We start from the raw sequence: 57,296 nt of genomic DNA on the forward strand, positions 1-57,296 counted from the left end.
CTCGGGTCGGTGCTGCTTTCGCTCGGGTCAGCGCTTCTTTTGCGCGGGTCCATGCTGCTTTTGCTCGGGTCCGTGCTGTTTTCGCTCGGGTTGGCTCTGCTTTTGCTCGGGTCCATGCTGTTTTTTCTCGGGTCCATGCTGCTTTCGCTCGGGTCCCCCACTCTCCCAGGGTCGCCCCCCACTCTCGCTCAACAAAAAGCCGCTCCTCCCATAAGAGGAACGGCTTACTTTACTTTAATCTACCCTACAATCTCTCAATAATCGCCGCAGTAGACATCCCATGCCCGATACAGATTGTAAGCAAACCATAGCGACCGTCTCTGCGTTCTAACTCATGCAACAACGTCGTCATTAACTTTGCACCTGTCGCACCAAGTGGATGTCCTAGCGAGATAGCTCCACCATTCACATTCACACGATCCAGACTCGTCTCCATCTCCTTCTTCCATGCCAAAACAACTGGAGCAAAGGCTTCGTTGATCTCCACCAAGTCTATATCATCAATAGTCAGCCCAGATTTAGCTAACACCTTTTTCGTTGCTGGGATCACACCATCTAACATCATTTTTGGATCAGAACCAACTACTACTCGATTGATGATTCGAGCACGAGGTTTCAGCCCCAATTCTTCTGCCTTTGAACGCTCCATCATTAGCACAGCACCTGCACCATCACTCATTTGGCTGGCATTCCCCGCTGTAATCACACCATTCTCCTTAAACACTGGCTTTAACTGCCCAAGCGCCTCCATTGACGTATCCTTTCGTGGGCCTTCATCCTGATCCACCATAATCGTATTCCCTTCACGATCGTCCCCTTCAATAGGTAGGATTTCGCGTTGAAAACGCCCCTCCTCCGTCGCACGAATGGCACGTTGATGACTCTCATAGGAATACGCATCTAACTCTTCTCGAGTCATTCCATATTTTTCAGCGATCAGTTCTGCTGATACTCCTTGATGCACAATATCGTACTTCTCATGAACAGAGTCTGGAATAGTGGACTGATTACCATCACTTAAGATTGGCACCTTCGTCATATTCTCAACGCCTGCACCAATCGTAATATCCATATCCCCAGCTAAAATTTCTTGAGCTGCAAAATGAATGGCTTGCTGACCAGATCCACACATTCGATTTAATTGTACGGCTGGTACTTCCACCGGAAACCCTGCATCAAGTGACGCCAGGCGACCAATATTATACCCTTGTTCTCCCACAGGTGACACGCACCCCATCACGATATCTTCTACCATCCCTTTTTCAACACCGGAACGACTCATAAGTTCCTGCAACACGTTTGATGCCAAATGAACGGGATGTACATTACGAAAATATCCTTTCCGTTTTCCTACTGGTGTTCGTACTGCATCTACGATGACGACTTCTCTATTCATTTCGACTCTCTCCTTTAGTAAGTATAAAATCCTTTTCCTGTTTTCACACCTAAATGTCCTGCTTCAACGAGCTTTCGTAAAATTTGAGGTGGCCTAAATCGGTCTCCATAGGCCTCAATCATGCCCTCACTCGCAAACAATAATGTATCGAGCCCAACATAATCCGCTAGTGTTAAAGGTCCCATAGGATAATTCAAGCCAAGGTGTATCGCCTTATCAATGTCCTCTTTTGAAGCCACACCCTCTTCATAAATTCTCATGCATTCTAAAACATGTGCAGCTAAAGCTCGGCTAGTCACAAAACCCTGCCGATCCTTAACTAAAACTGTTTCCTTTCCAACTTCTTTGGATACGGCTTCAATTACGCTCACCGTTTCTTCCGATGTATCTTCCCCTTTTACGATCTCTACTAATTTCATGATTGGGGCAGGGTTAAACCAATGCATCCCGATGACTTTTTCAGGTCGTTTAGTTGCTGAGGCAATCGCCGTTACACTAAGTTCAGATGTATTCGTGGACAAAATCGTCTCAGAAGGTGTGAGTTCCTCTAACTTCCCAAATAGCTCTTTCTTCAACTGAAGATTTTCAGGTATTGCTTCAATAACGAGGTCTGTACTTGAGACCGCTTTTTCTAAATCTTTAGTTGCTGTAATGTTTTCTAGCACTTTACTCCTCTGATCCTCTGATAGATGTCCAGCTTTTACAAAGCGTGCTAGACTTTTCTCGATCATGTTCATCCCTTTATCAATGGCTTCATCGGTGATGTCATATAAAAAAACCTTCTTCTCACCAGAAGCCATCGCTTGTGCAATGCCATTTCCCATGACCCCAGCGCCGATTACACTCACCGTTTTAATCATTTATGTTCCCTCCTGTGTAAAAGATCATTATGTAAAAGCAGGAGCACCTAACTCCTGCTTATGATTTTATTCACTCTTAATCGTAAAATGGTCCTCAAGCTGATCACGAAGTGCACGCTTTAAAAATTTCCCTACGGACGTTTTCGGAATGCTTTCCATGAAGACAATATCATCTGGCAGCCACCATTTCGCGAATTGAGGTTTAAGGAATTCATATAAGTCACCTTGTGAGCTGTTCGCGCCATCCTTCAAGACAACGCAAGCGACTGGGCGTTCTTGCAATTCAGGATGAGGAACTGCAATGACAGCCGCTTCAAATACATCTTCATGAGCCATCAACGCATTTTCTAAATCAACAGATGAAATCCATTCGCCCCCACTTTTGATCAAATCTTTTGTACGGTCAACGATTTTAATGATGCCTTCTTCATCCACAGTGACTACATCTCCTGTGTACAGCCAACCGTCTTGAAAGGCTTCAGCTGAACGTTCATCCTGATAATACTCATCTGCAATCCAAGGGCCTCTTAATAATAGTTCACCCATTTCCTTTCCATCCCAAGCAACCTCTCCGTCTTTTCCGATTACCTTCATCTCTAATCCAGGTACAAGTGAGCCTTGTTTGGAGCGGATTTCTAAGCGCTCCTCTTCAGGCAAGTCTTTTTGATAACTCTTCAGACGAGAGATCGTAGCAAGTGGTGCCGTTTCGGTCATGCCATATGCATGTAAAAACGGTACATTGTACTCCTCTTCAAACGCACGAATCATCCCTTTTGGAGCAGCTGATCCTCCACATAATACAGAGCGCAAGCTAGAAGTATCATAATCACCCGTTTCTAGCTCTCGTAATAACCCCAACCATATCGTAGGCACGCCAGCTGTTATGGTCACGCGTTCAGATTCAATTTGCTCTGCAATGGTTTTCGGTGAGAATTGAGCACCTGGCATCACTTGATTGCTCCCAAACCAAACAGCAGCAAAAGGAAGCCCCCATGCATTGGCGTGAAACATTGGAACGACAGGCATCGCGACATCAGACTCAGAAACGGCTGCAGTATCAGCTAAGCCTAACGCCATGGAGTGCAATACAATTCCACGGTGTGAATACACCACGCCCTTCGGATTCCCAGTAGTGGCAGATGTATAGCACATACCAGCAGCCGCGTTTTCATCAATATCTTTTTTAAATTCATACGTTCCATCAGCTTCTTTTAATAGTTTCTCATAATGATAGACAGGAGAAAGTTTTGTCTCAGGAAGCTCCTCATCATCTGTCATGACAATAAAAGCTTCAACCGTCTTCAGTTCATCTTGAACCGCTTCTACCAATGGCAGTAAGTCCGCATCAATTAAGAGAACTTTATCCTCTGCATGGTTCACAATATAAGAGATATGCTGAGCAGCTAAACGAATATTAATTGTGTGCAATACGCCTCCCATCCCCGGAATTGCAAAATACGCTTCAAGGTGACGGTAGTGGTTCCAAGCAAACGTCCCAACGCGCTCCCCTTCTCTTACACCTAATTTTTCTAATGCATGTGAAAGCTTTCGGGTTCGTTCTGTTAAATCCTTATAATTGATTCGATGAGTCCCTGTAGATGTGCGTGTAATCACTTCTTTTTTCGGAAAAAATTTCTCGGCACGTTCCAACATTGCAGGTAATGTTAATGGTACATTCATCATATCGTTTCACCCTCCACGTTATAGAATGATCATGCGTTCTTTCATGGTTTCAATCTTTTCCTCTGGGTAACACAACAAATCGGATAAAATCCCCTCAGTCTGCTCACCTAATCCAGGAAACCACACCTCTCTATGATTTTTTTGAGCATGGTACCTTGATGCTACATGCACAATTCCAGCCGAATCTTCCTCTTGGATCATCCTCTCCTTTACATAGGGTTTTGTAAGCACTTCCTCCATTTCATATATAGGTGTCAAGCAACAATCAACTTGGGATGAAAATTCTTCCCACTGTTGAAATGTTTTGCTTTTAAACAATTGAATGATGTCTTGTACAAAAGGATCTTCACTATCTTTCTTGATAAATTGATAGGAGACCCAGTCCTCTCTCCCTACTTTTTCACAGAATGTTTTCCAAAACTTCGGTTCTAAAGCGGCAAAGCTAACGTACCGATTATCTGCAGTTTCATAGATGCTATAGGAGACAAGTTCTCCATTTAATGATGAGAGTCCCTGATGTTCATCAGCGTATTGAAGGTTTAGCATATGAAGCTGGGTTAAGGAGAGCATGGAATCTAATATAGCAGAATCAATATAGGCCCCCTCTCCGGTTTTCTCACGTGATATATAAGCAGCCAATATTGATTCAGTAGCAGCTAATCCTCCTACTAAATCAGCGAGGGTAATCGAAGGATGAATTGGTCGTCCTGTTCGGTCTTTCAGTTGACTTAACATCCCACTTAACGCCATATAGTTAATATCATGACTACCAAATTGAGAGATCACTCCCTCTTGCCCATAGCCAGATAAAGAACAATAAATTAACTCTGGGTTCCATTTTGAAACCGTGTCATAATCAAGTCCAAGTCGTTTCATCACGCCTGGACGAAAGCTTTCTATAACAATATCAGCATGTTGAATAAGGTCATATACGATCTCTAAGCCTTCCTTTGACTTCAAATTCACTGCTAGGCTTTTTTTATTGCGATTATACGCATGAAATACACTGTCTCGCTCGTTGGAATGGGGAGTAGCGCTGCGACTTAAGTCCCCAGTTAACGGTTCGACTTTTATAACCTCAGCACCTAAATCTCCTAAACGCATGCTGGCAAAGGGTCCTGGTATATAGTGAGAGAAATCAAGAATACGCATCCCTTTTAACATGTGTTCCATTTTATAACCCCATATTCTTTGCGATGATCGACTTCATAATGTCATTCGTACCGGCATATATCGAAGCTACTGGAATGTCTCGATACCTTCTTGCAATCTCATATTCTTCCATATAGCCGTAACCACCATGAAGCTGCATGCATTCTGTTATGACACGTCTTGCCATCTCCGTATGCCACCACTTTGACATAGATACTTTGGTTGTGACTTCTTTTCCTTCCATATGTTGTTCGATTAAGTCATCGAGAAACGACCGACCTACCTCCACCTCTGTAGCCATTTCAGCAATACGGAATTGTACTGTTTGAAGCTTACTTATAGGTTTACCGAAGGCTTCTCGTTGTTTCACATAAGAAACGGTCTCCTTTAACATCGTTTCAGCTGCTGTTTGAGCTGCAATCGACACCACTAAACGCTCTTGTTGGAGTTTATCCATTAAATAATAGAATCCTTTTCCCTCTTCACCTAATAGATTCTCTGCTGGAACTCTCACATCTTCAAAAATTAATTCAGCTGTGTCTTGCGCATGCAAACCAACCTTTTCGAGTTTCCGACCTCGTTTAAATCCAGGTGTGTCACGCTCTACTACAAGTAAGCTCATCCCCTTGTGTGGTGGATTCGCCTTTGGATCAGTTTTACAAACAACAACGACTAAATCAGCCAATATCCCGTTTGTTATAAATGTTTTCTCCCCGTTCAAAATGTAACTGTCCCCATCTTGAACAGCCGTTGTTTTAATTCCAGCTAGATCAGATCCAGCTCCAGGTTCCGTCATAGCAATGGCTGAAATCATATCTCCTGTCGCACAGTTGGGCAACCATTTTTTCTTTTGTTCTTCCGTACCATAAGAATCGATATAGGGCGTTACAATATCATTATGAAGTCCAATCCCAACAAGACTGGAACCAATCCGTTCGAACTCTTCATTCAAAATTACGGAGTAGGCAAAGTCAGCATTATAACCACCATAAGATTCAGCCACCCCTGGGCATAAAAAACCTTGTTGCCCTAGCTTCCTCCAAAACTCACGAGGAATCATGCCCTCTTTCTCCCACTCACGATAATTTGGTCTTGCCTCTTGATCTAAAAACTTTCGAACCGCTTCTCGGAAGATTTCATGTTCTTCCTGAATGTACGATGCTGCCAATCAAATCCCCCCTGTTGCACATAAAGTAAACGCTTTCAAAAATGTGTATGAAATATCTCTTATGATTATATTTACATACCGAACGAAATAATCCTGCACAATAAACTTAATTTTCTGAATTTTTATTCTGTTAAGTGGCCTTTAGACCACTTAATCATTCCATTTGCAACAATGGGTCTTCAAAAGGACCTTCTGGAAAAACATCTGGGTGCAAAATAGACGCCACCTTTTGAAGTCCAACCAACAGTCTAGGCGATGGACGACAGTAAAAAGCTTCTTCCAAAAGATGAATTCGGTCATCTTGCACAGCATTTACCGCTTCCCAACCGTCCCTCTCACGAACATGATCGGGATCCATTTTCCTCTCTTTTACACCAACCCAAACCATACAGACAACATCAGGGTTTCGTTTATAAACTTCATCCCAATCTGTCTGCACACTTGCCTTCTCCTCATCTCCAAAAACGTTTCGGCCCCCTGCTAATTGACTAATCTCAGTGAGCCAGTTTGTACCTCCAGGTGTGAACACGGGTTCTGGCCACCATTCCCAATAAAGAGATGGCTTATGCTCAATCGTTTCAGCCAGATCCTTGTACTGTTGAATCGTTTGCTCATACTTCTTTACAACGCGCTCAGCTCTCTCCTGTGTTCCCGTATGCTCTCCTACCTTTCGTAAATCCTGAGCAATCTCCTCTAACGAGTTAGGGTTCAGCACAATATAAGGTAAGCCCCTCTTCTCTAATTCTTCAATGTTTTTCTCCATCCCAGGAACACTTAAAGAAGCAAGCACGAGATCAGGTTCCAAATCCTCTACTTTATCCATTCGAATCGACAAATCCGGGCCTAGCTTAGGTAAGTCTTGGACCGCTTCAGGCCAATCCGAAAAATGATCAACACCAACAAGTTGATCTGTTAATCCAAGATAAGCAACTAATTCCGTATTACTGGGACAAATTGATACAAGTCTCATCGAATCACCTCAAAAGAAATATCTTTTGTTTCCTTGGTATGAGCGAACCACCTTAACACTTTATTGTGATGCGCAATAATTTGTTCGGCCCGTAAATCCTCTGTATCAAACGTGCTGTGCGCGTCTGTAACAACAGTTACTTCATACCCTTTACCAAAGGCACTTCGAGTTGTGGTATCCACACACGCTTCCGTTTGAATTCCTGTGATCATAAGATGGTTCACTCCCATTTGATCAAGAGTTCCTTGTAGAGCTGTTTGATAAAAACTATCTGGAGTTGTTTTGTGAATGACAATATCTTTATCCATGGGTCCAATTCGATCATCTATTTCCCAGTTTGTCGTGCCATACTCTAAGGGTGTACCCTCACCTGCGTTATGTTGAATATAAATAATGGGAGTCCCCGTTTCCCTAGCTTGCTTCAACAAGGATTGAACACGTTCTATTAGCCTATCAGACTGAAAAGCAGGCGCTTCTTCTCTGAACATAAACTTTTGCATATCAATAACGACTAGCGCTTTCGCCATACTAGACTCTCCTCCTAATTCCACACTTTCATACGTTCCTTAAGATTGGATGTGTGTAACTCTAGCTGAGTTCCGTCAGGATCTAAAAAATTAACCGACCACCCCTGACCTCTTTGAACGGGTCCCCGCACAATTGGTACATCCTCGTGTTGCAAATGCTCAACAGCATCCTGAAAATCTTTCTTTAAAATAGAAAAGGCAACATGGTCCACGCCCATATATCCCTGTGATGCCCCGGAATATATGGGCTTTTCAATTAAACATACCCATGCGCCTCCCCACTCTAAGTAAGCATCCGATCGTCCCTGATGCACTAAAGTCATATTTAAAACGTTTACATAAAAGTTTAAGGATACTTCTAAATCTTTAACATTAATCGTAATATGATTAAATCCTTGAATTTCCATGACGACATCCTTTATCATTTTCATAATATTATAACATCTCACTGATTAAGAATTCACTTCAAAGGGAGGCTACAAAAATGAACATTATCGCAATGGGTGGTGGCGGCTTTTCCATGGAACCAGATAACCCACGGCTAGATCGCTACATCATCAATCAATCTGAACAATTACGACCAAAGATTTGCTTTTTACCAACAGCTAGTGGAGATTCAGAAGGGTATATTGAAAGGTTTTATACGTTTTTCCAAGAAGAAGATTGTGAACCTACTCATTTATCCTTACTAAAACCTGAAGTGGCTGACAAAGAATCGTTTCTTTTATCACAGGATATTATCTATGTCGGAGGTGGAAATACGCGTAACCTCATGGCCCTGTGGAAAGAATGGGAGTTAGACCGTATTCTAGAAAAAGCGTGGAAAAACGGGACCATTCTGGCTGGGATCAGTGCTGGTTCTATTTGTTGGTTTGATGAAGGACCTTCTGACTCTGTGCCAGGTCAGGTTACCAAAGTAAAAGGGTTAGGATTCTTAAACGGGAGCACATGTCCTCACTACGATAATCCAGAAGAAAGTGGAGAAATGTACAGACATTACATTGCTAAAGATGAATTAAGCGCTGGATATGCAATGGATGATGGTGCGGCTATTCACTTTGTAGGAACAGACATTCATAAAGCAATCTCATCTAGACCTGAGGCCAAAGTCTACCATGTTACAAAAGGTGAAAATGGCCAAAATGCCATAGAAACAGCGCTAGAAATGGAATATATTACGATTGAATAAACATCAGGATCAGGTTGCTTACAAAGCCCCTGATCCTGATGTTTTTATGTTACGTGGAAAGTACTTTTACATAAGTCCCTTTCTCTGACCGCTTCTTTGCACTAACGGTCGCTTCTTGCACGGAATGATTGACCTCAGAAACAGACACAAGATTATCATCCTTCAATTGAACGAGGGGGTCAATGTAACGAAGTTTTCCATGCTGACTATAATCATAATCAACTTCGTTATACTGGACTTCTACTTTAGGGTGGAGTTTCCCTAATAATTGTTGAACAGTTGAATCTTCAGTGCTTTTCACTTTTTGTAGAAGTTGCTCATCGGTTAACAAGAAATCTTCTCTTGTAATCACTCCTTTTTGAAGTGCTTCCTTCAGCGATTGAGATAAGACTTGATATCCATACACATTCAACGGATGAAGGAAATAATCGATAACTTCTTTATAAAAGAAACGGACAAACCACTCAGCTACCTTCTCATCATTCACATAAACCTTTTCTCCATTAAACCGTAATGATTGTAAAAACGAATCAATCTCTTTGTGACTCATCATTCCCTGCTGATACATATCTCGCAAAGTATAATCTATTCGATCTGCACACAAATCTGGCAATGGTTGCTCGAGAATCTTCCAATTCTCCTCATCCATCACCTTTTCAACAGAGAAATCGTACCTTTCGAGAATCTCAGGAATATCTGATTGAGAAATAACTTCTTCAAAAATCTCTTCATGATAATCCTGATTTTCATAATCCAATACAAAATCAATAACATGTGAAAAGGCTGTGTGTGACACGTCATGCAAAAGCCCTGCAGCTTGCTCTTCAACAGATCCCCCCAACATTCGGACCAAAAGCATCACACCAACAGAATGCTCATACCTTGTGACATTCCACTCAGGATTCACTAAATAGGAAGCTCCTCCTTGGTGAATTCCTTTTAACCTCTGAACAGGCTTTGAAGCGAGAAGCTCCTGTAAAACTTCTTCATTTATATTAAAAGAACCATAAATCTTATCCTCGATATGCAACGGTATGTTCTCTCCTTTATGTACTGTAACAAAATGGTTTATCTGCTATGATGGTATCATATCACACGTCATCTTAAGAAATGGGGGATCCTATTGGAGATCAAACGCATTCCACCAGAAGATACATATCCATTAAGACATCAAATTTTACGACCCAACCAAACGATCGAAGCCTGTAAATATCCGGCAGACCACGAGCAAGATGCACTCCACTTAGGGGCTTATATGTCTGGAGAATTGATTAGTATTGCTTCCTTTTACAAAGAAAAACATACAGATATTAAAGGAGAACATCACTATCGCCTTCGGGGCATGGCTACACACCCAGAATTTCGCCTACAAAAAGCGGGAACCTACCTCATTCATAAAGCAGAAAGTATTTTACGAGAAAAACAGGCAGATGCACTTTGGTGCAATGCTCGAACGACAGTAAGTGATTACTATAAAAAATTAGGTTTCTATGAAGTTGGAAATGTTTTCGACATTCATCCAATTGGTCCACATATAGTTATGGCTAAAGCTATTTAGACTGAAACGTTCCAGGGCTTTCAACCGTATAAACTCAAGACAGACTCAAAAAGGTGTGTACATATGATAGAAATTCAAAACGTAACAAAAAGCTATTCAGGCAGCAAAAAGGCTGTCGACACATTAAATTTAACCATCCCTGACGGCAAAATCTTTGGATTTCTGGGGCCTAATGGTGCCGGTAAGTCGACCACAATTAAAATGATTACAGGTATTCTGCCCATTGATGAAGGCACGATAACGATCAACGGTTATGATGTTACACAAAATCCAATTGAGGCTAAAAAAGCATTTGGGTATGTGCCTGATCACCCAGATATGTTTTTACGATTAAAAGGGATCGAATACTTAAATTTCATTGGAGATATATATGAAGTTCCTAAAGAGGTTAGGGAAGAAAAGATCGAAAGCCTTACAAAAACCTTCGGGATCTATGAAGTGTTAAATGATCCAATCCAAACATACTCCCATGGTATGCGTCAAAAAATCATCGTTACCGGAGTTCTTTTGCATGAGCCTGACGTTTGGATATTAGATGAGCCGCTTACAGGACTTGATCCAAAGTCCTCTTATACTTTGAAAGAAATGATGCGTGAACACACCCGAAAAGGGAAAACTGTCTTCTTCTCAACACATGTGTTAGAGGTTGTAGAACAGCTTTGTGATCAAGTAGCGATCATCAACAATGGGGTACTCGAGTTTAACGGTGATATGAGTGACATGAAGGCACAATTCCAAACAGACGGTAGCCTTGAACAAATCTTCCTGGAGCTGACCAACCATGAGTAATACCTTCACCTTATTTAAAATCATGATGAAACAGTACTTCTCATGGGCGGATAAGGACGACAAACAAAAGACAGGAATCTTGTTCTTTATTATCGCCATGATCCCTGTAACCTTGTTCTGGTTCTGGTTTGTGAATGGGATCGTTAGCGGGATTCATCCTATATTAGCGGAAGCAAACCTTCAACACTTAATTATCGCTTTCGCTCTTCTTATTACAGGATTGACCATTATTTTAACGAGCATTCCGACGATCGTAACATCCTTTTATTTTGCGAATGACCTTGAGTCCTATCTCACTCTTCCCGTTAAGGCGTATCAAATTTTGATTGGCAAGACATTGGCTCCTCTGATTACGGTTTATGGCGCAACAGCAGTCATCATGGTTCCGACACTTCTTATGTATGGGCTGACAGACGGTGCTGGAAGTGTTTATATCATATTTAGCCTTTTTACATTCGTATTATTTCCAATCATCCCTTTTATACTTGCATCGATTCTGGTGATGTTTTTAATGCGTTTTGCCAATATCGCTAAGAACAAGGATCGTACAAAAGTGTTTGCTGGGATCTTTTCTTTTGCCATGGTTATTGGGATTAACGTAGTTATTCGTTTGAACCAAAATCCAGAAAATATGTCGAGCGATTTTGCCCAATGGATCCAAAAGCAGGATGATCTTCTTTGGGGAACATCCAAGTTTCTTCCAAATGTCTATATTGCAACCAAAGCAATTGAGTCCACATACTGGTGGCAAAACGCTTTATTTTTCATCCTCTTGTTCGTTGTAACAGGACTATTCATCGCCCTCTTTATGTGGATTGGACAGCGATTATATTTCCAAGGTGTTCAAGGAATCAGTAGCGGAAACAAAGGTAAAACTTTCACAAGCCTTTCTAACAAATTATACGTTCGACCGGTTTATTGGAGTTATACCTTGAAAGAACTACGGACCATTTACCGAACACCATCGTTTTTCATTAATTGTATTGTACAAAACTTGTTCGCTCCGTTTTTCATCCTAATTATTATGTTTTTTGAAAACAATCTAGGATCCATTACGGAGATGGTAGATCAGTTTAATGAAAAATATATTTTGCTTGCTATGTTTGGTATAAGTCTGTTCGTGATGGGCTCAAACCCAACAGCTACATCTTCTATTTCAAGAGAGGGCTATAATTGGTTTACGAATAAATACTTACCGATCGATCCTAAAACTATCATCTATTCCAAAGCTTTAGCAGCCTGGATTATTGATTGGGTATCTATTGCAGTCTTGTTTATCTTGTTCACCTTCCTATTGAAGGTTCCATTTCTAGTTATAGCTTTATGGGTTGTTTTAACCGCACTTGCAAGTTGGTTTTCAGTTTTTATGGGAATCTATGTGGACCTTAATAACCCAAGACTGAACTGGAGCGATGAGCAACAAGTGTTTAAATCCCGGTTTGCTCCGTTACTTACATTGCTTATTCAAGCATTCTCCTTTGGCTTTTTAATTTTAGCCACTTGGAATCTACCCTTTATATCTGGATTATGGTTGACGACTTTAACACTTCTTTTGGGGACTGGGATCGCATTGTACATTGCACACAAAATAGCTATGAAAACCACTCAAAAACGATTCCATTACTTAGGTTAAGGGAGAGTGTTCGAACATGAGAAGCGTTTTAAAGAAGGTGAATTACAAAGACATCATTTTGTTCGTTCTTATTGTTTTTTTATTTTTCTGGGGATATCAAAGTTGGACTGAGAACAAACAATATGAAGAGTATTTATCTCATGATATGAGTAATGAATTAAGCAAAGTGGTTTATGGGAGTCAACAAACCCAGTCTATATTAGAAGAAGTTATCTCAACTGAGAAATTGACTGTTGAACAAGCTGAAAATCTTAGTCGGGGATACATGAGGATTGTTCAATACGCTCAAAAATACGAGACAGTGGCGGATCACTTTTTAGAGAAAATAGATAAAGAGGCTTTTTCCAACAAAACGGCCAATCTAGCAGCCGATTGTGGCTATTACTTCATGCGGCTTTCAGATGACTTAAATCAACCTATTTCACTAGATCAGACCGAAATCGAAAAGTATAAAACCTTAAAGAAATTTTCAGATGCTTGGTATCAAACAGCCCAAGTCAAACTACAGAAAAAATCTCACAGTACGTTAAAAGAGAGTGGCATCTCTAGTGACCTTTGGATTGAATATCTACTTGCCCTTCAAAACGATACTGTAGAAATAGCGAAAAAGCATATGCCAGAACATTTTGATGAGGAAAACATAGACTCATACTTAAAAGATGGAAGCATGGACAAATAAAATACTTTAAGATAAAGTACCACTAATACATTTTATGAGGAGGACTTAAGATGGAGGTCAAACGTCTAGGAGCGATTGATGCAGAGCATTACTGGAATTTACGGTTAGAAGCCCTACAAAAAAATCCTGAGGCGTTTATCACAACGTACGATGAGGCGATGCAACGACAAAAGCCTATTGAAACAGCAGCTGAACGACTTAGTGATGACAGTGCCTTTACATATGGAGCTTATGACAGCCAGCAATTATTAGGCGTTGTGACATTTATTCCAGGTAAACACAAGAAGTTTGGACATAAGGGTGAGATTTTCGCTATGTATGTCTCGCCTGCTGCACGTGGAAAAGGTGTAGGCAGAGCGTTGATCCAAGCTTGTATCGATCAAGCAAAATCATCTTCCATTGAGCAGATTCAACTGAGTGTTGTTTCCACTAATAAACCTGCTAAGCTTTTGTATGAAGCCATGGGATTTGAAGCATACGGACTAGAAAAGAAAGCAATTAAGTTAGGAAAAGAACATTATCTTGATGAAGATATGATGGTGCTGTTTTTAGATGAGATATCGTAAGAATGCTTAAATGCTTTCGACTTAGGAAACGCTCTGGTCGAAAGCATTTTTTATGTTGAATTTTCTCGAGTTTAATTCTGTTTTCCAGATAGTCCCTATATCACTTCACAACCATAACTGGGCAATGAGCACGTTTCATAACTTTGTGAGAAACACTACCTAACACAAATTCCTGCAATCCATTCAGACCACGACTTCCAATAATAATCACATCGTAGTCTTCATTATTTGCATACTCAACGATGCTTGGCCCAGGTTCGCCTTTTAATGTTTGATATTGATAGCTTACTTCTTTTCGGTCAAATAAGTCTTCTATTTGTTTTACGCGTTGATGTCGTATATCATTTAGTCTACCTCGGCTACTTCCTTCTGCAATAATATCGTGCTTGGAGGAAGATGGGTCTATTACATATAAAAGAGTAATTCGAGCTCCCCCTTCAATACTTGCTAAGTGAGCTGCTTTTTGTGTTGCGCGAAAAGCATGTTCAGATCCATCGGCAGCTAATAAAATCTTCTGAAACATGATCCTTCCTCCTTTATGTACATATCTACATTTTACCACGTGTATTCGTAAAATCACTCACCTGAAATATTCAGACAAACAAATGTCACTTTTATGGAATCAGCATCTATGTACGAGCATATTCAAGAAATTCAAAGCATTTGACCACTTTATGCGCTTACATGCGATTATTTGATTTTTAAAATTTGTGATATACTCTCTCTCGTTGTGTTCGGTTAAGACCTTTGATTCGGTCAGAGGTCAGTTTACAAATTATAGAAAGAGGTGTTCTTTTGAACCTAGAAACAATTAAACAACAATGGTTTGGTAATGTGAGAACAGATGTCCTCTCTGGAATTCTTGTTGCATTAGCTCTTATTCCAGAGGCAATTGCTTTCTCCATTATTGCGGGCGTTGATCCTATGGTCGGATTATATGCTTCCTTTTGTATCGCCGTTGTTATTTCCTTTGTAGGTGGACGTCCAGGGATGATCTCCGCCGCAACAGGTGCAATGGCCTTACTCATGGTAACACTCGTGAAGGACTATGGATTAGAGTACTTGCTCGCTGCCACAATATTGACAGGGATTCTTCAAATTATTTTCGGTGTCTTGAAAGTCGGTAAAATTATGAAGTTTATCCCTCGCTCTGTGATGATCGGTTTCGTAAACGCTCTGGGAATTTTAATTTTCATGGCTCAGCTCCCTCACTTTGAAGGTGAAGGTCTTGCTATGTATGCAATGGTAGCAGGTTCACTTGCAATCATTTATATTCTTCCACGCGTCACAAAAGCTGTTCCATCTCCACTCGTTGCGATTATCGTAATGACGATTATTGCCATTACAACAGGTGTTGGTGTGAAAACAGTTGGTGACATGGGGAACTTAACATCAGAACTACCCGTGTTCTTGATCCCTGAAATCCCATTAAACTTTGAAACTTTAAAAATTATCTTCCCTTATTCCATGGCTCTAGCAATGGTAGGTTTACTTGAGTCTCTATTAACGGCTCAAATTGTAGATGATATGACAGATACACCTAGTGATAAGAACAAAGAGGCACGTGGTCAAGGTATTGCAAACGTTATTGCTGGATTTTTTGGCGGAATGGCTGGCTGTGCGATGATTGGTCAATCCGTTATTAATGTAAAATCTGGTGGACGCGGTCGTCTTTCCACGCTTGTAGCTGGTGTATTCTTAATGGTACTCATTGTTGCCTTACAGGATATTTTAATTCAGATCCCAATGGCTGCTCTAGTCGGAGTTATGATTATGGTTTCAGTTGGAACATTTGACTGGTCTTCTCTTACGAAGCTACACGTAATGCCAAAAACAGATGCTGCTGTTATGATCGTAACGGTTGTAACTGTTGTCGTGACACACGACCTTTCAAAAGGTGTATTCGCTGGTGTACTACTAAGCGCAATCTTCTTCGTAGCAAAGATCTCAAACATTCATGTAGAAAAAGCAATGGATGTACAGCGAAACGCACGATTATATAATGTTCGCGGCGAATTATTCTTCGCTTCAGTATCTGACATGGCTGACTTCTTTGATTTCAAAGAAGACACAGAATCAGTCGTAATTGACTTCAGCAAATCCCATGTATGGGACGATTCTGCAGTCGGTGCTATTGATAAAGTCGTGATGAAATTCAGAGAGCAAGGCAAAGAGGTTGAAGTAATCGGCCTCAATGATGCAAGCTCTCAACTCGTTAGCAAATTAGCCGTTCACGATAAAGCAAATGGCTAACATGAACGATCATGAATAAGATGATGACAAACACCAGCCCGGTTGTGGCTGGTGTTTTTTATGTTTGATCTACTTTGCCTTTTAAACTCTTATTCCATTAAAGCCCCCTTATCTTGAAGACTTGGATTCGAGATAAAGTGCGAGGAGGTAGTGCAGGGCCGAGGGAATTCGGCGTCTAGCCGAGGGATTCCGTCGCCTACTCGAGGGATTCCATCACCTACCCGAGGGATTCCATCGCCTACTCGAGGGATTCCATCACCTACCCGAGGGATTCCGTCGCCTACCCGAGCGCATCTGTCGCTTACCCGAGCGCATCTGTCGCTTACCCGAGCGCATCCATCGCTTACCCGAGCGCATCTGTCGCTTACCCGAGCGCATCTGTCGCTTACCCGAGCGCATCCATCGCCTACCCGAGCGCATCCATCGCTTACCCGAGCGCATCTGTCGCTTACCCGAGCGCATCCATCGCTTACCCGAGCGCATCCATCGCCTACCCGAGCGCATCCATCGCTTACCCGAGCGCATCCATCGCTTACCCGAGCGCATCTGTCGCTTACCCGAGCGCATCCATCGCTTACCCGAGCGCATCCATCGCTTACCCGAGCGCATCTGTCGCTTACGAGCGAATCCGTCGCTTACCCAAGGAATACTGTTCCTTCCCACGAGAACCAAAAAAAGGACTAAATCCTATTCGATTCAGTCCTCTTAATCCTTATATCATTAATGAAATTACCACATTCCCTAACACCGTTAGGATTACAACCAGCCATGCTGGAACTTTCCAAAAGTACAACAGTGTGAATGCTGCTAAGCTCACCGCAACATCTTTACTTGAGGTAATGGCGCTTGTCCAAATTGGATCATATAAAGCTGCTACCAACAGTCCTACAACTGCAGCATTGACGCCAAGTAACGCTGCACGTACGCGCTTAACTTTTCGTAAATCATCCCAAAACGGAAGTACACCAACAAGTAAGAAGAATGACGGTAAAAACATCGCAATCGTAGCAACTACCGCTCCTGATACTCCTGACATCACCGTTCCGATAAAGCTAGCAAATGTGAACATCGGACCTGGAACAGCTTGTGTAGCCCCATAACCAGCTAGGAACATCTCTTTTGAGATAAAACCATTTGGTACAACTTCTGCCTCTAGTAACGGAAGCACAACATGTCCTCCACCAAATACAATCGAACCTACACGATAAAATGTATCAAAGATGGTTACATAGATTGAAGAAGACCATGATGCAACAAAAGGAATCCCAATTAATAGAATAAAGAACAAGCTTAGAGAAATAATTCCTGTCTTTTTTTTATAAGTAAGACCTACATCATTTCCCTGTGGAAGATCCTTATTTTGAAACAACCAAATGCCCACGATACCAGCTAAAACAATAAGAGCAATTTGAGATAAAGCCGTTTGATAAAATAGCAAAATAAATGCTGTAATCATGGCAATTGTTATGCGCGGTCTGTCAGGTGTAAGTTTCTTTCCCATGTTCATAATCGCATGAGCTACAACTGCTACAGCAACAAGCTTTAATCCACTAACCCAGCTTGCCTCTTCAATGCTCGTCCCGTTGATCACAAGTGCGAAAATGACAAGAGCAATGACCGATGGAAGCGTAAAGCCAATCCATGAACAAATCCCGCCTATGATACCTCCACGAACCATTCCTATTGAAATTCCGACCTGACTACTAGCAGGTCCAGGAAGGAATTGGCATAAGGCGATGAGATCAGCGAAGCTTTTATCATCGAGCCACTTCCTTCTTTTTACATACTCATCTTGAAAGTAACCCAAATGAGCTACAGGCCCACCAAATGATGTCAGACCCAGACGTAAAGAAACCAGTAATATTTCTAAATAGGTTTTCAAAGCAACGTTCCTCCTATTTGCAAAATCCCTTTTAGTTTATAAGAATTTTAACAAATAGACAATGAAAACCTACTTCCTTTACAAAACCTTAATCAACTCGGACGTTGAGCCTTTTCCCCATAATAAGCATGGAGTCTTCTGCAGGTACCAATTGAGCCTCTTTTACACTTTCCCACCCTAGCTTTTCATACAAAAATCTAGCATCTTCATTCGCTGATCCCGTGGTAAGTACTGAGGTTTGATGAGGCGCTTTATCTAATAGACGTTTCTCAAGTGTAGAAGCAATTCCCTGTCGACGGAATTCAGGTAACACAGCCATCTCAACAAATTCAAAACAATCCTTTAGCCAAGAGTGAATTTCTTTATCCTCGAGAACAGATTCTAATTTACTACGGTAAAACTGGCCTGATGTCGAACTAAAACCATATGCAAAGCCTACGATTCGATCGTCACAAACTGCAACCCAACCTGTATAACCTGGATAAGTAGAATGCTGTAGAAAACGTCCTCGAATTTCTTCAGGATCGCTTCCTTCGTAAACACTATGATAGATGTCTACCACCTCATTCATATGTGGAGAATCGATATCTAAAGGTAAGTATGAAATAATCATCTTGCATGCTCCTTTCTAATCTTTGTACGCGTTCCATTCTTCTTTCAACATACTCATTTCAATTAAGGACCAATATTCGTCACCAAATTTGCGAGCTTGTCTCAGCTTGCCTTCCTGAACAAACCCAGCCTTTTCATAAGAACGAATAGCTGCTTTATTGAAATCAAATACTCCAAGACTTGCGCGATTCAATTCTAAATCCTCAAAAATGATTCGCGCACATTGTCGAACGATTTCTGTACCAATTCCCTTTCCTAAGTAATTTGAATCCCCTATTAATACGCGTCCGATACGAGCATTATCATTCGTTCGGTCTATTCTACCTATCGAAATATGACCAATCACCTTATTTGATCCTTGGTCCACCACTTTATATATAAGCTTCGATGAACCGTCTTGATTTGCGTCTTTTAAGTATTTGTAGAGCTGCTCATCTGTTAAAGGATATGTAAATGAATGGCCAGCCCATTGGTGTAAAAATGTAAAATCATGTATCCAAGACTGTAATAGATCAAAATCTTCTTCAGTAAAATATCTTAATTGAATCAATTCGAGGTCTCCTTTTTACGTACACAAACAATATACCCTATTCCCTAAATTGGTATTTAGATTACGCGTTTTTACGATTTTTGTCAAAATATTCTTTTTCTTATATGCTAGTACTATCACTTATACTAGGAGATGAAAAGATGGAAGTTTTCCTTATACTTCTTCCGCTATTATCAGGGTTAATAGGGTTCTTTCTTGGGGGACCTCTTGGAATTTTAATAGGAGCGATCTTTGGGTGTTTATTCTACATAAGTATGTTACTCACGAAACTGTGGTTTATTGTAGAAGAGAAACAACTTGAAAAAGAATGGGAGAAAAAAATCTATGATATCGAATAAACTTAAATCCTCACTTGCAGAAGCTTATAATCAACAATCGAAACAACGAGATGATTCTGGTATTAGCCCTTGGAAAATTGAAGAACGAGATCAATTTTTAGCACACATTCAAAATCAAAATGCTACATCTATTTTAGAACTTGGGTGCGGTCCTGGTCGTGATAGTCTATTTTTTAAAGAACAAGGTTTTGAAGAAACATGTATTGATATCTCTCCATCAATGATCAAACTTTGTAAGGAGAAGGGGCTGAACGCGCATGTGATGAGTTTTGATTCTCTTGAATTTGAGGATCATTCTTTTGATGCGATATGGGCTTTGAACACACTCTTGCATGTACCCAAAGCGAACCTTCCTTACGTATTAAAGGAAATTCAAAGAACCTTAAAGCCTGGAGGTTCCTTTTTCATGGGCGTTTATGGAGGAGTTACCCATGAAGGCGTTTGGGAGGAAGACTTCCATGAGCCGCCAAGGTATTTCTCTTTTTACTTGATAGATGATCTTCTGGAAATGGTTCAAGCATATTTTGAAGTAGAATCCTATCATGAAATTCCAGCAGATCAGCTCGGTGGAGGTAAGCATAGCTTTCAAGCTCTGTTATTGAGAAAATCCGTCACGTAATGTTCACACCTCTGTTCTATCTTGCTTTCGCAAAAATATGATAAAGTTAGAGATACTGATCTACTAAAATACGGAGGAATGCTCAATGAAATCTTTAAGCCTATTGCTACTCCGCTTCGCTGGCTTATTTGCGATGATCGGTGCTTTTCTAGGTGCCCACATGGCAGGCTCGCAAGGAGAAGCGTATGCACTTCGACCTATCCACGCTCATATTCTCGTGGTAGGATGGTTAACATTATTTGCTTGGTCAGCTTTCTATCTATTGTTTGAAACGCAATTTAAGAAACTCGCTTATACACACGCTTGGACAGGCATCATCGGGTCAACTGGATTAACTGCAGGCATGTGGTTATACATGGTTCGTCCTTTTGAAGTATCCGAAAGCTTCACCTTTCTCTTTTACATCGGTGGAGGCTCTCTGTTATTACTAAGCTTTGCTTTATTCTTAGTTTTGACGTTTCTTGTATCTCCTAGAAAAAGGTAATATACTGAATAAGAAAGGACTGATGCTCGGTGCATCAGTCCTTTCTTTGTGCTCACTATAATAGCGGAGCAAACATCCTCGCAATGGCCTCTTTTGTTTTTTCTGATAAAGGTCTCTTCATAAATTGATCATGATCCACTTTCATGGAATCTTCTAAGTCTGAATGATAATTTTGAATAATTTGCTCGACAGGTTGCCCGCCATACATGATGACATTGACTTCAAAATTCAAGTAGAAACTGCGTAAATCCATGTTCGCTGTTCCAACAGAAACGGTATGATCATCAACAATCATAATTTTGTGATGCATGAAATCTTTCTCATAAAGATAGATTTGAATACCGTCTTCTAGTAATTCCGGAAAATAAGAATGTCCAGCATAGTACGTTAACCAGTTGTCTGAAGGCTTAGGTATCAGGAGTTTCACTTCCAAGCCTTTTTGTGCTGCTATGCGTAATGCCGAATGAATCTCACGAGATGGCACAAAGTATGGTGTCGCAATCATGATGCGCTCTTTCGCACTATTAATAAGAGCATTGTAGACATCTCGCATAATTTGATGCTGATTATGAGGACCACTTGGTACTATTTGAGCATCCGTATTATGCTCCTTTGGTTCAGGGATCACAGCTCGGCTGAATTCTTCAATAATATTTTCTTTCGTGATATACCACCAGTCAATTAGAAAAATTAAATGAAGCTCTTTAATTGGCATCCCTTTAACAACCGTATGCGTATCACGCCAATCCGGAAATTCCTCAGAAATCCCTCGGTACTCATCACCAATATTCATACCACCTACAAAAGCTATATCATTATCAATCACAATGATTTTTCGATGATTCCGGAAGTTAAAAGTTTGTGTAATCAGTGCAGTTTTGATCGGTAAGAACACATGCACCTCTACGCCTGCTTCCTTCATCTTTTGCACATCTTTTTTCTTAAGCTTCAAACTACCTGCTGAATCATATAATAGGCGTACTTTAACGCCCTCTCTTGCCTTCTCCATCAAAATATCCATTATCTCGTAACCCGTTTCATCAGAGTTAAATAAGTAGTATTCCATATGAATAAATGATTTCGCTTTTTTGAGGCCTTCCATGATTTCTGGAAAAGCTTCTTGCCCATTCGTCAAAATGCTAACGTGACCCCGTGTACGCACATGGGTATCGGCTAGAGATTGAATTACTTTGCTCACAGCCAGCTGCTGTTCATTCAGCCGTTCAGTAGCCTGTATTCTTGGAACAGGCTCCTCGGTGCGGAAAACTTCCTGAGCTTTTCTACGTTTATCTTGAAACAGGATGCCTTGACGGGACAGTTGCCCGGAATAAATGTAAAAGAAATACCCGATAATCGGGACGAAAAAGATAAAAAAGATCCATAAGATCGTGTTCGTTGAAGAGCGTCGCTCAAGCATAATATAAAATGAAATGGTGAACACTGCACCTATATAAATAAGTCCAAAGATCACCTGAAACACGAAACTTAACGGTATAAGTAAAATGAAAAAAAGAGCTATTCCTAGAATAGTCAATAAGAGTAATTGTATATGGGGTTTCATGACCGTTCTCCTTTAGCGTGCAGTCTTCATAGTTGAACCTTACCCTGATGTATGGGGTGTGAAACAATCGCTAAGAATCGAACAAAAGCGCAAGCGCCCGTTTAGCAACGAAGGGACTGGACTGAGCCCGTAGTGCGATTAACAAAACTTGCTGATTGGCAAGCCACAGGCGCAGACAGAAGCTTAGTTGCTGTGGTACTTTCACCTAGAAATTTTAACTACGTCGAGTTCCTTCTTTGTTAAAATTTCATATCGCAAACGTGTAAAGGAAACACGATGAACCCTTGGTGAATCGATGTTGACTTATCGTACGGAGAAAGTGATAAGGAAGGAAGATCGGTTAAGTTCGTCACGTCCTGTGACAACACCGATCTGACCTACATCCTGTAGGCCCAAGTTCGTCACGTCCTGTGACAACGTCGATCTGACCCACGTCGTGTGGGCCCAAGTCCCTTCGTTGCTGGGCGCTGGAGCTGGATGTGGCCCTACTCCCGTAAAAAGTTAAACACAAGTCACAAATTTTATAATTTCCCTAGACAAAAAAAAGAAGCTGCTTATAGATAGGCAGCTCCCCATTATGATCCTTGCTCACTCTTTAGTTGATCTTTAGCGTACTCCATCATCTTATCACCGATATCCAAGATTTGATGGATATCCTCTGGTAGTAATGATACTAAACCAAGATCCTCTAATTGTCTCTGTAAAGCTGTTGGTAACTGTTTAAAGTACGATTCAAAATCTTCATCTTGTGAAGTCTCAAGCAATAGAAGAAAGGCTTCGCTATAGGATAACCAGAGGTAATTATAAAAATCGCCTTCAAGCATTAAACGGTCAGCTTTATTGTGCCAGATTTTATCTTGTAAATCTGAAATAGAAGGTAGATGATCAAATCCAGCATTCTTCAGATATAATCTTAAGGTTGTCATCGTGTTCGATGCTTCTTTTATATCTACTTCTTCTACTGGTCCGATTGGAAGTAAGTCGACAATCGTAGGGAAGAAATCAAGCTTTCTCAGCGTAGGCATCAGTGACCCGATAGATACGCGGTTCTCATATAAAAATTGATAAAGGAGCGTGGCTTCGGTCCATGCACCAATCGCTGCGTGTGTTGCGGCGAAATCTTTTCCAATGTTCATTTGTTTGATCGCGTAATCCTTACGACCTTCCACAATCGTCGTAACATCTCGGATCACGTCTTTTTGCCCCTGAATGGAAGCAAAATAGGACTTCGACCACCCTTGTAGCTTGCTTAGCTCTCCATTTGTGTCTTTGATAATGACAGATTCAACTAAGTACCGGTAGTGCCAAGGGTTATAGGAAAAGAGCTCTTTACTAGGAAATTCCAATATAGACTTCACATCGATTTGAATGATTTCACCTTTATAAGAAACATCATGCTTCCCTAGATACGTCTCACGGCCAGTAAAGCAAATCAAATCAATGTCACTAAAATCATCTGCTTCTCCTCTAGCTACTGAACCTATTAAACAAGCATACGTACAATAAGACATCTCTTCTTGTACATACTTCTTCGCAATTTCTATTAACTCTAAATTTCGAGGACGCATATCGTATAACCCCTCATCATAAAAGATTTTATCTCAAAGAAAATCAGTCTTGTTGTATAAATTCATAGATCGCAGAACAACGTTTACTAGTATATGTACTGCAATCAATTAACCGCCTTCTAAGCAATTCCACAATAATTTAAATTTTCCTTCCTCCTTTCTAAATGTAGGTCAAATTGGATATAATATGTTTCATGATGGCAAAAAGATTTCATTTCAATTCTATTTGCCTTATTCTAATATAGAGACTTAACTCAAATTGGTACTACTTATTTCTATACCCATTTATATCTGATTCTAAAAGGGGAATTTGTAAAAAAGGAGTTCAACATGGAAAGAATCTCTCAAATGTGGCATCATTACTTCGGAAATAAGAGAAAGAAATTACAATTTCTACTCTATTTATTCGGAATTATTATCTCGAGCTTAGGATTGGCTTTATTAATCATATCCGCAGCAGGAGTCGCTCCTGGGGACAGTGTTGCAGTAGGGTTATCCGAACGGTTCAATATAAAAGTAGGTTACTTTTTAATTGTCGGTTTTATTATTTTAGTTCTTGTGAATTCTTGGATTGAGAAGAAGAGACCTCGGTTCGAGTCTTTATTTCCTATTCTTTTGCGTGGGGGAACATTAAACTTATGGCTCTATCAAGTACTTGGAGATATCCGAATGGATGTCTTATGGGCACAGTGGAGTGTATTTACAATCGGAGTAATCCTCCTTGGTTTAGGAATTGGCATGTATTTACGAGCACCTTTTCCTCATATTCCAGTCGATCACTTTATGATGATTGTAAACGAAAGAACCAATCAGTCAAAACGATTTGTACGTATATTGTTCGAAGCTGCATTAGCTCTGTTAGGACTTTTCCTTGGTGGTTGGGATGTAGTTGGAATAGGAACTGTTATTACAGCAATCTTCCTTGGTCCTATCATTCAATACTTTTATAACATCACTGAATTTGTTGAAAAGCTTAGTGAGTGAGCGCCATCTTTTGGGGTTCACTTTTTTTCTTCCCTTATGAAAAATAGATTGTCAGCCGAGTAAGGCCAACAATCTATTGAGTGATTTATTCGTTAGCACCAACCCATCTCACAGCCCTCAACATACTGAGTAACAGGTTCTTGTTTCGGCTTAAGTTGAAAAATACGCTGATCTTCTGAAAGGAAACCTTGAAGAAGGATATATTCTTTTTGGTTATTGCGGAATGAAACTTCCCCAATTTTCGCACCATTCAAGAACAACTCGAATCCATCACCTTTCACTTTGCCAATGACTTTACTTGTGATATCAACCTTTTCAGTCATTCTCTTCCCTCCTTCATAAAATAGAATCACCCTTATACGTACTCCAAAGGATAACGTCTCCTTTCTAGTTGGCATTCGTTAACTTTATAAGGATATTACTATCATTTTATCGCGATATGAAGCGAATAAGAACCACTTCTTATCTAAATTTTCAAAATATTTAGATTTTATTGACCTCCATCAAAAGTTGTATATTCACATCCTCCTTTTCTACGATTAAAAGTTCACTCCAAGCTCCGATTTCCTTTGCTCATATCCCTTCTACAATAGAGTTACAGATTGAAAATACAATGCAAAGGAGCATGACGTATGAATCAAAAAGTTATTGTAATTACAGGAGCTTCAAAAGGGTTAGGAAAGGCATTAACACTTGATTTTGCCAAAAGAGGAGCTAAGCTTGGAATTTGTGCAAGAGGTGAAAAAGCTTTACTTGAAACGAAAAACGAAGCTGAAGCACTTGGGGCTGAAGTGATAGCTGTATCTGCCGATGTTTCAAACCCGAATGATGTTGAGCGTTTTATATCCGTAGTGGAGGATCGCTTTGGTCGCATTGACACGTTGATTAATGGTGCATCTAAATTTGGTCCTGGACCGTGTCTTCTTGCCGATTATCCACTTCAGCAGTTTGAAGATGTCATTCATGTGAATATCTCCAACCCATTCCTCGTTACCAAACGAGTTCTACCTGGAATGCTGGCTCGTCAGGCAGGCTCAATTATCAATGTTACATCAGAAGCTGGCAATACTGGTTTCGGTGAATGGGGAGCTTACGGGATTTCAAAATTTGGGGTTGAAGGTCTTACCCAAATTTGGGCAGATGAACTCGATGGAAGTGGTGTGCGAATGAATATGATCGACCCAGGAGAAATGAACACTGAGATGCATGACACCGCTGTTCCAGACTGTGATTATGAATTAGCAGAGCCAAGTGAGCGTGTCGATGTATTTGTATATTTAAGCTCTGACGATTATTCCATTCATGTAAACGGAGAACGCTTTGAAGCTGCCTCATTCTCTCTAGAAAAGAGTGATGCATAATGGGGGTTCCGTATTCTTTTGACATACCAGACTCTTTAAATGCCTCTGTTCCCGCTGAGCTCAGAACTGGAGCACGAGATCACGTAAAACTCATGGTACTTGATGGGCAGGAAATTACTCATGATCACTTTTCTAATTTGGAACGGTACTTTCGTGAAGGTGATACGCTGATTCTTAACAACAGCCGCACCATCCCACCTGTTTTAAAAGCAAAACAAGGACATCATGACATTGAAGTTCGACTTTCACGCAAAGTCTCCTCTCATGAGTGGGAAGCCTTGCTCATTGGAGACCTTATTCAAACAAACACGCCTATTTGTTTTCAAAAAAGTGGCGTAGAAGCTACTGTGTCTGGACTGGGGAGTGAACCTCCCCTTGTTGTTCTTTCTTTTTCATTAGAAGGGACAGATTTATTCGATTTTATTTATCGTTTCGCCACACCTATTCGGTATGAGTATATTGATGCTCCTTGGCCGCTTGAGATGTACCAAACCGTTTATGCATCTGTCCCAGGTTCAGTCGAAATGCCCTCTGCGGGCCGAGCTTTCTCATGGAGATTGTTAAAAAAACTTAAGAAGATGGGTGTCCAAATTGGCTATGTTCAACTGCATACCGGATTAAGTTATTACGAACGAAATCGATGGCCAAACCCCGAAGCACACCCTGAAGAATTTCACGTTCCCGAGGAAACTGCACATCTAGTGAACCAGACTAGAAAAAATGGTGGCCGCGTCATCGCAACAGGCACTACTGTGGTTCGAGCGATGGAATCTTGTGTGAATAATGATGGTTTAGTCACTCCTCACAATGGAATAACCCGGCTGTATGTTGGCCCTGGGTATCAAGTGCGCTCTATAGACGGCTTACTCACAGGATTCCACGAACCAGAAGCTAGTCACCTCGATATGCTTACATCCTTTGTGGAGAAGGACATCCTGATGAATGCCTATCAGGATGCATTACGAAAAGGTTACCTTTGGCATGAGTTTGGAGACATGAACCTAATTTTGCAGGAGAAACATGTGTAATGAAGTTTCATCATGTAGGGATTCATGTCAAGGATTTAGAGCGTTCCTATCAGTTTTATAATGAGTATTTTGGTTTTGAGGCTGGCGCACGGTTTACTTTGGGAGATGAATCTATTCTTTTTTTGGAGAAGGGAGAAGTAAGGCTTGAAGTGTTTGCAAATGAATCACAACCTCTGCAGACGGAGAATCATTTGTGTTTACAGGTAGACCATTTAGATAATGTAATGATTGAGCTCAAGCAGAAGGGTCTCTTCCCTAAAGAAGGTCCTATTGTAGTGGGGAATGGTTGGAAAACTGTATTCTTCGAGGGGCCTGATCAAGAAGTGATCGAGCTATTAGAAGCTAAAAGGTGAAAGTTCTCTCTTATCGGAGGGAGCTTTCACCTTCTTGATGAGATTTTTAATATTTTAGGGAGATTTTGGAGTATGTTTTATGGCTTAGACGTACTCTACAAGCACTCACACCTTCACAGCATATACCACATGCAAAATATCACTTAGCCGCTTCACTTCCACTCGATAACCATGCTGCTCAAACCATCCACTTAGTTGGGACCGCAATCCATAATACTCATCACGAATAGCAAATATCGCTTCCGTATTCCCTTCCTCTTCAAACTGATCCATCACCGCTTCTTTTTGTTCCTCATCTTCAAACATCAAATCCGCAATGGCAATGCGCCCATTATCATTTAGTACACGATCCATCTCCTGAAGAGCAAGCAATTTTTCTTCATCAGTGAGGTGGTGGAGTGCATAGCTAGATACAATGAAATCAACTTGCTTATCCATTAGTGGAAGCGCCAAAAAGTGCCCATGACGTGTATCGATTGTGGGATGCTTTTCTCCGCAAACCTTCAGCATCTCTTCTGACTGGTCGACACCGATCATAGATGCACCTGACTCAAAACACTTTTCAGCAAGGTTTCCCGTGCCAATTCCAATATCTAGCCCCGTCTCTCCTTCAACAGGCTTCACAAACCCTACAGCGGATCCTAATGCCTCCTCATAAAATTCATGTACATTAAAACGGAATCCGCTCCTCTTCAGGCTCTTATCATAATCCTTTGCCTGGCTATCAAAATTCCACTGGTCTTCCCAGCTCTTCCGCTTCTGCTTCACATCCTTTAAATGATTGGACAATGTAAAAATATCTTTCTGAGAAAACGATGGCTGCTCTAACATCTGGTCCAATGTAGAGATCATATCCTTAATCTCGAGCCACTCCTCATATAGAGCAGAACGTTGCATGTTTAAGTATTTACGAACCTCATTTTCGTCTTGAAGTGTCGTTTTAATTTTAGAGGTCGACATGCCGACTTCACGTAATGCCAAGATGGTCTGGAGTTTCCATAGATCCGCTTCATTGTAATATCGGTAATCGTTCTCCCCTTTTTCTGGTTGAATTAACCCTTTCTCTTCATAAAACCGAATCGTACGTGGTGTTGTATTTAATCGACTAGCAGCTTCTTTAATTTTCAAAATCATATCCCCCTTTACTATGTTCTAATCGTACAGCTTAACGTTACGTTAAGGTAAAGGAGTTTTTTAAAGAAACTTCCCCCAAGTATGTTGAAGGTTCTCTAGGAAGAGCTGATTTAGCTGAGGTGTGATCTCCTTTTTCGTTGTATCTTGTGCTTGAATGTATCTTTCGAGATGCTCCACTTCTCTTTCAATAAAATCATGCAATACAGGACTACGAGTAACATACTCCTGCCCATCTGGACTCTTTTTTATATCCTTTAAATGTTGAAGAGCCTGTTTTACATCTGAATTTAGAGACAAATCATTCAAAAGTTTATCAAAATGAATAGGGGGTGCCTCTTTATAGGTCTCAATCCATTTACACATCAAGATCGGACGCAATACGTGGAGATACTTTTTCACTTTGACCACATCTTGCATGAGATAATCCTTCACGTTCCCTTTCGCCATGTGGAAATAATGGTATAGCACTGGAACTGGTGAGAATACCTCAGCCTCTAATTCTTTTATCGATTTGACGAAGAATGAGTCAGATAGGTAGACAAGTTCTGATTGCAGCCACTCAAACAACGGTGGATTGGATTTCCGGAAAAGCTTCAGTGCTTTTTGCAGATCCCATCCGTTCATATCTAGAAGATCATCTACAGGTAATTCGATCACATCTCTCTGCTGATCAATCGATAAATACCAATCTGGTTTATGTATATAGATAAATCGAACATCATAATCACTACCAGGTGCATGTAATCCGTATGCTCGACTGCCTGCATCACAAGCATATAACACCTTTACGTCATGCTGTTTTTCAATTTGATCGATATGATGAAGGATATGATCTCTCACCTATTTCACCTTCTTTTTTCTTTTATTATCTCTGTTTATCTGTCGTAGAATTCATTTGCCTTTTCATAGACAAGGTGTCCTAATCTACTATCTAAACTTCCCCTATCAAACAAGTACTTTTCAGGAGCAAAATCCTCCCAAGGCTCCTCCTCAGTCGGGATCTTATGGCTGATAACATCGTAGCCTAAAGTAGCACGAAGATCTAACGTAAACATGATTGGACTTACAAAAACTTGTTTTCCATATTTAGAATCCTCAGTAGTATGATGGCAGAGCACACCTCCGTACACATCTACTTGTAATTTATTAGAGTTCGTTTCATACCCCGTAGTCATATACGAGCAAAAGTATCTCGGCTCCTCTTTCTCTTCTTCAATAACCGTGGAAACAAAGTCATCATCTTCATAGGTATCTTTCACATAATCCTCGATAGCTTCATCAATTTCCTGCAGATCCACTAGTACAGGACTTGAACTAATTTTTTGATTACACCCAGCTATGAACAATATTAAAAACATAAATAAAAACAAAACCCGTTTCATACTCTCTCCCTTTCCTTTTCCATTCATAATATTAGATTTTGAGGGATTTTCAGGAAATTAACAAGAGGTTTTTGATCGAAAAACCCCACCAAGCTAATAAAATAGCCTAGTGGGGTTTGGATTAATTCGCATCAGCATGTGGTTTGTACTCTTCAAGTCCTGGACGCACGACCGTTTCAAAAATAGATCGATATTCTGGAATTCCAGCATCTTGTTCATATGCTTGTTGCAGCAGACGAGTTATCACACCTGGTTCTCCATCAGCGATAAACTCGCCATCCACTTGTGTAATGGGCATAACCTCTGCTGTACTACTTGATAAGAACATTTCATCCGCTTCTTGAATGTGCTCAAGGGTGAAAGGAATTTCCTTAAACGGAATATCAAGCTTTTGACAAAATTCCTCAATACGCATGCGGACACAACCATGCAAGATATTCTTCGTCGCAGGGTGCGTATAAATGGTGCCATCCTTAACTAAATAAGCATTCGCAGAACTACACTCCGTTACTTTCCCTTCTTTGTGTAAGATCGCTTCGAAACTTCCTTGCTCTTTTGCTTCTTGCTTCGCCATGACATTTGGCAACAGATTCAAGCTCTTGATATAGCATAGTTCCCAACGAATATCAGGATGCGTAATAACTGAAACCCCTTCACGCATCGGTTCTAGTTTACGTGGTACGTCTTTCACATAAGCGTAGAGATTCGCAACAACACCTTCAGGAAAAACGTGATCTCTAGGAGCAGAGCCACGTGTTATTTGAAGATACATTTTTGCATCGCCAGTCACTTGATTCATCTCTAACAATTGATTCAGCTTTTGATACAGCTCTGCCTTTTCAAATGGCACCTCTATCTTTATAGCTTCAGCTGAACGATACAGTCGCTCAACATGTTCATCCATTAAGTAATATTCACCATCATAAATTCGGACAACCTCGTACACACCATCCCCGAATTGTAAGCCTCGCTCTTCAAAGGGATAGTTAAGCTCTTCGTTGTTCACATATTCCGTTTGTGTTAAAACGTATGGTTTCATTGTCATCATGTATCCTCCTGTCTCGAAAGGGAGTATGGTTTATCCTATTCCAACTATTGTTTTAATGTACACAAATATCGTTCACAATAGTTTATCAAACCTTCGTCCTTATGTGTATCATCAAAAAGTCATAAGTTGTAATACAATTGAAATACCCTTATTAAGACGAGATCACACATAAAATGGAATTAAGAATAAAAAACCGCTGAGCCTCACTTCCCAAGCCCAACGGAATTGTCTTATGTATCAACAGAATGCTTTTTTCTATAATGGAGTCTTTTAATACCAAACGTGATTCCTCGAATCAGTAGATACACACCAAAGAATACAAAGAATCCAACAACACCAATCGCTGCATCATCAAACTCCATATTCCCACTTCCTGTGATCCCCTGTTGAATTTCCAAAGCAAACACAAATACAAGAACCATCGTAAATGTATATATAAACGAAATCGCTGTTATACTCCATTTGGAAAGAACTCGAAAAGCGATATGTACCAAGAGGAAACTTAAAAATCCAAAGAACCCAACAATCCAAAAATGAAGTTCTTTATCGGTTAACCCTAACCCGAAGGTCTCAGATAAATATAAAAACAGATCATGAAATGTATCTACAATTTTGGCTAAAAACAAAATGACATCTTTCATACCTTCACCTCAATATAAGCTTAAGTTGTTCATTATCCGCCATGTCTCCACTTTAAACCTTTTCTTCATTAAATATGGAAATCCCTGCTAGTCGCTTTCCTCTTTCTATGATAAGGTTTAGAAATAAACTTTTCGAATAGGGGGATGGGAGAATGACCGCTTTACCCATACATCAATCATTTGTCGACAACGTTATTGAAAAAACGAAACAAGACCCACGTATCGTTGGCGTAGCTATGGGAGGATCTTGGGTCTTCGGAAACATGGATGAATATTCAGATTTGGATTTTGTGATCGTGTATGATCCTCATTACAAAGAAGAGGTCATGACCAACCGTGATTCTTTTGCTGATGAGTTTGGTGAGCTCTTATCTTCCTTTACTGGAGAGCATGTAGGAGAACCACGTTTACTTGTATGTCTATATAACGATCCCTTACTTCATGTCGATTATAAGTTTATTACACCAGACGAACTCTCAGATCGCATTGAGGACCCTGCGATTTTGTGGGAACGAGACAACACTCTTTCACAAGTAATCGAGCAAACAAAAGCTTCATTCCCTTATCCAGATTATCAATACATCGAAGACCGCTTTTGGCCATGGATTCATTATTGCGCTGTTAAACTAGGTCGTGGAGAAATTTTTGAGCTCTTGGGAACCATTCACTTTTTCATGGATCGTATAATTGGACCTATGGTAAAAATCAAAAACGGATATAAACCAAATGGGACTCGTCACTTGGAAAAACAAGCTGGCGAATATTACGAGCGACTCGTCGCTTCTGCTCCAGCTCACAATGAAAAGGATTGTGCAGTTGCACTACTCACGATCGTTGGGCTTTATGAGGAGCTAAAAGAAGAACTAATGGATGAAACCATTCAACGGAATGATCCGACAAAGCAGGTATGTGAAGCCTATTTGAAAAGCATTACAGATAAGATTTTGCAGTAGAAGTAGGACCACTCGACGATTTCGTTCAAGGGTGGTAATATAGAAGTAGAAGAATCATACAATAAAAAAGCGACCGTAGCAACTACGATCGCCCAAAATAGTGTTCCCTCAAGGGGATCAGCCTATTGCAATAAATAGACCTCGCCCGATACGCCAATATTAGGGGGTCTATTTATTTTGGTCTTTCGTTAACTCGATAATAAGCTTCACCACAAAACCTAACAAACCAACAAGGAACATACCTGCTGAAAACAACATCATTAGGATATGGTAAAGTTCTATAGGCCACACCCCCTTTCTTTTGGGGATATAGCCGACCGCCCTAATATTGCGAACACTATTTGCAGACTAGTATAACACAACGCTTTTCTCGTTCATTCCTTCTATAGAACTATTCCACTTGCTTCCCTCCCCTTTACCCTTTCTGAATCACAATCGCCTGACGCCCCATTTGATCCCACCCACGGATAAACGCCTTTTTATTTAACTTACGGTGCTTTGTACCGGAGAGTGGATCGTTAATGTAAACGTTGTGTTCATCAAAGCCTGTTATGACAACTGAATGCTCATGATACGTAATATCAACTGGGCCATCCTGGGTTTGCCACTTCGTCCAATGCTTTTTAGACAAACGATCAAAGCTCGAATTTTGGATCACCCAAACAGGCATCCCTTTGGAAACGTGCTCCAACACCACATTAAAACTTTTCCCGGTTAAGTCTAGAGCTCGTCCTTTGGCATAATCCTGAGCAAGCTGGTGAATCGGCTTATGATAAACACCTAGTCCTGGCTTTTGGAAACTGTACATATCACCTACAAAGCCCCGATTAGGATTCCCGAAATTCACTTGGCCATTTTTGACTTGGTACGGTGTGGGATCGCGTTTAACCTTTTTGGCAAGTTCATTTTTCCCTACATGAATCCCATTATGTTGGAGAATCATAGCAAGACTCGTGACCTCACATCCTCTTGGAAGTTCCGGCATTTGGCGAATGAGTGGCACGTCAAGTTTTATCGAAGTCGTTAATGGTTGCGTGAATCGACTCGCGGTAATTTTTGAAGACTTCTGGGTAAGTGATAATTTATGGATAGCATGATCACGTGAAGAGCGTGTGTTATCTGCTTGTGCTGTAGTAAAAAAGAAAGTACATATCAGGACACCTATAACGGTTGTTTTCATGCTCTTCACCTCCATGTAAATGTTGCGTCTAGTTTTCCCGAGGTGTTGAGGATTATGATAATTGGGTACAAATAATAACAAGAAGAAAGGTGGCTCATCATGAAGCGAAGAAATTATTTAGATCAATTTTATACCGTTGACGAAGAGTCAGGAGATTATATCATCGAAATTGCGATTCAAGAGTACGATGATATTTTTAACAACTGGGATTCTTCAGTCTATAATATTCGTGATCTTGACAGCAGTTTAAAAGCTTTTATTGAGGAGTGCTCACGAGATATTGACATTAATAAAAAGATATCCTTACGCTTTAATATCAGGAAAGAAACGAAGGACCCCAAGTTAGAAGAGACAATATCGAATGGTATTAGTAACTTTTTTGAGTACTATTGGTACATAACGAAACGCCAGCTACGTGAACGTAACAAAAAAGCTATTCTGTTTATCCTGATTTCTGCTGCATTTACGATTACATCTTTCTTTTTAAAGAATGATATTGATCCGAAGTTATTTCAACACTTCATCCTAGAAAGCCTTACTGTTGGCGGCTGGATATTCATGTGGGAAGCCTTCTCCCACTTATTTATTCAGAGCAATGACCAACGCAAAAAGAAAAAAGAATACAAAAGACTCATTAAAGCACCTATGCTTTTCCGATATAAATAGTGGTAGAATATGGATAAGGAATAAACCTGCTTCTTTTATAGACAAATCGGAGGATGGGACATGTATATAACCTTATTACTATTTGGGCCAACACTTATGATTTTTCTGGGACTCCAGGTCATGAGTAGTGTCCCTCTAACATTCACGCTATTTTATGGATGGCTGCTTTGTGTTCCTTTTTTGGAACGAACGTTGAAAAAGAATGAAACATTCTGTTCAGCCACTTCATATATGGGATTTAAGCAAAACTCTCAATCTTTGAAAGTAGGTATTTGGAGTGGGATCATTGCATTTATCTCAATATTTGGAGGGCTGGCTTGGTTACAAAGATATGTGATAGATGTCGATGATTTACTGGTTCTACTCAAGGAGTGGGGATTTACCGGTAACATTGTACTTTGGCTCATTCTGATTCTTGTGGTGATCAATCCAATTTTAGAAGAGCTTTATTGGCGTGGGTTTATGCATCAAAAGTTATCATCGCGATTTAATACATATGTTGTTTTCTTACTGACGACAACGTTTTACAGTCTCTATCATCTTTTATCAGTTATCCCTATGTTCGAGTGGCCATGGAATGTATTTTCTGTGATCCCTGTTTTCCTAGCCGGATTATTCTGGAGTTATATGAGGCAAAAGTGGAACACGATTATTGGTGGGATTGTCAGTCATGTTTTAGCTGACTTAGGGATTATATTTGTTTATTTGTTTTTTGTGGCTTAATAGATTGTAAAAATGCTCAAATTGGTTTTTGAGCATTTTTTAATGATCATTTAATAGAAGATCAGCAACAGCGTAATCGCCGTTATTATAAAAGGAAGACCAAAAGAAGCTATCTTTAAGCCTAACCTTCTATCTCCTCGATCTTGGTTCGGATCGATATTTATATCGTAGTTTTTACCACCCTTAAAAACTCGAAGAAACAACCCGGAAATGATAATTGATCCACCGCTTATGATGAGTGTAACTTTAAGGAATAAGTCTACGTTAAATATAGCGATAATAGCAGACAACAATAAGATTAGTAGTCCTAATAAAAATGTTTTTTTCAATCAAAACACCTTCCAATGATTACGATCGGTTTCTCATTTTACGTATCAACCGTTTAAAAATAATAACGATACTAACGGTTATACCTGTTATAACTAATAACCGTAAAATAATATAATTTTCAGGAGGGAATTCTAATGATACTTCCTCAAGTTCTATGTTTTCTCCCCCTAATGCAATTACATCCTCACTTGCTTGTAACAAATTTTCGGTCCTGGAACAGTAACTGACTTTTAGCTCCCCTTTCACTTCACGGGCATAAACGAGATACTCTTCATTTAAGTTAAATTCATACCCACAAGTAGCAGAGGCTCTAGCTGTATAAACAATAACCTGGGTTTCATCTACCCCTTTCCAGGATCGATCCACTTCCAAAAGCACTGCAATTGGATCTCCAGAGGACTTAATTGAATCATTCTTTTTGGCATCATGCATGTTAATAACTTTCCCCGAAAAAATTGCATCACTTTTTTCCAACTCTTCTTTAGGTGTGCCTGGTTCAGCACAAGAACAAGCGTAGCTCGTGTTAGAAAAGGAACTTAAAACCAAAAACATCATCGTTATAAACAAACTTATATATTTCACAAATCCGTTTACCTTCATCTTGACCTCCCACCTTTCGTTTTTTAGACGATTGGCCAGATGAGAAGTTACAAACAATACAATATCATTTACTTATTAAGTAGTCGGTATTTTTTATATTTTCTTTCACTCATAATCCAAGTAGCTATTCCTAAAATAATCCCAAAAGGAACAGCCTCTATCAACAATACTAATAATGAATAATATGTATTAAATATGGTATTTAGTAATATAGAAAAGATAAAATAAAATGTCCCCCCCATAAAGACCCCATACAAAAAAACGTACTTCCATTTTCCCATTTTGCGTGTTTCTCCCCACTTCAATAGCTGTTTTTCTCTATTAAACATAAGAGACACCCTCCCATTAAACGCAGCCTTCGATAAAAATAAATATTATATAATAACTTATTGCAACTTCTCAAAAAAATAAACAAAAACATACATGGGAATTGCAACTATAATCATTCCTGTAAGTATGTAACTAATAGACCTTAAGATAAATCTTAAAAAGTCATAAATAGCACCTGCTAAGTCATCAATGAACTTCACTAACTATTACTCCTCTCGATTCTCTAAATGCTCCGCCCAGCTATTAGTTGCTTTTTATTAGCTCAGTCCATTTTAACATAAATATCCAGATGGAGAATTAAAGTCGGAATTAATCTCTTTTCACCATAAAAAGAGGTCCAACCTAAAAATAGATTGGACCTTTATCCTAAAGTGATTAACCTCTAACCTTCGTACTTGTAGCGAACCGAGCTGACATCAACCGTGTTTTACTGATTGTATAAAGTAAAAGTGCTGTCCATATCAATGTAAAGGAAACCAAATGAACATTTGTAAATGGCTCATCGTACAAGAAAACGCCAAACAGGAGCATGATTGTCGGCGCGATGTACTGTAAAAAACCTACCATCGATAACGGTACGCGTTGGGCACCACTCGCAAATAATAGTAGGGGGATAGCCGTCATTACCCCTGCTCCAATTAATAGCCACGTGACTAGCGGAGAAATGGTAAGCGATCCGCCTCCACCCCAATGTGTATTCGCCAAGAATAATAAAGCGATAGGCGTTACGATCATCGTCTCAATCGTTAAACCAAACATCGCACTTAGTTTTACCGTTTTCTTCAACAATCCGTACATTCCAAAGCTTAAGGCTAAGAAGATTGCTACCCATGGTACCTGATGAAAATGATAAATAAGATTCCCAACTCCTAAAGCGGCTAGGAAAAAGGAAATATACTGAACCTTCGTCAACTTTTCTTTCAATACAATCATTCCAAGCACGATACTCACGAGCGGATTTATATAATATCCCAAACTTGCTTCAACGACGTGATCAGAGTTTACACCCCAAATATAAGTAACCCAATTGATACTGATCATAATCGAAGCGAGTGTAATGCCTATTAATTTCTTTTTATGTTTAACAATATCCTTACACTCTGCCTTAAATTTCGACCAGTTCTTTGTGAAAAAGACGATGAGCATCATAAATAAAAATGACCATACAATACGATGGGCTAAAATCTCGGCTGCTGGAACAACCTGAACCATTTTCCAATAAAGAGGCAATATCCCCCACAACACATAAGCTCCTGCTGTATAAAGAACGCCTAGTTTATATTCTTGCTGACTCATATGTAAGACCTCGTTTCCCAAGTTCAATTCTCTTCTACACAGTATAAGATATGAAACTTTAAATGGGAATTGTTTAATTTTAGAAACGTAATGTTCATGAAATCGTATATAAGATCATACACCTTTTCAAGTGCTCTTTTAATTATAGAAAGGAGATTCTTATGACTCGTTTTATTTACTATGCGGTATGGACTGTTGTCATCGGTTTTGTTTTGTATCAAGGTAGTGAATACCAAAGTTATTTAGCAAAACAAGCTGAGACCACCTACGAAATAATGCCAAGAGCGATTTTCACAACGATTTTCCCTATCCTAGTGGGAATGTTATTAAAGCTTCCCGATCTGTGGATTCAAAGACTTTCCACTAAGTGGGGTGTGGATTGGCCTAAATTAATTGTCGTTGGCATACCTAGCTTATATATATCTTCAGAATTACTCTTAAGTTTTACACCATTAGCTCCTTATCTTCCTTTCTTATTTTATATATCAACTACTGGATATCCAACCCTTACTATGGTCTCAGGGATTGTATTTGGTTATGTTGTCTTAGATAGTATTCGTGTTCCAAATGATAGAACATAAATGCAAGGTCCTCTGTAGCCAGAGGACCTTTACATATGTCGCTAACTATACATACAATCCCATGACTTGGAGAAAGATAAATGAGATCAATACGCTCAACTTTAGAGTGGATCCGATTAGGAAGTGATGGATTTGTTTGAGTTCTTCAGAAGCCAAGAATCGCTCACCCTTATACAATGGGCATTGCGTGCAGTAGTTGGCTTTTTCTTCTTAGTGTTTATCGCCAAAATTATGGGGCAACGTTCAATCTCCCAGCTTCGTTTCTTGGATTTTGTTATAGCATTATTACTCGGAAACATTATGGCCCACCCCCTATCAGATGAAGGGCTAGGATTAACAGGATCCATGGTAACCATGAGTGTTTTAACGGTACTTTATCTGTTGGGTATATTCTTAAGTTTACGATGGTCCCCTTTAAAAAAGCTTTTCGATCCACCGCCCATCACCCTCATTGAGAAGGGAACGATTTATTACCGAAATATAAAAAAAGCTCGAATTACAGTGGAGAGTTTGTTAACAGAGCTAAGAAAAGAAAAAGTCGAGGACATTCAAAAAGTGGCGCTCGCATTATGGGAACCAGGCGGCACCATTTCCATATTTGTTGAGCCCAAGTACCAACCTCTCACACCTTCTGATATGGGGATTCCTACTCAACCTTTTGATCTTCCTAGGATTATTATTAAAGAAGGAAAAATTAATTACAACGAGCTTGAGCTTCTCGGTAAAAATGAGCAATGGTTATTCAGCCAACCTGAGATGAAAAGCATTGCTACTCAAAATATATTACTCGCAACCGTGGATCATAAAGGGCAAATCAGTGTTAGTACATATCATTAGACAGCAAGCAGGTACGCTTGCTTTTTTGTTTCATTATGAAAAAGATCGACAGCTCAATTAAGACTGTCGATCTTTTTTCTAGTATCCATTTTCACTATAAACTTCACCTTCAACTGATTCACTTTTATCCTTGGAAAAGAACCAGCCACCTAGAGCGATTAAAATCAGTACCACATAGAATGTGATTTTCCAAGCTGGAGATTTTGCGAAGCCTTCTGATAAAACGGCTAATTCTGGGTGTGATAGTGTATAAACAGCAAGTTTCACACCAACCCAACCTACAATAAGGAAAGCTGCCACTTCCAGGCCTGGTCTTGATTGTAGTAACTTCACGAACATATTTGCTGCGAATCGCATAACAATGAGGCCAATCAATCCACCAGCAAAGATCACAAGGAACTTACCGCCATCTAGTCCACCAATTTGTGGAAGGTCTGTGTTGGGAAGTGTTACCGCTAACGCCACTGCTGCTAGAATCGAATCCACGGCAAATGCAATATCTGCTAATTCTACTTTGAAAACAGTAGTCCAGAACCCTTTAGGCTTTTCTTCTTTTTGATCTGTGTCCTTTTCTTTCCCAAGCTTTTTACGAGCGATGTGATTAATCGCAATAAACAACAGGTATGCCGCTCCGATCGCTTGAACCTGCCATACATCCACTAAGAATGAGATCGCAAATAAGGAACCAAAACGGAACACAAAGGCTCCAGCTAATCCATAAAATAAAGCCTTCTTACGCTGCTCCTCTGGCAAGTGCTTAACCATAATGGCCAAAACAAGCGCATTATCGGCAGCTAATAAACCTTCCAATGCTATTAAAAGTAATAATACCCATCCGTACTCCATTAAAAGTGCGAATTCCATAACTCAAACTCCTCCCTAATCTTGAAGTTCGTTTCTCAGTTATGTGGGCAATAAAAAAACCTTTACCGCATTTGGTAAAGGTCTATCGACATAAAAAGACCTTTACCCACATAGGTAAAGGTCTTGCTAACAACGGTACGTTGCCAACAAAGCCGAGAGTATAGAAACTCCGAAATGACGACTTTGCTGTAAAAGCTACTCCCCTTTAGGAGAAAACGATTCATTTGTTATCTTAATCATAATCGAACTAGCTTTTATTGTCAATTACTATATTTCTTCACCTTATCATCGGTGCAACCTAGCATTCATAGCTTGATACAGTTGATACCTTGGCAAAAATCGGGCGATCCACACATGATTCTCAAATTTGAATAAACTAAGGTATCAACCTAATCTGGAGGATGAACATGAAACATACTATAAAAAAGGGAGAAACCTTATCACAAATTGCTCAGGATTATCGCATTTCGGTCTCAAGTTTGTTAGGAGCCAATCAAATCCCCAATCCAAACCTCATTTATCCTGGTCAAGTTATCAATATCCCCGGATTCCCTGATGTAGAAACACAACCATACAAAATACTCGTTTCTCTCAACAAACGTACATTAACCTTACAAAGGAAAAACAACACAACGGTCAAACGCTACCCAATAGCTGTTGGACGAATGTTGAGCGGTACTCCTACCGGTGATTACATTATTATCAACAAGGCACCAAACCCTGGTGGCCCATTCGGAACGATGTGGATGTCACTATCAAAAGAACATTACGGGATTCATGGCACCAACAACCCTTCATCAATCGGAAAGGCTGTTTCAAAAGGGTGTATAAGGATGTACAACAGAGATGTTGAGGAACTAGCACGAACGATACCTATTGGTACTCCGGTCCATATCCACCCCTGAATGTATAATGGATAGAAAACGCTCAGATTGATTCTGAGCGTTCTTACTTATTTTGAATTTCCCTATTAAGGAATGCACTTTTTTCCATTAAAAAAGTATGAATTTCCCTAGCTGTGAAATAGTATAAATGAGAGCCTATGTCCTATATTTATTTGTAAAAGAGGTGAACATCATAGTAAAACTCGCATGCTTGATAATATTTTTCATTTCGATTCTATTATTGACTTCACTTAAATTATGTAAAAAGCAATTCCATCCCTTTGAATTGTTTTTGCTATTTATTTTTTCATCCATTATGTGTCAACTGACCTTTTATAAACTTTTTTCATATGATCGTTTAGGAATTGTACCAGAATGGTGGCAAGATTTAACCGCTAAGATGCACTTTGGTATCGTGCTTCCTATAACACTTCTATGGACTATGTATATATTCAAATCAAATACGAATGAGATAGGGAAGGTAACAGCTTTGTTTGGCTGGATCATGTTTAGCATTACAATCGAAAAAATATTTCTTCAGATTGGGGTTTTAGAATCAAAGAGCCATAGTTGGTACCCTTCACTTGATATGACGTTTGGAATGTTTATTATAATCATGACCATCTTCTTCATGAACCAATTAACCAAGATCCTACGAAAGGATAACATTATTAAATGAATGATTTGATTCGAATTTTAAATCCAATTCTCCCCAAAAGGTTTGATGAAAATGAAACCTATATTATTGTGATCGCCACATTAGTCACTTGGATATGTTTATATGTACAAAAACGGTACAAGCCAATACGATCGACAGAGTACCTTTCTCTGTTTCTTTTAAATGCGTACTTAGCAGTGGTGGGAGAAGCCTTTTTAGCAGAACCTCCTTTAGACTTATATGATACTGTAGATAAACCTAAAGCAGAAATTGCTGACATTATCTTGCAAATTTTTGTCTATCCCCCCACCATAATCATTGCTATGCAATACTATGCTTACAGGAAACCACAAGCATGGTATCCTTTGGTTTTTGCTGGAGTCTTAACACTTCTTGAATGGATTTCTATTGAAGCTTTTCATTTATTTCAGTATAAAAAATGGAACATCTATTATTCCTATTTTTTATATGTAATCGTTATGGTTCTAAACATTCTATTCTTCAATAAGATACACGCTTTCATTAATAAAAAAGATATGTAGAAAGGGGATATTAGTTCTATTCTAGTACCACTAATGTTCCCTATTTACTTTTGCTACCCCTAATGCTAAGTTCTCCCACAAAAGCTTTTCGACTTCTTTCCCTTCACTTTCCTTACAATCAATAATAAGGATCACTTCTGACTTTTTCCCTTTTAATTTCACTTTGCCATTCCTTTGTAATATTTTCCATACAACATCTACTATAAAACCAATTATAAAGCCTGATCCTGCTCCAATTAATCCCCAATAGATTGGGCCCCACTCTAGCACAAATCCTCTACTGGCTCCGATAACGGAGAAGATCACAGCAAGAAATAATCCTTTGTTGATAAGGGAAGTCCCATCTGAACGGTGGATGGTATCAAACAATTTTGGATCTTCTGTTTGGTTATCCAAAGGTACAGCAAATATATCCTTAATCCCTTTTTGTTCAAGCTGAGTTATCGCTAATTCAATATACGGAGAATGATCAAATGTGGCAAATACTTGCATGTTAATTCACCTTAATCCCTTTCTTAAATTCAAATGTGCTGGGTTGATACTTACTTTTCAAGTAATTCTTTTGTTCAGATACATAAAGCTTATTATTTTCAACTGTATTCATGTAAGAATCATATATCGTAAAGAAATAAAACGAAGGAAGATACATAAGCCATTGCTTGTCTAATACTTCCGTTGATCTCTCTATATCACCTAAAACTAAATAATGAAGCCCTTCAAGGAAATGTGAATAATGGATAAAAACAACGGCCGTAACAAGCGTAAAAATGGCTCCAAAAACCCTATGGATATAGAGTTGTCCAACGCTAGGGATGGTCATGGACCATAAAGTAGCTATTAGAGGGCTTCGCTTATCAAGGTAGTTGATCTCAAACGGTTTAACGGTTAATGCACTAACAGAAGGTTGTTCCTTTTCATTTATTAAATAAATCTTATTCATATCAACTGTTGTTCGATAACTATCCCATATTGCAAACAAGTAGACCGGAATATACATTAGCATATACCGTACATTTAACACTTCTTTCGCTGCATCAATATCTCCCATAAAGGAATACACCATAGCTAAGTTTAACTGTGTACTTTGATTAATAAAAAGCTCCCAACCAACTAAAGCAAACCCTCTAATGTATTTTGATAGAAGCAAATGCCCATAACCAGGAAAAGCTACAGACCACATTGCAATAATGTAAGGGTTTCTCAAGTGAATTTGAGTAGTACCAAAAATACTAAGATGAGCAAGTGTACGACGACTTTTTTCTTTAGATTTATTCAATATGACACCTCGTTGATGAAGAGTTACTTTGTTATTTTTAGTATAAATGTGCTTTTCATTCATTTTTTTATCTACTCAACAGGTATAGTTTCATGTTTCTTTTTAATGATTTCCCCTAATAAAAGCATCTTGAGGACTATTTAACTTGTTATGAATTGCTGTTACCATTCATTAACAACAATCTATACGAGGGGGAGATTCATGATGCGGAAGACTTTGTCGACTCTTCTATTCATACCATTACTCATAAGTTGTTCTAATCAAAGCTCTGAGGTTCAGGCTTACAAAGTAACCAAGGTACTAAATAAAATAGAAGATGAAACCTTCAACTCGGCGCTTCCTACTCAATTACCATTTAAACTTGATCTTATTCAAGTAAAACCAACACCTAAAGGACAACCGGGTCATTTTATTGAATATGTTGGAAAACAAGGGCAGATGATTGAGCTCTTTGTAACAACGAGTGAAGTCAATTTTAGTAAAGAGAATTTTTCAGAGGTAAGTATAAGTGATCTAAAAGGATGGTACACAGAAAAAGGGCCCCAAATTCTTGCTTGGGAACAAAATACTACGCATTACAAACTAAGCTACTACTCATTCAAGTCTGATAAAGACGTAACAAAGCAACAAATGATTCAAGTTGCTGAATCACTTGAGTTGATTGAAAAACAGTAGGCCATTCAAAAGAGTTTTTCTTCACTTAAATCTATTTCATTCCAAAATATATAAAGGTCACTAATCAGAAGTGACCTTTATTACACTTAGCTTATGTAGTTTTTTCTCCTTTGTTCAAATCCCTTTTCTTGTGAGTCTGCCATGTCCTTATCATAGATGGAATACCCACAATCACACTAACCATTAAACTCCACATGACATACCGCCATTCTCCAGTAAAAATCGAGACACCAAAAAAATATAACAGCTGTCCCACAAGAGCAAACCATGAGGCGATCCAAGCGAGCTTTAAGTTTTTCCTCATCTCCTTACCCCCTGCTTTTTTCTCTTTGTATTTTTGTAAAAGCAGCTCCTGTCCCCAACATGCATAAAATCACACCAACAGGGATCAACGTATAAGTAAGATATGGAGGTAGATTTAAGACGCCAGGAAAAATAGCTAAAGGAATACCTATATAAAGTCCTGATAATCCAAACTTATTCAAGTCATTTGAATCCATATTATTACCAGCTCCTTTTCATATAATCTATATGAAAAATTATTCCAGAAACCAGACTTTTTTACAACTGTTTCCAGCTATAATTAATAAAATGATCCCCCTTATCAATTTTTATATCCAGGACAAAAGAGTGAAGGAAACTCAGTTCGATTTCCCTTCACTCTTTTTTTCCATTTATTAATCCGTATGGTGTACCGCACAACGGTTCGGACCAATTTCAAGTTCTTGTTTACGCCCATAATCAACCTCTTCCATACCACGGTTAATCATAACAATTTCTTCGAAGTTTGGTGGCTTTACTGAACTGGCTGACTTTTCAACATCATTTAAAAAATCTTCTCTAGATGCTGTAAACATTTTTTCATTTCGTTCACGGATGTTTCCTAACGTATCCCCGATAAAACCCTCTTCATTCATCTCTCCATCAAAGTCTGCATAGTGGGCAGGTAATACAATAACATCATCCGCAATTTCAGATACTTTATTATAAACCGTGTTATATAAGTCATTCGCCCATTCGCGAACTTTGTTTCCTAGATCAGGGCGTCCTAGGCCACTTACAAAGATTGTATCTCCAGAGAACAAAAGTTTCTTATTCACAAAGAAGGACACACTGCCTGGGGTATGACCAGGAGTTTTAACAGCTAGCACTTCTAATTCGATATTTTTAAATTCAATTCTTTCATGTTCTTCGAATGGTTTAAAGTCGAATACGGCTCCTTCACTCTTCATCAGATAGTATGAGCCACCTGTAGCATCTGCTAACTCCTTACCACCTGAAATATGATCCGCATGCAAGTGAGAATCTACAATATGCGTAATCGTTGCACCTTCTTCTTTTGCCGCTTCAATATATTCATCCACGAATCTTGCAGGATCCACGATAAGTGCTTCGTCTTCAGATACAACCATATAAGATAAGCATCCTTTACCTACACGTACAAATTGGTATACAGAGATATCCTTATCTTCATACACCTTTGTTTTATGCAAGTGCTCACTCCACGCTTTCATTCCACCTTTGAAGTATGCTACATCCAGCCCTTCTTCTGAGAGCATATCGGCCACCATTTTTGAAGAACCCTCTTTTGCACATACAACAACGATTTCTTTGTCTTTTGGAAGTTGATCCATAATGTCTTCAACACCATCAATCAACTCAAAATACGGGATGTTTAAGTATTGGAAGTTCTCCCCCTCTATCTTCCAATCATTAAAGTCAGCCACATTTCGTACGTCAAAGATAAATAAATCCTCTTTGTTCAACACCTTTGTTGTCATTTCTTTTGCATTCATTTCTTTCACAGCCATTACTTTTACCCCCTAAGGTACTATTTTTGTTAAAAAAATTTATATTAATATGCTACTCGGTATCAGTTGGCATCCCCATTCCACTGCTTCATACCACCCAGCATATTATTCACTTTAAATCCCATGCTCTCTAATAAACCTGAAGCTGCTTTACTTCGATTTCCAGATGCACAGACAATAATGTGTTCTTGAGTTTGATCAATTTCATGTTTGCGTTTTGCTAATTCTGCTAATGGGATATTCTTTGCACTCGGAATTTTACCTGAAGCAACCTCACCATATTCACGAACATCAATAATACTCAACTCTTCCCTATTGTTTAAACGCTCTAGAACTTCTGTTGCTGTTGTTTCCTTCATATCCATAACCACCTTTTAGCAAAAAATCTATATTTTAATGATATCTCCTGGTACCTCTTTTATCTTTTCAGTTGGGTAGTAAAAACCTACAACTTCAAACCCTCTTCGCTTAAGTACCCTAACCCCTATATTTTTCTCGACTGAGTCAGATGCGATCACAATAACTTTCTGATTAGGGATCTTATCGGTGTACCTTTTTAAATAAGCAAGCGGAATTTCATACGCCCCTTTTATAGGTGAGTGAGATGAAGATATATAATCCCTTAAATCAATAACAACATGTTCGTTGTCTGCTTGATGAACATGATCTATATAAGAAGCCTGAATAACAGGTACGTATCGTTGGAATAAAACATATATCGTGTACATGATAAATAACACTAGTATCAGTTGCATAACTTTGTTCCCTCCTCATAAAGGAATTCAATAATAGCGTTGCACCATTAATTTTATACCCCTATAGGTATAATGTCAATCTATTCGTATAACGTTCAATAAATGTACACAGTTTATTAAATTGCTGTAGTTTCTGTGGAGCTTAATGTGGGAGGAACTCATTTATATAGTGAGGGAGGATGCGGGTACGCTCATTCTATAATAAAACGAGGGTGCCCTACTCAGGACACCCTCGTTTCTCAAATCACTATTTCACATCTTTTTTAGAAATATACCAATCAATATACTCTATGCCTTCTTCTTGTGCACGTTTCGCTGCTTCTTCCTGAGACTTCGGAGGTGGAACAACGGCTTTTTCACCTTCTGTCCAATTAGCTGGCGTAGCTACTCCATGCTTATCAGTAGTTTGTAGAGCTTTGACAAGACGAAGGATTTCTTGCATGTTTCGTCCTGTCGTTAGTGGATAATAGATAATGGAACGGATAATTTGTTTATCATCAATCACGAATACCGCACGGCTTGTTTCAACTTGGCTCTCACCTGGCATAATCATGCCATATTTCATGGCCACTTGTTTGTCTAAATCCGCAATCACAGGAAATTCAATCTTTGTATCGAAATTCTCTTCAATACTACGAATCCAGGCAATATGAGAAGGCACACTATCCACGCTAAGCCCTAGTAGTTCGGTATTTAGTTCTTTTAATTCAGGGTAAATCTCTTGTAAACCTACAAATTCTGTTGTGCAAACTGGAGTAAAGTCAGATGGATGAGAGAATAAAACAAGCCACTTGCCTTTGTAATCCTCTAGATTAATATTCCCTTGGCTTGTTGCTGCACTAAATTGCGGGGCTGGGTCGCCAATACGAGGCATGGTTGTTTTGGTTTCTTGATTTTCATTTTGATCCAATTTTCTTCCTCCTTTGATAAGTTGAATAGAAATTCCCATTTTCACTCATTCCACTAAATCTATTGCACAAACGTCATTTGTTCTTGTTCACTGTTTTGTCAGATTTATAGTAAAGCTCTGGTGAACATACTCACCCTCAGATTGAGAGGGACCACTCACTTTAAACAAGGAAAAAATAAGCAATAATAAGAAAAAAGATCACAATTGCTGTAAAAGTCATATAAATAATAATCCCATGAGAGGAACGAAATTCTTCTTTATTAATATTCCTTCTAGTCCGGTAGTAATTAATGGTTGAACCTATAATGGTTAATACCCCTATTACAAGGGAGGATAGACTAACGATAATTGCAAAGAGATCTCCAAGGGGGTTAATTGTCTTATTAATGTTAAAATGCAAAGTCGTAGCTAAAAACCCAATACCTATAATAGCAATAGCCGTTCGTATCCAAGCTAAATACGTTCTTTCATTGGCTAAATGTTCGCGGATACTCTTATATTCATTATTGCTTTGTTCATTCATGCTCTACACCTCATTACAAAGTAAAATCATTTGCTTCATTTATTAACCTTCTCAGTTATCCAATAATCATTTTCTCTTTCGGTTGATGGTAAGAATCTTTCTTCGAATTCCCTCTCATCAAGAATAGGAATGAGAAGATGCCTATTCTTCCAATAAACATAAGAATAATAATAATAATGACTTTTCCTACGGTACTTAAGTCAGATGTTATACCCATAGAAAGCCCTGTAGTACCAAAAGCTGAACACACCTCAATAAATATCCCCATCTCTCTTTGGGTTATTTAAAAGATTGGGTGGAATATTGTTTAAAGATAGCAAAAACCCCCATTTTTATCAATATAATGCTTGTTGAGGGGGGATCTACATCATGAAGGTCATCATCGTCCATATAACATAATAAAAAATATCGTTAATATAACTAAAACTAAAGCACCTAATAGTTGAATGGTAAATTAAATGCTTTTTTAGGATTTCAAGCCAATATCATATTAGCTTAAGCATCTTCTAACAGCCTAAAAAACCTCTTACCATATACTTCGAAAAGTTGGTAAGAGGTTTTTATATCGCTCATTTTTATAATTTATGTTTAAAATTTAGTGTAGAATAGCTTACATAGCCTTATCAGATACGAATTCTATAACTTCTCTCCATTACTTGCAATAACATCTTTGTACCAATAGAATGACTTCTTCCTTCTTCTTTCTAATGTGCCACTTCCGTCATCATGTTTATCTACATAAATGTATCCGTAGCGCTTAGCATACTGTCCTGAAGAGGCACTAACTAAGTCAATGCATCCCCATGAAGTATAACCGATCAAATCTACACCATCTTCTATTGCCTCACTCATCGCTTTAATGTGATCTCGTAGGTACTCAATCCGGTAATCATCATTAATACTTCCATCTTCTTCAACCTTATCGTAAGCGCCTAATCCATTTTCAACCACCATTAAAGGTTTTTGATAACGCCCATATAACTCATTTAAAGCTATACGCAGACCTACAGGATCAATCTCCCAACCCCAATCACTAGCTTTTAAGTATGGGTTCTTAACGCCACCGATCAAGTTCCCTTCACCTATTTCTTCAGGTGTTTTGTTTTTCTTCTCTGTCCTGGACATATAGTAACTTAGTGAAATGAAATCTACCGTACCTTCTTTAATCAACTCCAAGTCTCCGTCTTGAATATTAAGTTCGATTCCATTCTCTTTAAAGTAACGGTTGATAAACGATGGGTATTCACCACGAACATGAACATCACCACAGAAGTTATTGAAAATGCGTGCTTCTTGCTGCGCATACAAAACATTTTCAGGATTGCTGTCAAAAGCATACACAGGCGCATAAATTAGCATACATCCAATTTGCGAACCTGGAATGATTTCATGTCCTAATTGAACAGCTTTAGCACTTGCTACAAACTGATGATGAAGACCTTGGAAGCTTTCTTGAAGACGAGTTTCTTCACTTGTTGGGGAAAATCCAAGACCAAATAATGGCATGTGAGTTGCACCATTAATTTCATTGAACGTTAGCCAATACTTCACTTTATCTTTATATCGGTTGAAAATGACTCTTACATACCGCTCGAAAAATTCTACCAGTTTACGATTCTTCCAACCGCCATATTCTTTTATTAAGTGTAATGGTGTTTCGTAGTGAGCGATGGTCACTAATGGTTCAATACCATGTTTATGGAGTTCATCAAATACACGGTCATAGAATGCTAATCCTTCTTCATTTGGTTCCAACTCATCACCATTAGGGAAAATACGGCTCCAAGCAATACTCATACGAAATACTTTGAAACCCATCTCAGCAAACAATGCAATATCTTCTTTGTAACGATGATAAAAGTCAATTCCCTCGTGGTTCGGGTAATGATACTTTTCTGTATCCATTTCAAAATCAAAACCGGCCTGTGATAACAAATTAAGACGTACTTTTCCACCAGGTAAAACATCTGCTAGATTGAGACCTTTTCCACCCTCAAGATATGCACCTTCTAATTGATTGGCAGCTGTTGCTCCACCCCATAAAAAATTCTTTGGAAATGTCATATAATTAACCTCCTATTTGTGATTGAATAGTGTGGTTTCAGCAAGAAACCACACTTTAATTTTTATTTTTATTACTTAAGCTCTAATAAAACATCTGCACTTGTTACCGTGCTTTTATCTGTATTAGAAACTTCAACAAATGAGTTTGTGTTCGTTATAATAATAGGTGTTACTGTATCAAAACCATCCTTCTTAACACCTTCAATATCAACATCTAAAAGTAGTTGACCAGTCTCAACAATATCCCCTTGTTCTACATGAGAAACAAAGTGTTTTCCATCCAATTGAACAGTGTCTAACCCTACATGAATTAGTATTTCCGCACCTTCATCAGAAGTAATACCTATCGCATGTTTTGTTCTAAATAATGATGTAATTACCCCTTTAACAGGTGAAACTACTTTTCCTTCTGTTGGTAATACAGCTACGCCTTTACCCATTGTTTCAGAAGAAAAAACTTCATCAGAAACTTCATTCAATGGAACAACTTGCCCTTTTAATGGACTTGCGATTTCTAATTTTTCGCCTTCATTTAAAGAAGGGGTTGTTTTGGTTTTATCTTGTGTATCCTTAGTATTCTCTTGTGTTTCCTCGGTATTTTCTTCTTTATTAATGTCAGCAAAGAAATAAGTTAATACGAATGATAAAACAGAACTAACTACTGTCGCTACTATTGAACCCATGAATGCATAATTTAAACCTTCTTCAGGGTGAATAAAGCTAGGCATCATGAATACCCCTAATCCGCCCATCACCCAAAGTTTAGTACCGAAGAATCCTAGAATTCCACCACCGATTGCTGATGAAATAATTGTAAAGATGAAAGGTTTTTTGAGGGGTAGAGCAATACCGTACATCGCAGGTTCCGTTACACCGAATATAGCTGATATAAACGCTGGGGCACTTAGTGCTTTCGTATTTTGGTTTTTTGTTTTTATCCAAACAGCTAAAACAGCTGTTGCTATTGCAAACGAGTGTGCGAAGATCATAGCTAATATTGGGTCAAAACCTTGTGTTGAAATGTTATTGATTGCGATCGGAACAAGCCCCCAATGAAGACCAAACATAACAAATACTAACCACAATCCACCAACAAATAATCCTGCTAGTACAGGGCTTAAATCATATGCCCAAATCGTTGCTTGTCCTAATAATTGACTTGCCCAAGTTGCAACGGGACCAATCGCAATAAATGTTAACGGAATAATAATAAGCAATGTTAACATTGGAACTAAGAACATTCTAACGACTGATGGTATGACCCTTGTAAGAAATCTTTCTAGTTTTGCTGCGAAAATTGTTGAAATAATAACTGGTACAACTGACATAGAATATTTCATTAAGATGACTGGTATGCCGAAAAATTCGATATAAACAGGTGATTCAAATACGGTGCCTTTGAATAATGTGTACAATGGATCTCCTGATGAAGAGAGATCTCCAATTGCAGGATAAACGAGCGCCATTCCGATTACCATACCAATGAATGGAGTTCCTCCGAACTTTTTCATGGCTGAATATCCTAAAAGAATAGGTAAGAAATAAAAAAGTGCGTCACCTGTGGCATTTAAAACTTGATAAGTCCCTCCTGTATTATCAAGCCATCCAAGTGCAACAAATAAAGCATTAAACCCTTTAATCATACCAGAAGCTGCTAACACACCAAGAATTGGCATGAAGATCCCTGAAATCAGTTCGACGAATCGATTTAACAAACTGCCTTTTTCTTGTTCTTCGTTGTCTTGACTTTGTTCAGAGTCAAATCCTCCAACTTCCGCGACCGCTTTATAAACATCAGCAACATGATTTCCAATAACAACTTGATATTGGCCGCCGCTTTGTCTAACAGATACAACTTGATCATGGCTTTTTAAGGCTTCTGTATCTGCCTTTCCTTCGTCCTTCAATTTAAAGCGCAGCCTTGTAATACAATGTGTAACGCTGTTGACGTTCTCTTTTCCACCAACTAATTTAATGATGTCTTGTGCGAGTTTTTTATAACTCATCTTGAACACCTCCACAAATTTTCCAAAAAATAAAACCTAAATCATTCCACTCGGAAGACGTAATACGCCCTCTCGTTAGAATGATTTAGGTTTTGCCTCGGAAGTAACAATCCTAAAAATTTTTATTTTATTTTTTTACTACTCTTTGAATATGAATCAATAAATAGAGCATTTCTTCCTCTGTTAACTCATATCTATATTGTTTTTCTACAAACTTTTTTATTTTTTCGGTACATTTATAAGCGTCAGGGTACTTATTCTTTAAAACGTTTATGAGGTCATCCTCGTTGTTTTTATTATAATGAGTCCCCTTTACTAACCTATGGGCGAAAAACTTTAAATGAGTTATGAAACGGTAATAATTTAAGGAATTTTCATCAAAGTCTACTTTTAAATGATACTTAACAATTGTCAAAATATCTTGCACAATCTTCGTCATATCCATAATATTCGTCATGTCTTCATTAAGTTGAGCATTTACAATATGGAGTGCTATAAAAGCTGCCTCATCTTCAGGTAGAATAACATTGAATTGATCACATATCATGTTCAGTGCTTCTAGTCCTATATCAAATTCCTCTTTATAAATATGCTTGGTTTCCCAAAGTAATCCATTTTTTATTGGTAAATTGCTGTTGTAACGCTCTATCGCGAAATAGATATGATCAGTTAAAGATATATAAATACTATCATTTAGTTTCTTCCCGAGTTGAATTTTAGCATATTGAATAATATTCTCGGAGAGTTCCATATATTCAATTGGAATATCTGAAATTAAAGTTTTAAATTTTTTTGTCATATCCTCATCTTCTAAAGTGAAAATCTTCTCGACCTTTTCCTCACTTATATCATCACCAGGACGTTTATTGAAAGCAATCCCACGCCCCATGACGATAACTTCTTGCTCGTCTTTAATTGAGACGATCACATTATTGTTTAATATCTTTTCGATCTTCACTTTTTTCACCTCCGATAACAAAAAAAAGACAAAACCTCCCCCCATGTAAAAAGGAATCGGTTTTGCCTGATTAAACAGTAACAATCCGTTTGTATGCGCTTTAAATATAAAATATCACATAGCTTCCTTATTTGCAACTGATTTCTTGTTACCACTATTCATACTTCGAGTTAACTTTGTCTAATGAATTAGCAATTTTAATTAATGTCTCAGGAGTAACATTATCAGAAGCTCTGTTATCTATGCTTAGCATGTATTGCCATTTATTTTTATCAAACAACAAAACAGAGAAGTACCTTAATTCAAGATAGGTGGCTTCACTTCCATCCTTGAGCTTAAACACTTTATGGGTGTAGCGATTTTTACTTGATACTTTATGCTCGACTGGTCGTACATCTATTTTGTAATGATTTTGAGGAATTTCTTCACTTATAAAAATCAATTCTAAAGAATCATTTATATCGCCTTTTAAATCTTTGAATTTTCCAAAATAATGAGTGAAGCTTAATGGTGGCATCCTTAGAGGTAGTTTGAAATCTTGTTTGAAATGCTCTTCAAACTCTTTTATCGCTTCATCAACGCTTGTATAGCCATACTCTGGGTACAATTCATCAAACGTAGGTGGCTCATCTTTTGTATTCGCATAGGTAGGTTCTACACAGCTCGCTAAAATTAGGCTAATTAATAAACACACAACACTTTTCATATATTTCACCTCATCATACAGTTGAGTTTAATGTTTCCCTCATTCATTAAAAACATCCTTTCCATAAAAAAAAGCAGGCTACTCGCCTGCTTTTTTCTAATCCTTAATAAACTTCCGATTAACCTTCTTCCCTTCATATGAAAACAACACATGACGATCCTCCACCATCGTATCCATATGAACAGGACGCCCCCAAAGTTGGTAAATGTATGGCATAACCTTCTCCAGATAATCCAGATCAAGCTCAACACCTTCAAAATGATGCTTGAGATAAAGCTCACCATTTTTTAAGTAATCGCCATCCTGGACAGTAAGATATGGGAACCCTCCATTTACTCGCATTGTAACGAGTTGATTCCGAACTTCTTCATAATCTTTATCAGTAATTTTGTAGTCGCGACCTTGCTTTTGGAATAGGTAAAGATCTTCTTTATGGCATAAATCCTTTGTTAAATAGTTTCGGATGAATGAGATGTCTGATTCGATTTCACGTACTTCAAACATTTTCTCTCGTCCTGATCCAGGCTTAACCCCTAGCTCTTTCATTTCCTCTGTTGGGTTATTGTAACGCTCCTCGATATCTTCAAAGATCTTCAAGCCTAAATAGTAAGGGTTGATTTGCGTTCTAGAAGGTTGAACGACCCCAGCGTTGAGCTTTGCAAATTCAATGGACTCGTCACTTGTTAAGTTCATCTCGCGTAGGATTCTTGCATGCCAATAGGAAGCCCAGCCTTCGTTCATGATCTTCGTCTCCAACTGTGGCCAGAAATAAAGCATCTCTTCTCTCATCATGGTGAGGACATCGCGCTGCCAATCCTCTAACTCACGGCTGTACTCTTCAATGAATAAGAGTAGATCTTTTTCAGGTTGCGGTGGGAATTTCTTTTTCTTCTTTTTCTTTTGAGGTTGTTTCTTTTCCTCATCAATTTTCCAAATATCATCGTATGGTGTCGGACGTGGGCCTTCGAGTTCTTCCTCTTCTTCAACCTCATCCCAGGTCCAAGCTAGTTTTGGTCTTAATAAGGAAGGATCGATATGTTCTTGAATGGCAAGAACAGCATCAATGAACTCCTCTACCGTTTTACGTCCATGAATTTTTTCGTAGTAGGCGATACGCTCTGCCGTTGCCGACATTTTCTCAACCATATCGCGGTTGGTATTTTGAAAGCGTACGTTATTTTTAAAGAAATCGCAGTGTGCGAGTACGTGTGCGACGATCAGTTTGTTTTGAATCAGACTATTGTTGTTTAATAGAAATGCATAGCATGGGTCAGAGTTCACGACGAGCTCGTATATTTTACTGAGACCAAGATCATAATGAAGCTTCATTTTATGATATTGCTTTCCGAAGCTCCAATGTGAGAATCGTGTTGGCATCCCATAAGCTCCGAACGTGTATATAATGTCAGCGGGACAGATTTCGTAACGCATCGAATAAAAATCAAGGCCAAACCCTTCAGCGATTTCGGTAATTTCCTCAATTGAACGTTGCAACTCTTTATGTTCTGTTTGGTTCACGCTCATCTCCCCTTCATACGTGTCTTATAAGTAGTGTATGAGGGAGATGGTCGGGAATGAACTTTTGATTTGTTCTAATCGTATTCTGAGAAAGTAAAAATTATTGAGATGTCTCCGTAAATGTAATATCAATTAGCTTTTCCGTCTCTGTTTCAAACTTCAGATCAATAAACACCCCAAATTCATGATTTTCCTTTCGTAACCACAATTTGAACTTCTCAACTGAGTAGGTTTCTTTCACTTCTTTTCCTCTATGAAGATAATCGATGATATCAGCGTCAGGATATTTTTCTTTCGTTTTGCTCATGGCAAGACGTCCCCACTTGGCGTAAGATGGTGTCTCTTCATATTGACGTTGTTCTTTAGAAAAGATATTTTCTTGCGGCATAGAGATTATAGATAATGTGATGATGATACTTAAGAATATTTTCATTGTGAACCATCCTTTTTAGTTATAGGTTCTGACAATGTTAGGCTTTTATCCAAAAAAGAAAAACACGCTCATTTTTTCAGAGCGTGTTTTCAGATTCGTTCTATTTTCTACGAAGAATGGCATCATGTTGATCCAAGTCATTCACATTGATGTTTGTGTCTGCGCTGGCTTGACCTTGGATATTTTTATTACAGGAAGAACAGACAAAGATCTTTGATTCTCCACGTTTTAGCTTTTGATATTGCGGATGTTTTGAATCGATTTCACTATGTTTTTTACATGTCATGCATTGAACCTTCAAAATACCATCCCCTTCCCTTTCTTTTAGTATAGCAATTTTTTCCTAAATGGGTGTTCAGTTCACCAGATTGTCACTTTCTCGACTTTTGTACATAATCCCCCATGATCCACAAACACTAGAGGAGGAATCCGGTAATAAGGCGGGTGTCCTATGTTCAGTTTTTTGCCTCCTTTAGTTATTATTTTTGTTATTTATATATTTGTGGTGCGGATGCTTGGAAAGTCTGCTTTGGCACAACTGACGCCACATGATTTTGCGGCCCTTTTCTTTTTGGCCTATGTAGCATTTCAGCCGATTCAAATTGATACATACGTCCAATCGTTTATCGGCATCGTTGCGATTGGATTAACCCACTATTTAATGTCTAGATTAAGTTTGGTCGATGGAGTTAAACACTGGATCATTGGACAACCGACTGTGCTTGTTCGGCATGGAGAGATCCTTCCTGCGAACTTAAAGCGCAGTCACTTTTCTCTTACCGAATTGTTATCCGTGTTACGGACATCAGGATACCCTCGGGTCAAAGATATTGAGTATGCCTTTTTGGAACCGAACGGGGATGTTAGTATCGTCCCCAAGCGTGAATATGCTCCACTTACACCTAGCCATTTAGGTATGGAGCCTGAATATGAAGGGATTCCGTTAACCATGATTGTAGAAGGTAAGGTCCAGAAGCGTAATTTAAAGCTAATTAATCGAGATGAGGATTGGTTGAACCAACAGCTGGCTTCACAAGGTTTTCATAATACATCGAACATCTTTTTTGCCTACATTTTGGATGGGGATAATGAACTTGAAATTGTATCTTATCCTACAAATACGAAAGAAAGCGAGGGCTAAGGGGGCGCTCGTTTTTTTTATGAGTTAAATGTTGTAAATATGAGCGACTACAAATTTTTATGGGCGGGTAACAATCGATGTGAGCGGTGACTTGGATTTATGATTGAT

At 39.0% G+C, this 57,296-nt stretch carries 66 protein-coding genes and 1 pseudogene; 23 read left to right on the forward strand and 44 right to left on the reverse strand.

Annotation, left to right across the window (positions count from 1 at the left end; all coding sequences use genetic code 11):
• Window positions 1-244: 244 nt before the first annotated feature.
• The 8 genes from H514_RS0120885 to H514_RS0120920 form a co-directional block, all read right to left on the reverse strand.
• Window positions 245-1,396, reverse strand: a complete 1,152-nt coding sequence (locus H514_RS0120885; protein ID WP_027448713.1) for a thiolase family protein — start codon at window positions 1,394-1,396, stop codon at window positions 245-247.
• A 14-nt stretch (window positions 1,397-1,410) separates the two neighbouring features.
• Complete coding sequence (locus tag H514_RS0120890; RefSeq protein WP_027448714.1) at window positions 1,411-2,256, reverse strand: 3-hydroxyacyl-CoA dehydrogenase family protein; 846 nt, start codon at window positions 2,254-2,256, stop codon at window positions 1,411-1,413.
• A 66-nt stretch (window positions 2,257-2,322) separates the two neighbouring features.
• Window positions 2,323-3,939 carry a long-chain fatty acid--CoA ligase gene (locus H514_RS0120895; protein ID WP_027448715.1) on the reverse strand — a complete coding sequence of 539 codons (1,617 nt, stop codon included), beginning with the start codon at window positions 3,937-3,939 and terminating at the stop codon, window positions 2,323-2,325.
• Window positions 3,940-3,957: 18 nt separating this feature from the next.
• Entirely contained in the window at window positions 3,958-5,112 is a 1,155-nt protein-coding gene (locus H514_RS0120900) for a CaiB/BaiF CoA transferase family protein (protein ID WP_051255268.1), read from the reverse strand.
• 1 nt (window position 5,113) lies between these two features.
• A complete protein-coding gene (locus H514_RS0120905; protein WP_027448717.1) occupies window positions 5,114-6,259 on the reverse strand; it encodes an acyl-CoA dehydrogenase family protein in 1,146 nt (381 codons plus the stop codon).
• A 154-nt stretch (window positions 6,260-6,413) separates the two neighbouring features.
• Entirely contained in the window at window positions 6,414-7,229 is an 816-nt protein-coding gene (locus H514_RS0120910; protein ID WP_027448718.1) for a cobalamin-binding protein, read from the reverse strand.
• The gene (locus H514_RS0120915; protein WP_027448719.1) at window positions 7,226-7,756 is read right to left on the reverse strand and encodes a cysteine hydrolase family protein; all 531 of its coding nucleotides are present in this window, start codon (window positions 7,754-7,756) and stop codon (window positions 7,226-7,228) included. The genes H514_RS0120910 and H514_RS0120915 overlap by 4 nt, the downstream gene beginning before the upstream one ends.
• 14 nt (window positions 7,757-7,770) lie before the next feature.
• A complete protein-coding gene (locus tag H514_RS0120920; protein WP_027448720.1) occupies window positions 7,771-8,163 on the reverse strand; it encodes a VOC family protein in 393 nt (130 codons plus the stop codon).
• Between the two features lie 77 nt (window positions 8,164-8,240).
• Here H514_RS0120920 and H514_RS0120925 point away from each other — a divergent pair, with 77 nt between their 5' ends.
• The gene (locus H514_RS0120925; RefSeq protein WP_027448721.1) at window positions 8,241-8,945 is read left to right on the forward strand and encodes a Type 1 glutamine amidotransferase-like domain-containing protein; all 705 of its coding nucleotides are present in this window, start codon (window positions 8,241-8,243) and stop codon (window positions 8,943-8,945) included.
• A gap of 49 nt (window positions 8,946-8,994) precedes the next feature.
• Here H514_RS0120925 and H514_RS0120930 read toward each other — a convergent pair whose 3' ends face one another.
• A complete protein-coding gene (locus H514_RS0120930) occupies window positions 8,995-9,975 on the reverse strand; it encodes an HD domain-containing protein (protein WP_027448722.1) in 981 nt (326 codons plus the stop codon).
• Window positions 9,976-10,062: 87 nt separating this feature from the next.
• Here H514_RS0120930 and H514_RS0120935 point away from each other — a divergent pair, with 87 nt between their 5' ends.
• The 5 genes from H514_RS0120935 (at window position 10,063) to H514_RS0120955 (ending at window position 14,170) form a co-directional block, all read left to right on the forward strand.
• Window positions 10,063-10,503, forward strand: coding sequence for a GNAT family N-acetyltransferase (locus H514_RS0120935; RefSeq protein WP_036842800.1), 441 nt, complete (start codon window positions 10,063-10,065; stop codon window positions 10,501-10,503).
• Window positions 10,504-10,566: 63 nt separating this feature from the next.
• Window positions 10,567-11,292 carry an ABC transporter ATP-binding protein gene (locus H514_RS0120940; RefSeq protein ID WP_027448724.1) on the forward strand — a complete coding sequence of 242 codons (726 nt, stop codon included), beginning with the start codon at window positions 10,567-10,569 and terminating at the stop codon, window positions 11,290-11,292.
• On the forward strand, window positions 11,285-12,925 hold the full coding sequence (locus H514_RS0120945; protein WP_027448725.1) for a putative ABC transporter permease subunit: 1,641 nt from the start codon (window positions 11,285-11,287) through the stop codon (window positions 12,923-12,925). Before H514_RS0120940 ends, H514_RS0120945 begins: the two co-directional genes overlap by 8 nt.
• Before the next feature lie 16 nt (window positions 12,926-12,941).
• Window positions 12,942-13,604, forward strand: a complete 663-nt coding sequence (locus tag H514_RS0120950; RefSeq protein ID WP_027448726.1) for a hypothetical protein — start codon at window positions 12,942-12,944, stop codon at window positions 13,602-13,604.
• A gap of 50 nt (window positions 13,605-13,654) precedes the next feature.
• Entirely contained in the window at window positions 13,655-14,170 is a 516-nt protein-coding gene (locus tag H514_RS0120955; RefSeq protein ID WP_027448727.1) for a GNAT family N-acetyltransferase, read from the forward strand.
• Between the two features lie 100 nt (window positions 14,171-14,270).
• On the opposite strand, the gene H514_RS0120960 is transcribed toward H514_RS0120955, so the two are convergent.
• Entirely contained in the window at window positions 14,271-14,693 is a 423-nt protein-coding gene (locus H514_RS0120960; protein WP_027448728.1) for a universal stress protein, read from the reverse strand.
• Between the two features lie 272 nt (window positions 14,694-14,965).
• On the opposite strand from H514_RS0120960, the gene H514_RS0120965 reads away from it, so the two are divergent.
• Window positions 14,966-16,423: a SulP family inorganic anion transporter gene (locus H514_RS0120965; RefSeq protein WP_027448729.1), complete on the forward strand. Its 1,458-nt coding sequence runs from the start codon at window positions 14,966-14,968 to the stop codon at window positions 16,421-16,423.
• Between the two features lie 712 nt (window positions 16,424-17,135).
• On the opposite strand, the gene H514_RS0120970 is transcribed toward H514_RS0120965, so the two are convergent.
• The 3 genes from H514_RS0120970 to H514_RS0120980 all read right to left on the reverse strand — a co-directional run bounded on the left by H514_RS0120970 (window position 17,136) and on the right by H514_RS0120980 (window position 19,467).
• Complete coding sequence (locus H514_RS0120970) at window positions 17,136-18,305, reverse strand: chromate transporter (RefSeq protein ID WP_027448730.1); 1,170 nt, start codon at window positions 18,303-18,305, stop codon at window positions 17,136-17,138.
• An 88-nt stretch (window positions 18,306-18,393) separates the two neighbouring features.
• Complete coding sequence (locus H514_RS0120975) at window positions 18,394-18,918, reverse strand: GNAT family N-acetyltransferase (protein ID WP_051255269.1); 525 nt, start codon at window positions 18,916-18,918, stop codon at window positions 18,394-18,396.
• 15 nt (window positions 18,919-18,933) lie between these two features.
• On the reverse strand, window positions 18,934-19,467 hold the full coding sequence (locus H514_RS0120980) for a GNAT family N-acetyltransferase (protein WP_027448732.1): 534 nt from the start codon (window positions 19,465-19,467) through the stop codon (window positions 18,934-18,936).
• Between the two features lie 140 nt (window positions 19,468-19,607).
• Between H514_RS0120980 and H514_RS0120985 the strand changes: the two genes are divergently transcribed.
• The 3 genes from H514_RS0120985 to H514_RS0120995 all read left to right on the forward strand — a co-directional run bounded on the left by H514_RS0120985 (window position 19,608) and on the right by H514_RS0120995 (window position 20,908).
• Window positions 19,608-19,805 (forward strand): hypothetical protein, encoded by a 198-nt coding sequence (locus H514_RS0120985; RefSeq protein WP_027448733.1) that lies wholly within the window; start codon window positions 19,608-19,610, stop codon window positions 19,803-19,805.
• Window positions 19,792-20,424, forward strand: coding sequence for a class I SAM-dependent methyltransferase (locus H514_RS0120990; protein ID WP_027448734.1), 633 nt, complete (start codon window positions 19,792-19,794; stop codon window positions 20,422-20,424). Before H514_RS0120985 ends, H514_RS0120990 begins: the two co-directional genes overlap by 14 nt.
• A gap of 85 nt (window positions 20,425-20,509) precedes the next feature.
• Window positions 20,510-20,908, forward strand: coding sequence for a hypothetical protein (locus H514_RS0120995; RefSeq protein WP_027448735.1), 399 nt, complete (start codon window positions 20,510-20,512; stop codon window positions 20,906-20,908).
• A gap of 55 nt (window positions 20,909-20,963) precedes the next feature.
• Here the strand turns inward: H514_RS0120995 and cls are convergent, their stop codons facing one another.
• Both cls and H514_RS0121005 read right to left on the reverse strand, forming a co-directional pair.
• On the reverse strand, window positions 20,964-22,469 hold the full coding sequence (cls, locus tag H514_RS0121000) for a cardiolipin synthase (protein WP_027448736.1): 1,506 nt from the start codon (window positions 22,467-22,469) through the stop codon (window positions 20,964-20,966).
• Between the two features lie 575 nt (window positions 22,470-23,044).
• Entirely contained in the window at window positions 23,045-24,037 is a 993-nt protein-coding gene (locus H514_RS0121005) for a nucleotidyltransferase domain-containing protein (protein WP_027448737.1), read from the reverse strand.
• A gap of 330 nt (window positions 24,038-24,367) precedes the next feature.
• On the opposite strand from H514_RS0121005, the gene H514_RS23680 reads away from it, so the two are divergent.
• Complete coding sequence (locus H514_RS23680; RefSeq protein ID WP_231566612.1) at window positions 24,368-25,021, forward strand: YczE/YyaS/YitT family protein; 654 nt, start codon at window positions 24,368-24,370, stop codon at window positions 25,019-25,021.
• A gap of 92 nt (window positions 25,022-25,113) precedes the next feature.
• Here the strand turns inward: H514_RS23680 and H514_RS0121015 are convergent, their stop codons facing one another.
• Entirely contained in the window at window positions 25,114-25,344 is a 231-nt protein-coding gene (locus tag H514_RS0121015; RefSeq protein ID WP_027448738.1) for a DUF2553 family protein, read from the reverse strand.
• 309 nt (window positions 25,345-25,653) lie between these two features.
• Between H514_RS0121015 and H514_RS0121020 the strand changes: the two genes are divergently transcribed.
• Genes H514_RS0121020 through H514_RS0121030 form a run of 3 tightly spaced genes read left to right on the forward strand, consistent with a single transcriptional unit; the run spans window position 25,654 to window position 27,763 of the window.
• Entirely contained in the window at window positions 25,654-26,382 is a 729-nt protein-coding gene (locus H514_RS0121020) for an SDR family NAD(P)-dependent oxidoreductase (protein ID WP_027448739.1), read from the forward strand.
• Window positions 26,382-27,410, forward strand: a complete 1,029-nt coding sequence (locus H514_RS0121025; protein WP_027448740.1) for an S-adenosylmethionine:tRNA ribosyltransferase-isomerase — start codon at window positions 26,382-26,384, stop codon at window positions 27,408-27,410. Before H514_RS0121020 ends, H514_RS0121025 begins: the two co-directional genes overlap by 1 nt.
• Complete coding sequence (locus tag H514_RS0121030; RefSeq protein WP_027448741.1) at window positions 27,410-27,763, forward strand: VOC family protein; 354 nt, start codon at window positions 27,410-27,412, stop codon at window positions 27,761-27,763. Before H514_RS0121025 ends, H514_RS0121030 begins: the two co-directional genes overlap by 1 nt.
• 105 nt (window positions 27,764-27,868) lie before the next feature.
• On the opposite strand, the gene H514_RS0121035 is transcribed toward H514_RS0121030, so the two are convergent.
• The 5 genes from H514_RS0121035 to H514_RS0121055 all read right to left on the reverse strand — a co-directional run bounded on the left by H514_RS0121035 (window position 27,869) and on the right by H514_RS0121055 (window position 31,968).
• The gene (locus H514_RS0121035) at window positions 27,869-28,897 is read right to left on the reverse strand and encodes a MerR family transcriptional regulator (RefSeq protein WP_081673114.1); all 1,029 of its coding nucleotides are present in this window, start codon (window positions 28,895-28,897) and stop codon (window positions 27,869-27,871) included.
• Between the two features lie 60 nt (window positions 28,898-28,957).
• Window positions 28,958-29,737, reverse strand: coding sequence for a nucleotidyltransferase domain-containing protein (locus H514_RS0121040; protein WP_027448743.1), 780 nt, complete (start codon window positions 29,735-29,737; stop codon window positions 28,958-28,960).
• Window positions 29,738-29,772: 35 nt separating this feature from the next.
• Window positions 29,773-30,279 carry a hypothetical protein gene (locus tag H514_RS0121045; RefSeq protein ID WP_027448744.1) on the reverse strand — a complete coding sequence of 169 codons (507 nt, stop codon included), beginning with the start codon at window positions 30,277-30,279 and terminating at the stop codon, window positions 29,773-29,775.
• A gap of 121 nt (window positions 30,280-30,400) precedes the next feature.
• On the reverse strand, window positions 30,401-31,324 hold the full coding sequence (dat, locus tag H514_RS23685) for a D-amino-acid transaminase (RefSeq protein ID WP_051255270.1): 924 nt from the start codon (window positions 31,322-31,324) through the stop codon (window positions 30,401-30,403).
• A gap of 233 nt (window positions 31,325-31,557) precedes the next feature.
• Complete coding sequence (locus H514_RS0121055; protein ID WP_027448745.1) at window positions 31,558-31,968, reverse strand: hypothetical protein; 411 nt, start codon at window positions 31,966-31,968, stop codon at window positions 31,558-31,560.
• Between the two features lie 152 nt (window positions 31,969-32,120).
• Between H514_RS0121055 and H514_RS0121060 the strand changes: the two genes are divergently transcribed.
• A complete protein-coding gene (locus H514_RS0121060) occupies window positions 32,121-32,921 on the forward strand; it encodes an aminoglycoside 6-adenylyltransferase (RefSeq protein ID WP_027448746.1) in 801 nt (266 codons plus the stop codon).
• A 168-nt stretch (window positions 32,922-33,089) separates the two neighbouring features.
• Here H514_RS0121060 and H514_RS25460 read toward each other — a convergent pair whose 3' ends face one another.
• Both H514_RS25460 and H514_RS0121070 read right to left on the reverse strand, forming a co-directional pair.
• Entirely contained in the window at window positions 33,090-33,182 is a 93-nt protein-coding gene (locus tag H514_RS25460) for a putative holin-like toxin (RefSeq protein ID WP_231566611.1), read from the reverse strand.
• A 154-nt stretch (window positions 33,183-33,336) separates the two neighbouring features.
• Window positions 33,337-34,101: a C39 family peptidase gene (locus H514_RS0121070; RefSeq protein ID WP_027448747.1), complete on the reverse strand. Its 765-nt coding sequence runs from the start codon at window positions 34,099-34,101 to the stop codon at window positions 33,337-33,339.
• 99 nt (window positions 34,102-34,200) lie between these two features.
• Here H514_RS0121070 and H514_RS0121075 point away from each other — a divergent pair, with 99 nt between their 5' ends.
• Entirely contained in the window at window positions 34,201-34,767 is a 567-nt protein-coding gene (locus H514_RS0121075) for a hypothetical protein (RefSeq protein WP_027448748.1), read from the forward strand.
• A 60-nt stretch (window positions 34,768-34,827) separates the two neighbouring features.
• Window positions 34,828-35,490, forward strand: a complete 663-nt coding sequence (locus H514_RS0121080; protein WP_027448749.1) for a CPBP family intramembrane glutamic endopeptidase — start codon at window positions 34,828-34,830, stop codon at window positions 35,488-35,490.
• Window positions 35,491-35,838: 348 nt separating this feature from the next.
• Here H514_RS0121080 and H514_RS0121090 read toward each other — a convergent pair whose 3' ends face one another.
• The 3 genes from H514_RS0121090 to rarD form a co-directional block, all read right to left on the reverse strand.
• The gene (locus tag H514_RS0121090) at window positions 35,839-36,420 is read right to left on the reverse strand and encodes a hypothetical protein (protein WP_027448751.1); all 582 of its coding nucleotides are present in this window, start codon (window positions 36,418-36,420) and stop codon (window positions 35,839-35,841) included.
• A gap of 68 nt (window positions 36,421-36,488) precedes the next feature.
• Window positions 36,489-36,749, reverse strand: a complete 261-nt coding sequence (locus tag H514_RS0121095) for a hypothetical protein (protein ID WP_027448752.1) — start codon at window positions 36,747-36,749, stop codon at window positions 36,489-36,491.
• 376 nt (window positions 36,750-37,125) lie between these two features.
• A complete protein-coding gene (rarD, locus tag H514_RS0121105; protein WP_027448753.1) occupies window positions 37,126-38,046 on the reverse strand; it encodes an EamA family transporter RarD in 921 nt (306 codons plus the stop codon).
• 161 nt (window positions 38,047-38,207) lie between these two features.
• On the opposite strand from rarD, the gene H514_RS0121110 reads away from it, so the two are divergent.
• Window positions 38,208-38,627, forward strand: coding sequence for a hypothetical protein (locus tag H514_RS0121110; RefSeq protein ID WP_027448754.1), 420 nt, complete (start codon window positions 38,208-38,210; stop codon window positions 38,625-38,627).
• 132 nt (window positions 38,628-38,759) lie between these two features.
• On the forward strand, window positions 38,760-39,464 hold the full coding sequence (locus tag H514_RS0121115) for a DUF421 domain-containing protein (RefSeq protein WP_231566610.1): 705 nt from the start codon (window positions 38,760-38,762) through the stop codon (window positions 39,462-39,464).
• A 78-nt stretch (window positions 39,465-39,542) separates the two neighbouring features.
• On the opposite strand, the gene H514_RS0121120 is transcribed toward H514_RS0121115, so the two are convergent.
• Window positions 39,543-40,328, reverse strand: coding sequence for a TerC family protein (locus H514_RS0121120; protein WP_027448756.1), 786 nt, complete (start codon window positions 40,326-40,328; stop codon window positions 39,543-39,545).
• Between the two features lie 407 nt (window positions 40,329-40,735).
• On the opposite strand from H514_RS0121120, the gene H514_RS0121125 reads away from it, so the two are divergent.
• Both H514_RS0121125 and H514_RS0121135 read left to right on the forward strand, forming a co-directional pair.
• Window positions 40,736-41,233: a L,D-transpeptidase family protein gene (locus tag H514_RS0121125; RefSeq protein ID WP_027448757.1), complete on the forward strand. Its 498-nt coding sequence runs from the start codon at window positions 40,736-40,738 to the stop codon at window positions 41,231-41,233.
• 654 nt (window positions 41,234-41,887) lie between these two features.
• Entirely contained in the window at window positions 41,888-42,412 is a 525-nt protein-coding gene (locus tag H514_RS0121135) for a CBO0543 family protein (RefSeq protein ID WP_027448759.1), read from the forward strand.
• 30 nt (window positions 42,413-42,442) lie between these two features.
• Here the strand turns inward: H514_RS0121135 and H514_RS0121140 are convergent, their stop codons facing one another.
• Both H514_RS0121140 and H514_RS0121145 read right to left on the reverse strand, forming a co-directional pair.
• Window positions 42,443-42,904: a hypothetical protein gene (locus tag H514_RS0121140; RefSeq protein ID WP_027448760.1), complete on the reverse strand. Its 462-nt coding sequence runs from the start codon at window positions 42,902-42,904 to the stop codon at window positions 42,443-42,445.
• Window position 42,905: 1 nt separating this feature from the next.
• Window positions 42,906-43,691: a hypothetical protein gene (locus H514_RS0121145; protein ID WP_027448761.1), complete on the reverse strand. Its 786-nt coding sequence runs from the start codon at window positions 43,689-43,691 to the stop codon at window positions 42,906-42,908.
• A gap of 198 nt (window positions 43,692-43,889) precedes the next feature.
• Here H514_RS0121145 and H514_RS0121150 point away from each other — a divergent pair, with 198 nt between their 5' ends.
• Window positions 43,890-44,363, forward strand: a complete 474-nt coding sequence (locus H514_RS0121150) for a hypothetical protein (RefSeq protein ID WP_027448762.1) — start codon at window positions 43,890-43,892, stop codon at window positions 44,361-44,363.
• A 91-nt stretch (window positions 44,364-44,454) separates the two neighbouring features.
• Here H514_RS0121150 and H514_RS0121155 read toward each other — a convergent pair whose 3' ends face one another.
• The 15 genes and pseudogenes from H514_RS0121155 to H514_RS0121225 form a co-directional block, all read right to left on the reverse strand.
• On the reverse strand, window positions 44,455-44,667 hold the full coding sequence (locus H514_RS0121155; RefSeq protein WP_027448763.1) for a hypothetical protein: 213 nt from the start codon (window positions 44,665-44,667) through the stop codon (window positions 44,455-44,457).
• 4 nt (window positions 44,668-44,671) lie between these two features.
• On the reverse strand, window positions 44,672-44,863 hold the full coding sequence (locus H514_RS0121160; protein WP_027448764.1) for a hypothetical protein: 192 nt from the start codon (window positions 44,861-44,863) through the stop codon (window positions 44,672-44,674).
• A gap of 177 nt (window positions 44,864-45,040) precedes the next feature.
• The gene (locus tag H514_RS0121165; protein ID WP_027448765.1) at window positions 45,041-46,174 is read right to left on the reverse strand and encodes an MBL fold metallo-hydrolase; all 1,134 of its coding nucleotides are present in this window, start codon (window positions 46,172-46,174) and stop codon (window positions 45,041-45,043) included.
• 62 nt (window positions 46,175-46,236) lie between these two features.
• The gene (locus H514_RS0121170) at window positions 46,237-46,533 is read right to left on the reverse strand and encodes a rhodanese-like domain-containing protein (RefSeq protein WP_027448766.1); all 297 of its coding nucleotides are present in this window, start codon (window positions 46,531-46,533) and stop codon (window positions 46,237-46,239) included.
• A gap of 27 nt (window positions 46,534-46,560) precedes the next feature.
• Entirely contained in the window at window positions 46,561-46,929 is a 369-nt protein-coding gene (locus tag H514_RS0121175; RefSeq protein WP_027448767.1) for a rhodanese-like domain-containing protein, read from the reverse strand.
• A gap of 247 nt (window positions 46,930-47,176) precedes the next feature.
• The gene (locus H514_RS0121180) at window positions 47,177-47,839 is read right to left on the reverse strand and encodes a peroxiredoxin (RefSeq protein WP_027448768.1); all 663 of its coding nucleotides are present in this window, start codon (window positions 47,837-47,839) and stop codon (window positions 47,177-47,179) included.
• Window positions 47,840-47,999: 160 nt separating this feature from the next.
• Complete coding sequence (locus H514_RS0121185; RefSeq protein ID WP_027448769.1) at window positions 48,000-48,362, reverse strand: YidH family protein; 363 nt, start codon at window positions 48,360-48,362, stop codon at window positions 48,000-48,002.
• Window positions 48,363-48,417: 55 nt separating this feature from the next.
• Window positions 48,418-48,624 (reverse strand): annotated as a pseudogene (locus tag H514_RS0121190) (potassium transporter TrkG); the annotation flags it as partial.
• Window positions 48,625-48,998: 374 nt separating this feature from the next.
• Entirely contained in the window at window positions 48,999-50,426 is a 1,428-nt protein-coding gene (locus H514_RS0121195) for a glycoside hydrolase family 1 protein (RefSeq protein WP_027448771.1), read from the reverse strand.
• Window positions 50,427-50,497: 71 nt separating this feature from the next.
• The gene (locus H514_RS0121200; protein WP_027448772.1) at window positions 50,498-52,432 is read right to left on the reverse strand and encodes a beta-glucoside-specific PTS transporter subunit IIABC; all 1,935 of its coding nucleotides are present in this window, start codon (window positions 52,430-52,432) and stop codon (window positions 50,498-50,500) included.
• A gap of 127 nt (window positions 52,433-52,559) precedes the next feature.
• On the reverse strand, window positions 52,560-53,390 hold the full coding sequence (gene licT, locus H514_RS0121205) for a BglG family transcription antiterminator LicT (RefSeq protein ID WP_027448773.1): 831 nt from the start codon (window positions 53,388-53,390) through the stop codon (window positions 52,560-52,562).
• 154 nt (window positions 53,391-53,544) lie between these two features.
• A complete protein-coding gene (locus tag H514_RS0121210; protein WP_027448774.1) occupies window positions 53,545-54,096 on the reverse strand; it encodes a hypothetical protein in 552 nt (183 codons plus the stop codon).
• A 96-nt stretch (window positions 54,097-54,192) separates the two neighbouring features.
• Window positions 54,193-55,614, reverse strand: coding sequence for a SpoVR family protein (locus tag H514_RS0121215; protein ID WP_027448775.1), 1,422 nt, complete (start codon window positions 55,612-55,614; stop codon window positions 54,193-54,195).
• A gap of 100 nt (window positions 55,615-55,714) precedes the next feature.
• Entirely contained in the window at window positions 55,715-56,002 is a 288-nt protein-coding gene (locus H514_RS0121220; RefSeq protein ID WP_154657437.1) for a DUF3889 domain-containing protein, read from the reverse strand.
• Window positions 56,003-56,147: 145 nt separating this feature from the next.
• Window positions 56,148-56,348 carry a DUF2197 domain-containing protein gene (locus H514_RS0121225; protein WP_027448777.1) on the reverse strand — a complete coding sequence of 67 codons (201 nt, stop codon included), beginning with the start codon at window positions 56,346-56,348 and terminating at the stop codon, window positions 56,148-56,150.
• Window positions 56,349-56,498: 150 nt separating this feature from the next.
• Here H514_RS0121225 and H514_RS23690 point away from each other — a divergent pair, with 150 nt between their 5' ends.
• On the forward strand, window positions 56,499-57,188 hold the full coding sequence (locus tag H514_RS23690; RefSeq protein ID WP_051255272.1) for a DUF421 domain-containing protein: 690 nt from the start codon (window positions 56,499-56,501) through the stop codon (window positions 57,186-57,188).
• Window positions 57,189-57,296: the final 108 nt, after the last annotated feature.

This window comes from Pontibacillus marinus BH030004 = DSM 16465 (genome assembly GCF_000425225.1).
Classification (GTDB): domain Bacteria; phylum Bacillota; class Bacilli; order Bacillales; family BH030062; genus Pontibacillus; species Pontibacillus marinus.

Bases quoted from the DNA above. Each gene is read 5' to 3' on its own strand.
- H514_RS0120885 (WP_027448713.1), bottom strand. From the start codon at position 1,396: ATGAATAGAGAAGTCGTCATCGTAGATGCAGTACGAACACCAGTAGGA.
- H514_RS0120890 (WP_027448714.1), bottom strand. From the start codon at position 2,256: ATGATTAAAACGGTGAGTGTAATCGGCGCTGGGGTCATGGGAAATGGC.
- H514_RS0120895 (WP_027448715.1), bottom strand. From the start codon at position 3,939: ATGATGAATGTACCATTAACATTACCTGCAATGTTGGAACGTGCCGAG.
- H514_RS0120900 (WP_051255268.1), bottom strand. From the start codon at position 5,112: ATGGAACACATGTTAAAAGGGATGCGTATTCTTGATTTCTCTCACTAT.
- H514_RS0120910 (WP_027448718.1), bottom strand. From the start codon at position 7,229: ATGAGACTTGTATCAATTTGTCCCAGTAATACGGAATTAGTTGCTTAT.
- H514_RS0120915 (WP_027448719.1), bottom strand. From the start codon at position 7,756: ATGGCGAAAGCGCTAGTCGTTATTGATATGCAAAAGTTTATGTTCAGA.
- H514_RS0120920 (WP_027448720.1), bottom strand. From the start codon at position 8,163: ATGGAAATTCAAGGATTTAATCATATTACGATTAATGTTAAAGATTTA.
- H514_RS0120925 (WP_027448721.1), top strand. From the start codon at position 8,241: ATGAACATTATCGCAATGGGTGGTGGCGGCTTTTCCATGGAACCAGAT.
- H514_RS0120940 (WP_027448724.1), top strand. From the start codon at position 10,567: ATGATAGAAATTCAAAACGTAACAAAAAGCTATTCAGGCAGCAAAAAG.
- H514_RS0120945 (WP_027448725.1), top strand. From the start codon at position 11,285: ATGAGTAATACCTTCACCTTATTTAAAATCATGATGAAACAGTACTTC.
- H514_RS0120950 (WP_027448726.1), top strand. From the start codon at position 12,942: ATGAGAAGCGTTTTAAAGAAGGTGAATTACAAAGACATCATTTTGTTC.
- H514_RS0120955 (WP_027448727.1), top strand. From the start codon at position 13,655: ATGGAGGTCAAACGTCTAGGAGCGATTGATGCAGAGCATTACTGGAAT.
- H514_RS0120960 (WP_027448728.1), bottom strand. From the start codon at position 14,693: ATGTTTCAGAAGATTTTATTAGCTGCCGATGGATCTGAACATGCTTTT.
- H514_RS0120975 (WP_051255269.1), bottom strand. From the start codon at position 18,918: ATGATTATTTCATACTTACCTTTAGATATCGATTCTCCACATATGAAT.
- H514_RS0120985 (WP_027448733.1), top strand. From the start codon at position 19,608: ATGGAAGTTTTCCTTATACTTCTTCCGCTATTATCAGGGTTAATAGGG.
- H514_RS0120990 (WP_027448734.1), top strand. From the start codon at position 19,792: ATGATATCGAATAAACTTAAATCCTCACTTGCAGAAGCTTATAATCAA.
- H514_RS0120995 (WP_027448735.1), top strand. From the start codon at position 20,510: ATGAAATCTTTAAGCCTATTGCTACTCCGCTTCGCTGGCTTATTTGCG.
- cls (WP_027448736.1), bottom strand. From the start codon at position 22,469: ATGAAACCCCATATACAATTACTCTTATTGACTATTCTAGGAATAGCT.
- H514_RS0121005 (WP_027448737.1), bottom strand. From the start codon at position 24,037: ATGCGTCCTCGAAATTTAGAGTTAATAGAAATTGCGAAGAAGTATGTA.
- H514_RS23680 (WP_231566612.1), top strand. From the start codon at position 24,368: ATGGAAAGAATCTCTCAAATGTGGCATCATTACTTCGGAAATAAGAGA.
- H514_RS0121015 (WP_027448738.1), bottom strand. From the start codon at position 25,344: ATGACTGAAAAGGTTGATATCACAAGTAAAGTCATTGGCAAAGTGAAA.
- H514_RS0121020 (WP_027448739.1), top strand. From the start codon at position 25,654: ATGAATCAAAAAGTTATTGTAATTACAGGAGCTTCAAAAGGGTTAGGA.
- H514_RS0121025 (WP_027448740.1), top strand. From the start codon at position 26,382: ATGGGGGTTCCGTATTCTTTTGACATACCAGACTCTTTAAATGCCTCT.
- H514_RS0121030 (WP_027448741.1), top strand. From the start codon at position 27,410: ATGAAGTTTCATCATGTAGGGATTCATGTCAAGGATTTAGAGCGTTCC.
- H514_RS0121035 (WP_081673114.1), bottom strand. From the start codon at position 28,897: ATGATTTTGAAAATTAAAGAAGCTGCTAGTCGATTAAATACAACACCA.
- H514_RS0121045 (WP_027448744.1), bottom strand. From the start codon at position 30,279: ATGAAACGGGTTTTGTTTTTATTTATGTTTTTAATATTGTTCATAGCT.
- dat (WP_051255270.1), bottom strand. From the start codon at position 31,324: ATGACAATGAAACCATACGTTTTAACACAAACGGAATATGTGAACAAC.
- H514_RS0121055 (WP_027448745.1), bottom strand. From the start codon at position 31,968: ATGAAAGATGTCATTTTGTTTTTAGCCAAAATTGTAGATACATTTCAT.
- H514_RS0121060 (WP_027448746.1), top strand. From the start codon at position 32,121: ATGACCGCTTTACCCATACATCAATCATTTGTCGACAACGTTATTGAA.
- H514_RS25460 (WP_231566611.1), bottom strand. From the start codon at position 33,182: ATGATGTTGTTTTCAGCAGGTATGTTCCTTGTTGGTTTGTTAGGTTTT.
- H514_RS0121070 (WP_027448747.1), bottom strand. From the start codon at position 34,101: ATGAAAACAACCGTTATAGGTGTCCTGATATGTACTTTCTTTTTTACT.
- H514_RS0121075 (WP_027448748.1), top strand. From the start codon at position 34,201: ATGAAGCGAAGAAATTATTTAGATCAATTTTATACCGTTGACGAAGAG.
- H514_RS0121080 (WP_027448749.1), top strand. From the start codon at position 34,828: ATGTATATAACCTTATTACTATTTGGGCCAACACTTATGATTTTTCTG.
- H514_RS0121090 (WP_027448751.1), bottom strand. From the start codon at position 36,420: ATGAAGGTAAACGGATTTGTGAAATATATAAGTTTGTTTATAACGATG.
- H514_RS0121095 (WP_027448752.1), bottom strand. From the start codon at position 36,749: ATGTTTAATAGAGAAAAACAGCTATTGAAGTGGGGAGAAACACGCAAA.
- rarD (WP_027448753.1), bottom strand. From the start codon at position 38,046: ATGAGTCAGCAAGAATATAAACTAGGCGTTCTTTATACAGCAGGAGCT.
- H514_RS0121110 (WP_027448754.1), top strand. From the start codon at position 38,208: ATGACTCGTTTTATTTACTATGCGGTATGGACTGTTGTCATCGGTTTT.
- H514_RS0121120 (WP_027448756.1), bottom strand. From the start codon at position 40,328: ATGGAATTCGCACTTTTAATGGAGTACGGATGGGTATTATTACTTTTA.
- H514_RS0121125 (WP_027448757.1), top strand. From the start codon at position 40,736: ATGAAACATACTATAAAAAAGGGAGAAACCTTATCACAAATTGCTCAG.
- H514_RS0121135 (WP_027448759.1), top strand. From the start codon at position 41,888: ATGAATGATTTGATTCGAATTTTAAATCCAATTCTCCCCAAAAGGTTT.
- H514_RS0121140 (WP_027448760.1), bottom strand. From the start codon at position 42,904: ATGCAAGTATTTGCCACATTTGATCATTCTCCGTATATTGAATTAGCG.
- H514_RS0121150 (WP_027448762.1), top strand. From the start codon at position 43,890: ATGATGCGGAAGACTTTGTCGACTCTTCTATTCATACCATTACTCATA.
- H514_RS0121155 (WP_027448763.1), bottom strand. From the start codon at position 44,667: ATGAGGAAAAACTTAAAGCTCGCTTGGATCGCCTCATGGTTTGCTCTT.
- H514_RS0121160 (WP_027448764.1), bottom strand. From the start codon at position 44,863: ATGGATTCAAATGACTTGAATAAGTTTGGATTATCAGGACTTTATATA.
- H514_RS0121165 (WP_027448765.1), bottom strand. From the start codon at position 46,174: ATGGCTGTGAAAGAAATGAATGCAAAAGAAATGACAACAAAGGTGTTG.
- H514_RS0121170 (WP_027448766.1), bottom strand. From the start codon at position 46,533: ATGAAGGAAACAACAGCAACAGAAGTTCTAGAGCGTTTAAACAATAGG.
- H514_RS0121175 (WP_027448767.1), bottom strand. From the start codon at position 46,929: ATGCAACTGATACTAGTGTTATTTATCATGTACACGATATATGTTTTA.
- H514_RS0121185 (WP_027448769.1), bottom strand. From the start codon at position 48,362: ATGAATGAACAAAGCAATAATGAATATAAGAGTATCCGCGAACATTTA.
- H514_RS0121195 (WP_027448771.1), bottom strand. From the start codon at position 50,426: ATGACATTTCCAAAGAATTTTTTATGGGGTGGAGCAACAGCTGCCAAT.
- H514_RS0121200 (WP_027448772.1), bottom strand. From the start codon at position 52,432: ATGAGTTATAAAAAACTCGCACAAGACATCATTAAATTAGTTGGTGGA.
- H514_RS0121210 (WP_027448774.1), bottom strand. From the start codon at position 54,096: ATGAAAAGTGTTGTGTGTTTATTAATTAGCCTAATTTTAGCGAGCTGT.
- H514_RS0121220 (WP_154657437.1), bottom strand. From the start codon at position 56,002: ATGCCGCAAGAAAATATCTTTTCTAAAGAACAACGTCAATATGAAGAG.
- H514_RS23690 (WP_051255272.1), top strand. From the start codon at position 56,499: ATGTTCAGTTTTTTGCCTCCTTTAGTTATTATTTTTGTTATTTATATA.